This window comes from Actinoalloteichus caeruleus (assembly GCF_049311605.1).
In the GTDB taxonomy this organism is placed as follows: Bacteria; Actinomycetota; Actinomycetes; order Mycobacteriales; family Pseudonocardiaceae; genus Actinoalloteichus_B; species Actinoalloteichus_B caeruleus.
Genome location: NZ_CP186005.1, coordinates 3,223,461 through 3,280,396, shown reverse-complemented (window position 1 = coordinate 3,280,396; position 56,936 = coordinate 3,223,461). Strand labels below are relative to the sequence as shown.

The 56,936-nt window shown below is 73.0% G+C and carries 52 protein-coding genes and 1 pseudogene (1 of these 53 only partly in view); 27 read left to right on the top strand and 26 right to left on the bottom strand.

What is annotated here, in order from left to right; all coding sequences use genetic code 11:
• Positions 1-177 (top strand): annotated as a pseudogene (locus ACOJVX_RS13345) (phosphotransferase family protein) (its annotated part extends 591 nt beyond the left edge of the window); the annotation flags it as partial.
• 345 nt (positions 178-522) lie between these two features.
• Here the strand turns inward: ACOJVX_RS13345 and ACOJVX_RS13340 are convergent.
• Positions 523-1,248: an SDR family NAD(P)-dependent oxidoreductase gene (locus tag ACOJVX_RS13340; protein WP_211256662.1), complete on the bottom strand. Its 726-nt coding sequence runs from the start codon at positions 1,246-1,248 to the stop codon at positions 523-525.
• A gap of 29 nt (positions 1,249-1,277) precedes the next feature.
• Between ACOJVX_RS13340 and ACOJVX_RS13335 the strand changes: the two genes are divergently transcribed.
• Entirely contained in the window at positions 1,278-1,904 is a 627-nt protein-coding gene (locus ACOJVX_RS13335; RefSeq protein WP_103056705.1) for a MarR family winged helix-turn-helix transcriptional regulator, read from the top strand.
• A 39-nt stretch (positions 1,905-1,943) separates the two neighbouring features.
• Here the strand turns inward: ACOJVX_RS13335 and ACOJVX_RS13330 are convergent, their stop codons facing one another.
• The 4 genes from ACOJVX_RS13330 to ACOJVX_RS13315 form a co-directional block, all read right to left on the bottom strand.
• Positions 1,944-2,945 carry a DNA sulfur modification protein DndB gene (locus ACOJVX_RS13330; RefSeq protein WP_418153176.1) on the bottom strand — a complete coding sequence of 334 codons (1,002 nt, stop codon included), beginning with the start codon at positions 2,943-2,945 and terminating at the stop codon, positions 1,944-1,946.
• 433 nt (positions 2,946-3,378) lie between these two features.
• Positions 3,379-4,167 carry a TetR/AcrR family transcriptional regulator gene (locus tag ACOJVX_RS13325; protein WP_030106950.1) on the bottom strand — a complete coding sequence of 263 codons (789 nt, stop codon included), beginning with the start codon at positions 4,165-4,167 and terminating at the stop codon, positions 3,379-3,381.
• Positions 4,168-4,204: 37 nt separating this feature from the next.
• Positions 4,205-6,079 carry an ABC transporter ATP-binding protein gene (locus tag ACOJVX_RS13320; RefSeq protein ID WP_211256663.1) on the bottom strand — a complete coding sequence of 625 codons (1,875 nt, stop codon included), beginning with the start codon at positions 6,077-6,079 and terminating at the stop codon, positions 4,205-4,207.
• A gap of 31 nt (positions 6,080-6,110) precedes the next feature.
• Positions 6,111-7,649: an MFS transporter gene (locus tag ACOJVX_RS13315; protein ID WP_422646789.1), complete on the bottom strand. Its 1,539-nt coding sequence runs from the start codon at positions 7,647-7,649 to the stop codon at positions 6,111-6,113.
• 104 nt (positions 7,650-7,753) lie between these two features.
• Here ACOJVX_RS13315 and soxR point away from each other — a divergent pair, with 104 nt between their 5' ends.
• Positions 7,754-8,257 (top strand): redox-sensitive transcriptional activator SoxR, encoded by a 504-nt coding sequence (gene soxR, locus ACOJVX_RS13310; RefSeq protein ID WP_272481004.1) that lies wholly within the window; start codon positions 7,754-7,756, stop codon positions 8,255-8,257.
• Positions 8,258-8,506: 249 nt separating this feature from the next.
• On the opposite strand, the gene ACOJVX_RS13305 is transcribed toward soxR, so the two are convergent.
• Positions 8,507-9,301: a putative protein N(5)-glutamine methyltransferase gene (locus tag ACOJVX_RS13305; RefSeq protein WP_030106943.1), complete on the bottom strand. Its 795-nt coding sequence runs from the start codon at positions 9,299-9,301 to the stop codon at positions 8,507-8,509.
• 188 nt (positions 9,302-9,489) lie between these two features.
• Between ACOJVX_RS13305 and ACOJVX_RS13300 the strand changes: the two genes are divergently transcribed.
• Positions 9,490-9,822 (top strand): transposase, encoded by a 333-nt coding sequence (locus tag ACOJVX_RS13300; RefSeq protein ID WP_030106222.1) that lies wholly within the window; start codon positions 9,490-9,492, stop codon positions 9,820-9,822.
• Positions 9,823-9,857: 35 nt separating this feature from the next.
• Positions 9,858-10,709: an IS3 family transposase gene (locus tag ACOJVX_RS13295; protein WP_422646788.1), complete on the top strand. Its 852-nt coding sequence runs from the start codon at positions 9,858-9,860 to the stop codon at positions 10,707-10,709.
• A gap of 262 nt (positions 10,710-10,971) precedes the next feature.
• On the opposite strand, the gene ACOJVX_RS13290 is transcribed toward ACOJVX_RS13295, so the two are convergent.
• Together ACOJVX_RS13290 and ACOJVX_RS13285 are read right to left on the bottom strand one after the other, a co-directional pair.
• Positions 10,972-11,817 carry a pentapeptide repeat-containing protein gene (locus tag ACOJVX_RS13290; RefSeq protein WP_418155688.1) on the bottom strand — a complete coding sequence of 282 codons (846 nt, stop codon included), beginning with the start codon at positions 11,815-11,817 and terminating at the stop codon, positions 10,972-10,974.
• Between the two features lie 127 nt (positions 11,818-11,944).
• Positions 11,945-12,784, bottom strand: coding sequence for a nitroreductase/quinone reductase family protein (locus ACOJVX_RS13285; RefSeq protein ID WP_418155689.1), 840 nt, complete (start codon positions 12,782-12,784; stop codon positions 11,945-11,947).
• 566 nt (positions 12,785-13,350) lie between these two features.
• Between ACOJVX_RS13285 and ACOJVX_RS13280 the strand changes: the two genes are divergently transcribed.
• The gene (locus ACOJVX_RS13280) at positions 13,351-13,902 is read left to right on the top strand and encodes a DinB family protein (protein ID WP_016697945.1); all 552 of its coding nucleotides are present in this window, start codon (positions 13,351-13,353) and stop codon (positions 13,900-13,902) included.
• Between the two features lie 25 nt (positions 13,903-13,927).
• Here ACOJVX_RS13280 and ACOJVX_RS13275 read toward each other — a convergent pair whose 3' ends face one another.
• Positions 13,928-14,686, bottom strand: coding sequence for an SDR family NAD(P)-dependent oxidoreductase (locus tag ACOJVX_RS13275; protein ID WP_016697944.1), 759 nt, complete (start codon positions 14,684-14,686; stop codon positions 13,928-13,930).
• 61 nt (positions 14,687-14,747) lie between these two features.
• On the opposite strand from ACOJVX_RS13275, the gene ACOJVX_RS13270 reads away from it, so the two are divergent.
• From ACOJVX_RS13270 to ACOJVX_RS13260, 3 genes are all read left to right on the top strand, one after another.
• Entirely contained in the window at positions 14,748-15,209 is a 462-nt protein-coding gene (locus tag ACOJVX_RS13270; RefSeq protein WP_030106938.1) for a MarR family winged helix-turn-helix transcriptional regulator, read from the top strand.
• A 160-nt stretch (positions 15,210-15,369) separates the two neighbouring features.
• Positions 15,370-15,756, top strand: a complete 387-nt coding sequence (locus ACOJVX_RS13265) for a VOC family protein (RefSeq protein ID WP_016697942.1) — start codon at positions 15,370-15,372, stop codon at positions 15,754-15,756.
• A gap of 1,202 nt (positions 15,757-16,958) precedes the next feature.
• Positions 16,959-18,173, top strand: coding sequence for a GDSL-type esterase/lipase family protein (locus ACOJVX_RS13260; RefSeq protein WP_422646787.1), 1,215 nt, complete (start codon positions 16,959-16,961; stop codon positions 18,171-18,173).
• A gap of 165 nt (positions 18,174-18,338) precedes the next feature.
• On the opposite strand, the gene ACOJVX_RS13255 is transcribed toward ACOJVX_RS13260, so the two are convergent.
• Positions 18,339-18,908, bottom strand: a complete 570-nt coding sequence (locus tag ACOJVX_RS13255; RefSeq protein WP_051313691.1) for a winged helix-turn-helix domain-containing protein — start codon at positions 18,906-18,908, stop codon at positions 18,339-18,341.
• Positions 18,909-19,077: 169 nt separating this feature from the next.
• Here ACOJVX_RS13255 and def point away from each other — a divergent pair, with 169 nt between their 5' ends.
• Positions 19,078-19,677 (top strand): peptide deformylase, encoded by a 600-nt coding sequence (def, locus tag ACOJVX_RS13250; RefSeq protein WP_418155692.1) that lies wholly within the window; start codon positions 19,078-19,080, stop codon positions 19,675-19,677.
• A 263-nt stretch (positions 19,678-19,940) separates the two neighbouring features.
• On the opposite strand, the gene ACOJVX_RS13245 is transcribed toward def, so the two are convergent.
• Entirely contained in the window at positions 19,941-20,567 is a 627-nt protein-coding gene (locus tag ACOJVX_RS13245; RefSeq protein WP_016697936.1) for an NAD(P)-dependent oxidoreductase, read from the bottom strand.
• The gene (locus tag ACOJVX_RS13240) at positions 20,564-21,490 is read right to left on the bottom strand and encodes an EamA family transporter (protein WP_081715330.1); all 927 of its coding nucleotides are present in this window, start codon (positions 21,488-21,490) and stop codon (positions 20,564-20,566) included. Before ACOJVX_RS13240 ends, ACOJVX_RS13245 begins: the two co-directional genes overlap by 4 nt.
• A gap of 68 nt (positions 21,491-21,558) precedes the next feature.
• On the opposite strand from ACOJVX_RS13240, the gene ACOJVX_RS13235 reads away from it, so the two are divergent.
• Positions 21,559-22,449 carry a LysR family transcriptional regulator gene (locus tag ACOJVX_RS13235; RefSeq protein WP_418155695.1) on the top strand — a complete coding sequence of 297 codons (891 nt, stop codon included), beginning with the start codon at positions 21,559-21,561 and terminating at the stop codon, positions 22,447-22,449.
• 122 nt (positions 22,450-22,571) lie between these two features.
• Here the strand turns inward: ACOJVX_RS13235 and ACOJVX_RS13230 are convergent, their stop codons facing one another.
• The 6 genes from ACOJVX_RS13230 to ACOJVX_RS13205 all read right to left on the bottom strand — a co-directional run bounded on the left by ACOJVX_RS13230 (position 22,572) and on the right by ACOJVX_RS13205 (position 28,713).
• A complete protein-coding gene (locus ACOJVX_RS13230) occupies positions 22,572-23,120 on the bottom strand; it encodes a GNAT family N-acetyltransferase (protein WP_026418049.1) in 549 nt (182 codons plus the stop codon).
• A gap of 170 nt (positions 23,121-23,290) precedes the next feature.
• A complete protein-coding gene (locus ACOJVX_RS13225) occupies positions 23,291-23,590 on the bottom strand; it encodes a hypothetical protein (RefSeq protein WP_418155696.1) in 300 nt (99 codons plus the stop codon).
• A 449-nt stretch (positions 23,591-24,039) separates the two neighbouring features.
• On the bottom strand, positions 24,040-24,447 hold the full coding sequence (locus ACOJVX_RS13220; RefSeq protein WP_026418047.1) for a YciI family protein: 408 nt from the start codon (positions 24,445-24,447) through the stop codon (positions 24,040-24,042).
• 1,442 nt (positions 24,448-25,889) lie between these two features.
• Positions 25,890-26,660: an SDR family NAD(P)-dependent oxidoreductase gene (locus ACOJVX_RS13215; RefSeq protein ID WP_026418046.1), complete on the bottom strand. Its 771-nt coding sequence runs from the start codon at positions 26,658-26,660 to the stop codon at positions 25,890-25,892.
• A 133-nt stretch (positions 26,661-26,793) separates the two neighbouring features.
• On the bottom strand, positions 26,794-27,906 hold the full coding sequence (locus ACOJVX_RS13210) for a winged helix DNA-binding domain-containing protein (protein WP_418155697.1): 1,113 nt from the start codon (positions 27,904-27,906) through the stop codon (positions 26,794-26,796).
• A 195-nt stretch (positions 27,907-28,101) separates the two neighbouring features.
• Positions 28,102-28,713: a DinB family protein gene (locus ACOJVX_RS13205; protein ID WP_372492946.1), complete on the bottom strand. Its 612-nt coding sequence runs from the start codon at positions 28,711-28,713 to the stop codon at positions 28,102-28,104.
• Positions 28,714-28,776: 63 nt separating this feature from the next.
• Between ACOJVX_RS13205 and ACOJVX_RS13200 the strand changes: the two genes are divergently transcribed.
• From ACOJVX_RS13200 to ACOJVX_RS13185, 4 genes are all read left to right on the top strand, one after another.
• On the top strand, positions 28,777-29,766 hold the full coding sequence (locus ACOJVX_RS13200; protein WP_026418043.1) for a WYL domain-containing protein: 990 nt from the start codon (positions 28,777-28,779) through the stop codon (positions 29,764-29,766).
• A gap of 251 nt (positions 29,767-30,017) precedes the next feature.
• Positions 30,018-31,076 (top strand): NAD(P)/FAD-dependent oxidoreductase, encoded by a 1,059-nt coding sequence (locus ACOJVX_RS13195; RefSeq protein ID WP_418155698.1) that lies wholly within the window; start codon positions 30,018-30,020, stop codon positions 31,074-31,076.
• A gap of 147 nt (positions 31,077-31,223) precedes the next feature.
• The gene (locus ACOJVX_RS13190) at positions 31,224-31,859 is read left to right on the top strand and encodes a class I SAM-dependent methyltransferase (RefSeq protein ID WP_026418041.1); all 636 of its coding nucleotides are present in this window, start codon (positions 31,224-31,226) and stop codon (positions 31,857-31,859) included.
• Between the two features lie 287 nt (positions 31,860-32,146).
• On the top strand, positions 32,147-33,814 hold the full coding sequence (locus ACOJVX_RS13185; protein WP_422646786.1) for an ABC-F family ATP-binding cassette domain-containing protein: 1,668 nt from the start codon (positions 32,147-32,149) through the stop codon (positions 33,812-33,814).
• A gap of 8 nt (positions 33,815-33,822) precedes the next feature.
• Here ACOJVX_RS13185 and ACOJVX_RS13180 read toward each other — a convergent pair whose 3' ends face one another.
• Positions 33,823-34,776 (bottom strand): DMT family transporter, encoded by a 954-nt coding sequence (locus ACOJVX_RS13180; protein ID WP_081893659.1) that lies wholly within the window; start codon positions 34,774-34,776, stop codon positions 33,823-33,825.
• A 137-nt stretch (positions 34,777-34,913) separates the two neighbouring features.
• Here ACOJVX_RS13180 and ACOJVX_RS13175 point away from each other — a divergent pair, with 137 nt between their 5' ends.
• Positions 34,914-35,828 carry a LysR family transcriptional regulator gene (locus ACOJVX_RS13175; protein WP_026418038.1) on the top strand — a complete coding sequence of 305 codons (915 nt, stop codon included), beginning with the start codon at positions 34,914-34,916 and terminating at the stop codon, positions 35,826-35,828.
• Positions 35,829-35,944: 116 nt separating this feature from the next.
• Here ACOJVX_RS13175 and ACOJVX_RS13170 read toward each other — a convergent pair whose 3' ends face one another.
• Entirely contained in the window at positions 35,945-36,925 is a 981-nt protein-coding gene (locus ACOJVX_RS13170) for an alpha/beta hydrolase (protein WP_418155164.1), read from the bottom strand.
• A 262-nt stretch (positions 36,926-37,187) separates the two neighbouring features.
• The gene (locus ACOJVX_RS13165) at positions 37,188-38,111 is read right to left on the bottom strand and encodes a helix-turn-helix domain-containing protein (protein WP_051313765.1); all 924 of its coding nucleotides are present in this window, start codon (positions 38,109-38,111) and stop codon (positions 37,188-37,190) included.
• Positions 38,112-38,277: 166 nt separating this feature from the next.
• On the opposite strand from ACOJVX_RS13165, the gene ACOJVX_RS13160 reads away from it, so the two are divergent.
• Complete coding sequence (locus ACOJVX_RS13160; RefSeq protein WP_422646785.1) at positions 38,278-39,054, top strand: NAD(P)H-dependent oxidoreductase; 777 nt, start codon at positions 38,278-38,280, stop codon at positions 39,052-39,054.
• A gap of 337 nt (positions 39,055-39,391) precedes the next feature.
• Here the strand turns inward: ACOJVX_RS13160 and ACOJVX_RS13155 are convergent, their stop codons facing one another.
• Both ACOJVX_RS13155 and ACOJVX_RS13150 read right to left on the bottom strand, forming a co-directional pair.
• Positions 39,392-39,970, bottom strand: a complete 579-nt coding sequence (locus tag ACOJVX_RS13155; RefSeq protein ID WP_418155162.1) for a sugar O-acetyltransferase — start codon at positions 39,968-39,970, stop codon at positions 39,392-39,394.
• 339 nt (positions 39,971-40,309) lie between these two features.
• Positions 40,310-41,296 carry a LysR family transcriptional regulator gene (locus ACOJVX_RS13150; RefSeq protein ID WP_422646784.1) on the bottom strand — a complete coding sequence of 329 codons (987 nt, stop codon included), beginning with the start codon at positions 41,294-41,296 and terminating at the stop codon, positions 40,310-40,312.
• Positions 41,297-41,379: 83 nt separating this feature from the next.
• Here ACOJVX_RS13150 and ACOJVX_RS13145 point away from each other — a divergent pair, with 83 nt between their 5' ends.
• The 4 genes from ACOJVX_RS13145 (at position 41,380) to ACOJVX_RS13130 (ending at position 45,641) form a co-directional block, all read left to right on the top strand.
• Entirely contained in the window at positions 41,380-42,108 is a 729-nt protein-coding gene (locus ACOJVX_RS13145) for an SDR family oxidoreductase (RefSeq protein ID WP_418155160.1), read from the top strand.
• Between the two features lie 317 nt (positions 42,109-42,425).
• Positions 42,426-43,505, top strand: a complete 1,080-nt coding sequence (locus ACOJVX_RS13140; protein WP_418155159.1) for a tyrosine-type recombinase/integrase — start codon at positions 42,426-42,428, stop codon at positions 43,503-43,505.
• 146 nt (positions 43,506-43,651) lie between these two features.
• A complete protein-coding gene (locus tag ACOJVX_RS13135; RefSeq protein WP_418155158.1) occupies positions 43,652-44,854 on the top strand; it encodes a hypothetical protein in 1,203 nt (400 codons plus the stop codon).
• A 157-nt stretch (positions 44,855-45,011) separates the two neighbouring features.
• Positions 45,012-45,641 (top strand): YigZ family protein, encoded by a 630-nt coding sequence (locus ACOJVX_RS13130; protein ID WP_051313685.1) that lies wholly within the window; start codon positions 45,012-45,014, stop codon positions 45,639-45,641.
• A 66-nt stretch (positions 45,642-45,707) separates the two neighbouring features.
• Here the strand turns inward: ACOJVX_RS13130 and ACOJVX_RS13125 are convergent, their stop codons facing one another.
• Entirely contained in the window at positions 45,708-46,535 is an 828-nt protein-coding gene (locus tag ACOJVX_RS13125) for a M55 family metallopeptidase (RefSeq protein WP_418155157.1), read from the bottom strand.
• Positions 46,536-46,645: 110 nt separating this feature from the next.
• Positions 46,646-47,932: a M20/M25/M40 family metallo-hydrolase gene (locus ACOJVX_RS13120; protein WP_026418030.1), complete on the bottom strand. Its 1,287-nt coding sequence runs from the start codon at positions 47,930-47,932 to the stop codon at positions 46,646-46,648.
• A 186-nt stretch (positions 47,933-48,118) separates the two neighbouring features.
• On the opposite strand from ACOJVX_RS13120, the gene ACOJVX_RS13115 reads away from it, so the two are divergent.
• From ACOJVX_RS13115 to ACOJVX_RS13100, 4 genes are all read left to right on the top strand, one after another.
• Entirely contained in the window at positions 48,119-49,942 is a 1,824-nt protein-coding gene (locus ACOJVX_RS13115) for an ABC transporter substrate-binding protein (RefSeq protein ID WP_245588728.1), read from the top strand.
• Positions 49,943-49,946: 4 nt separating this feature from the next.
• Entirely contained in the window at positions 49,947-50,999 is a 1,053-nt protein-coding gene (locus tag ACOJVX_RS13110; RefSeq protein WP_026418028.1) for an ABC transporter permease, read from the top strand.
• A complete protein-coding gene (locus ACOJVX_RS13105; protein WP_026418027.1) occupies positions 50,996-51,898 on the top strand; it encodes an ABC transporter permease in 903 nt (300 codons plus the stop codon). The genes ACOJVX_RS13110 and ACOJVX_RS13105 overlap by 4 nt, the downstream gene beginning before the upstream one ends.
• Positions 51,899-52,007: 109 nt before the next feature.
• Complete coding sequence (locus ACOJVX_RS13100) at positions 52,008-53,723, top strand: dipeptide ABC transporter ATP-binding protein (protein ID WP_030228331.1); 1,716 nt, start codon at positions 52,008-52,010, stop codon at positions 53,721-53,723.
• Positions 53,724-53,835: 112 nt separating this feature from the next.
• On the opposite strand, the gene ACOJVX_RS13095 is transcribed toward ACOJVX_RS13100, so the two are convergent.
• The gene (locus tag ACOJVX_RS13095) at positions 53,836-54,378 is read right to left on the bottom strand and encodes an acyl-CoA thioesterase (protein WP_026418026.1); all 543 of its coding nucleotides are present in this window, start codon (positions 54,376-54,378) and stop codon (positions 53,836-53,838) included.
• 216 nt (positions 54,379-54,594) lie between these two features.
• On the opposite strand from ACOJVX_RS13095, the gene ACOJVX_RS13090 reads away from it, so the two are divergent.
• Entirely contained in the window at positions 54,595-55,545 is a 951-nt protein-coding gene (locus ACOJVX_RS13090; protein WP_422646783.1) for a sigma-70 family RNA polymerase sigma factor, read from the top strand.
• A 145-nt stretch (positions 55,546-55,690) separates the two neighbouring features.
• Positions 55,691-56,251 (top strand): dihydrofolate reductase family protein, encoded by a 561-nt coding sequence (locus ACOJVX_RS13085; protein ID WP_026418024.1) that lies wholly within the window; start codon positions 55,691-55,693, stop codon positions 56,249-56,251.
• Positions 56,252-56,936 lie beyond the last annotated feature (685 nt).

Genomic DNA, 56,936 nt, shown 5'->3' with positions numbered 1-56,936 from the left:
GCGACCCCGGTGCCGGCGGGGCGGCCGGTGCTGCTGCACACCGAGGTGATGGCCGAGCACGTGCTGGTCCGCCCGGGGGCGGCGGGCTGGGAGGTGTCGGGGTTGTTCGATTTCGAACCGGCGATGCGGGGAGCCGCGGAGTACGAGTTCGCCGCGGTGGGGCTGTTCCTGACCCGGGGAGATGCGGGGGCGTTGGCGGCGCTGCTGGCCGGGTACGGGCTGGACCGGGCGGCGGTCGGGCCGGTGTTGTCCCGCCGGTTCCTGGCCTACGCGTTGCTGCACGTCTACAGCGACCTGAGCACCTACCTGCGGTTGTTGCCTGCTCCGGAGGAGCCGACCTTGGCCTCGGTGGCCGACCGTGGTTCGGGGTGGACTGACCCGGCACCCCGGTCGACGCGGGATGCCGGGACGTCCGGTTCGACCACATTGGGCCCGGCCGGGGCCCGTCCTGGCGGGGTGGTGTCCGGTCGGGGAGCCGAGGCGGGGCGGCACGCGGTTCCGGTGGTGGTGTCGCGGTGGGGTTCAGCGTCCGAAGTGGGCGCCTCCGTTGACGTGGAGCACCTGGCCGGTGAGGTGAGCTGCTCCGGGGGAGGCGAGGAATGCGCAGGTGGCGGCGATGTCGTCGGGTGCGCCGGCGCGGCCGGTGGCGGTGCGGGAGATCAGGGTGGCCCGTCGCTGGTCGCTGAGCCGGCCCCGGAAGAACTCGGTGTCCTCGATCAGTCCGGGGGAGACGAGGTTGGCGGTGATGCCGCGGGGCCCGAGGCGGGTGGCGACGTCGATGGTCCAGGCTTCCAGGGCTGCTTTGGAGGCTCCGTAGGAGCCGGCTCCGGTGCGGGCCGCGATCGACCCGACCATGATGACGCGGCCGTCGTCGGCGAGTCGCGGGGTGAGCGCGGTGGTGACCAGCACGGCGGAGAGCACGTTGGCCGCGAGGTTGGCCCGCCATTCCCGCGCCAGTCCGGTGAGGTCGTCCTTGTCGTGGGCGGGCAGGTCGAAGCCGACGTTGCCGCCGGCGTTGTTGATCAGGACGTCGACCCGGTCGGGCAGGGCGGGCAGGGCGGCGGTCACCGCGTCGGGGTCGCTGGCGTCGAAGGCGACCGCCCTGGCTCCGAGGGTGTTCGCGGCCTCGGTGAGCACGGCGGTTCGGCGTCCGGTGATGGTGACCGAGTCGCCCTGGGAGGCGAACCGGGCCGCCACGGCGAGTCCGATACCGGTACCGCCGCCGGTGACCACGATGTTGCGCACCACACAAACTCCTTTAGGTCTAAACTAGTGGGGTGGCTGACCGTACTCCCGAACACGACACCACCGCAACCAGCGCCGGACCGGCACGGGACGACTCGGGCGGCGAGGGACCCGCGTCCGGCGTGGACGCCGACGACACCGGACGAGCGGTCGACGAGGTCGACCTGATCGTCCGGGCGTGGCGGCGGGAACGCCCCGGCGCGCCGGTGGGCTCCATCGGCGTGATCACCAGGATCTGGCGGGTCGCGAAGCTGTTGGACGACGAGCGGCGGCGCACCATGGCCAGGCTCGGCATGGACGCCGCCACCCGGGACCTGTTGAGCACTCTGCGTCGGGCGGGGTCGCCCTACCAGCTGGCGCCCTCGGAGATCGCGCGGCGCGCGCTGGTCAGTCCGGGTGCGGTGTCCCAGCGGGTGGCCCGCGCGGAGGCGGCGGGGCTGGTGCGGCGCCGGCGGGAGGGGCCGGACGGGCGGGCGGTGCTGGTCGAGCTCACCTCGGAGGGGCACGAGGTGATCGGGGGCACGGTTGACGAACTGCTGCGTCACGAGGAGTCGTTGCTCTCCGGGCTCACCGACCAGCAGCGGGAGCACCTCGCCGACCTGCTCCGCGTCCTGCTCGCCGACCTCACCGGCCGTTTCGGTCCCGGCGGTGCGGGGTGAGCCGGCGGGTGGCCCGGGGATTCCCGCCGGCCCGGTGCCCTACAGGCCCGAGGGGCGGGTGCGGTACCAGCCGGAGATCACCCGCACCAGGTGGGCCAGGTTCTGGGTGCGCATCACCGGGGAGAATGCGTTGACCTCGAAGTCGGCGCTGGCCTCGGTGCCGCGCCAGATGCTGGTGGCCGACACCGGGGCGTTCATGTGCGGGTCCAGCGCGGTGAAGAAGGTGGTGACCTCCTCGTCGTTCGCCTCGTGCTCCTCGATGAGGGTGTGGTGGACGCCGGCGAGGACGCGCAGCATGCCGACGTGGCCCAGCAGCGACTGCGATCGCAGGTCGAGTGGGGTGAGGGTCCCTTCGGCCACGGCGCCGAGGTCCTTGAACCCGTCGGTCAGGCAGTCCAGGAAGCCGTGCACCAGCTCGACGAGGCTTTCGTCGGCGAGTTCGCGTTCGCGCTGCTTCCCGATGCGGCCCGCGACGCCGACGGCGACACCCCGGGTCAGGTCCGCCACGTGCTCGGCGCCCATGAGGTTGGGGTTCTTCCTGGTCATCCTGTCCTGTTCGAGATCCACCTTCCCTGTGAGGAGCGCGTGGTTCACGACACGGTCGAGGATGCGGTTGGCCACCTTGCTGCTGTCGAAACGAGCCCGCAGTGCGCTGGAGATCCCCTTGGCGTTGTCCGCGACGTCGACGAACATCTGCCGCGCGAGCACAGTGCTGGGTTCGACGTCAATGTCGACGCCGATGGATTCCGATTCGAGTCGGTCCAACTGGACGCGGAGTTTCTGGCGGGTGTTCTCGAGGGTGGCGAGCGTGTCCTTCCGGGTGGTGCGTCCGATCTCCCGGTCGATCTTCCTGATCTCGTCCCCGAGGCCCTTGATTCCCAGGTGCACTCCCAGGATTCGGTGTTGGCCGTCGATGGTCGACAGCGGGGAGGGCGCCCCTGTCGCCCAGGGGATGGTCAGGTACCCGATGTGGCCGTTGGTTTCCGCTGCCTCCTCGAAGGAGCAGCCGCCGTTGTCCCGGGCGAGCAGCGTGGGAGCCACCCAGGTCTCCTGCTGGCGGATGTCGTCACCGAACGCCTTCGCGTGGCGCTGTCCACCTTGCGGTTGTCCGGGTCGGGTTCATCCGGGTTGGGAGTGGTCAGGATGACGTCCAGACTGGTCAGGGGAATTCGCGTGGAGTGGACCGTGCGGCCGCCCTGCGGGGATCGTTGGGCGACGAACGTGCTTTCACGGCGGGGTCCGCTGATTCGGTCGGGTTCGATTTCCCTGGTTCCCCCTGGTATGTCCCATGCCCCCGGTGGGGGTGGATTGGCGGACGATCAACCTACCGCAGGGGGAGGGGCGGGGAACAACCCCTGCCCGCGTGGAGCGGGTACCTCAGGAATTGACTGGTCACTCGACTGTCGCGGTATTCCGTCAGTGGCCACCGGGTGGTGAGCCGTGGGGTCGAGGTCTTCTCCCCGGGCCGACGGTCTCAGCGCGGGGTGGTCGCGCCGGGGTCGACGGTGCGGGTTCGCACGAGGGCCTCGATGCCGTCGAGGACGCGGAGCAGGCCGAACTCGAAGTCGTGCGCCGGGTCGTGCGGCGCGCGGTGGGCGGTGCCGGCGGCGGCTCCGACCCGGGCGGCCACCGGGAACCGGTCGGGGTCGAGGACCCGGGTGAGGTGGGGGGCGTGCGCGGCCCACCACTGCTCGTCGCTCATGCCGGACCGGTGTTCGGTCCGCGCCGCCTCCCACGCGGCCCGGGCGGCGGTGCGCACGTGCCCGAGGACGAGGGTGAGGACCGCGTCCATCTCGACGTCGGTGAGGCCGATGCCGTCCAGGGCGCGGAGTTCGTGGTCGTACTTGGCGATGGCGTGCGGGCCCAGCACGGCACGGCCGGTGGCGACCTGCGCCAACCAGCCGTGCCGCTGGTAGAGCTCCCAGTTGCGCCGGGCCACGGCCTCGAGGTGCCCCCGCCACCCGCCGGGGGCGGGGGCGGTGAGGTCGAGTTCCCCGTAGACGGCGTCGACCATGGCCTCGACGAGTTCGTCCTTGCCGGGCACGTAGGTGTAGAGGGACATCGTGCCCACTCCGAGCTGGTGGGCGACGCGGCGCATGGACAGCGCGGCCAGGCCCTCGGTGTCGGCGAGGTCGACGGCGGCGCGGACGATGTCCTCGACGTCGATGCCCTGCCGGCCCCGCCGGCCGGACGGGCCGCTGGTCCTCCAGAGCAGGGCGAGGCTGCGAGCCGGGTCGGCGGGGCCGGGGTTCTCGGGGGCCATGAGGCAGGGATCGTAGTCGTGCGCCGGGGCGGGCGGGTCAGGTGACTGGCGCGGTGGGGGAGGTGGCGAACTGGGTGCGGTGCAGTTCGGCGTAGCGGCCCCCGGCGGTGAGGAGTGCGTCGTGGGTGCCGCGTTCGACGATGCGGCCCTCCTCGACGACGAGGATGGTGTCGGCGGCGCGGACGGTGGACAGTCGGTGGGCGATGACCAGGCAGGTGCGGCCGGTGGTCGCTTCGGCCAGGGCGTCCTGGACGGCGGCCTCGGAGGTGGCGTCGAGGGCGGCGGTGGCCTCGTCGAGGATCACCAGGCGGGGGGCGGCCAGCAGCAGTCGGGCGATGGTCAACCGCTGGCGTTCTCCTCCGGAGAAGCGGTAGCCGCGTTCCCCGACCACGGTGTCCAGTCCGTCGGGTAAGTCGGCGACGAGGTCGGCCAGGCGGGCTCGGCGCAGCGCGTCCCACACCTCGGCGTCGGTGGCCGAGGGGCGGGGCAGGGTCAGGTTCGCGCGGATGGTGTCGTGGAAGAGGTGTCCGTCCTGGGTGACCATGCCGACGGTGTCGCGTAGGGAGGCGCTGGTGAGGTCTCGGACGTCGACGTCGTTGATCCGCACGGCCCCGGCGGTGACGTCGTGGAGGCGGGAGAGCAGGTGGGCGATGGTGGACTTGCCGGCGCCGGAGGAGCCGACGAGGGCCACCGTGGTGCCGGGTTCGATCCGGAAGGACACCGAGCGCAGCACGGGCTGGTTCTCCCGTGTGTCGAGGGTGGCGACGTCCTCCAGGGAGGCCAGGGAGACCCTGTCGGCCGTGGGGTAGGTGAAGTCGACGGAGTCGAACTCGACTGCCACCGGCCCGGGTGGGGTGTCGCGGGCGTCGGGGCGTTGCCGGATGAGCGGCACCAGGTCGAGGATCTCGAAGACGCGTTCGAATGCCACGATGGCCGTCGAGATCTCGATGCGGGCGCTGGCCAACGCGGTCAGCGGCGCGTAGAGGCGGGTCAGCAGCATCGCCAGTGCCACCACCGCGCCGGGTTCGAGTTGCCCGGTCAGGGCGGCGACGCCGCCGACGCCGTAGACCAGGGCCAGTGCCAGCGCCGAGACCAGGGTGAGGGCGGTGAGGAACACGTGTTGGACCATCGCCGAGCGGACGCCGATGTCCCGGACGCGGTCGGCGCGGCGGGCGAACTCCTCGGACTCCTGGTGGGGCCGGCCGAAGAGCTTGACCAGGGTCGCGCCGGGCGCGGAGAACCGTTCGGTCATCTGGGTGCCCATGGCGGCGTCGTGGGCGGCGGCCTCCCGGCGGAGCCGGGCGAGCCGGGTGCCCATCCGCTGGGCGGGCAGGACGAAGACGGGCAGGAGCAGCACGGCGAGCAGGGTGATCCGCCAGGAGATGCCGAGCATCACCACGAGGGTGAGGGCGAGGGTGACGAGGTTGCCCACGACTCCGGAGAGGGTGTCGCTGAAGGCGCGTTGGGCGCCGATGACGTCGTTGTTGAGCCGGCTGACCAGGGCGCCGGTGCGGGTGCGGGTGAAGAAGGCGAGGGGCATGCGTTGGACGTGGTCGAACACGGCGGTGCGCAGGTCCAGGATGAGGCCCTCGCCGAGGCGGGCGGACTGCCAGCGGGTGAGCAGTCCCAGGCCCGCCTCGGCCAGGGCGACCGCGGCGATGGTCAGGGCGACCCAGGCCACGGCGCTGGCCGGGCCTCCGGCGGTGATGGTGTCGACGACGCGGCCGGCCAGCACGGGGGTCACCACGGCGAGACTGGCGGTGATCACGCTGAGCAGGAGGAAGCCGGTGAGGAGACGCCGGTGGGGGTGGGCGAACCGGGCGATGCGGCGCAGGGTGTCGCGGGAGAGGGGGTGACGGCGGTGCTGGCCGTGCATCGCGTGGTGAAGCGACGTCCACGCGGTCATGTCCATGCTCATGGTGTCTCCGAACGGGGTGGGGTGGTCAGGCCGCGTCGGTGGCGGTGTCGGCGGTCGGTGGGGTTCGCAGGGTCAGCACGACGGTGACGGCGACGGCGAGGGTCAGGGCGGTCCCGATGAGGGCCACCCCGTGGAAGGCGTCGGTGAACGCGGCTCGGGCCAGGCTGAGCAGGTCGCCGGCCAGCGGGGCGGGCAGGGTGTCGGCGAGGGCGGCCGCGGCGCCGAGGGTGTCCCCGGCGGCGGTGGCCGCGTCGGCTCCCAGGCCGCTCGGCAGGTCCGTCATCGCGCCCCGGTAGAGGGCGGTGCCGACGCTGCCCAGGACGGCGATGCCCAGGGCCGTGCCCAGTTCGCTCCCGGTCTCCGACAGCGCGGAGGCCGAGCCGACCCGCTGGGCGGGCACCGAGCTGAGGATGACGTCGGTGGTCAGGGTCAGCGTGGGGCCCAGCCCGAACTGGATGGCGGTGAACGCGGCGACCAGGACGGGTAGCCCGCCGTCGCTGTCGGTCCAGGTCAGGGTGATCAGGCCGGCCGCTCCGAGGGTGAGGCCGGCGGCCATCAGGACGGCGGGGCGGATCCAGCGCACCAGCAGCGGCGCGCACAGGGTGCCGACCACTCCGGCCGCGACGGCGGGCAGCATCCACAGGCCGGCGTCCAGGGGGGACAGGCCGAGGACGAGTTGCAGGTACTGGCCCTGGAAGAACATCACCCCCGACATGGCGAACACCGTGACGGTCTGGGCGAGAAGGGAGGCGGTGAAGGTGGTGTTGCGGAACAGTCCCAGGTCCAGCAGGGGGTGGGTCAGGGTGCGCTGTCGGCGGACGAAGACGACGCCGAGCACGCCGCCGGTGGCCAACCACACCAGGGACGTGCCGGTCGGGCCGTGTTCGGCGAGGTGTTTGATCCCGTACACGGCGGTGAGCACGGCCGTCAGGGACAGCAGGACGCTGGTCAGGTCGAGGCCCGCGGCGCGTTCGCCCCGGGTCTCGGGCAGCAGGAAGGGGCCGGTGGCCAGGAGCAGGGCCATGACGGGCACGCCGAGGAGGAACACCGATCCCCACCAGAACTGGTGGAGGAGTATCCCGCCGACCACGGGGCCGAGCGCGGTACCGGCGGCGAAGCAGGTCATCCACACCGAGACGGCGAGGGTGCGTTGCCGGGGGTGGGTGAACAGGGTGCGGATGAGCGACAGGGTCGAGGGCATGAGGGTCGCGCCGGCCACGCCCAGCAGTGCCCGGCTGAGGATCAGGGTGAGGGGGGTGGGGGAGAACGCCGCGAGCACGGAGGCGACACCGAAGGCGGCCGAGCCGATCAACAGCAGGCGCCGCCGGCCGATGCGGTCGCCGAGGGTGCCCATCGTGATGAGCGTGCCGGCGATGAGGAACCCGTAGCTGTCGGTGATCCACAGCAGTTCGGTGCCGGTGGGCGCCAGGTCGGCGGTCAGCGCGGGCACGGCCAGGTGCAGCACCGTCATGTCCATCGCGATGAGCAGCGTGGGCAGCGCGAGGACCGCCAGGCCCAGCCACTGCCGGCGGCCGGCGCGGGGGCCGGTGTGTGTCGTGGTCATCGGAGTTCCTGTTCTCGGAGGGGGGCGCGGGTTCCTTGACCGGCGCCGCCCCGGAACGGTAGAACCTGAACCAATCTTCAGGTCAACTGCGCGTGGTGGGGGATGTGGTGACAGTGGAGGGTCCACGGTGGGACCAGGACGAGCTGACGGTGGGCCAGGTGGCCCGGCGGGCGGGGGTGGCGGTCAGCGCCCTGCACTTCTACGAGCGGCAGGGGCTGATCCGCTCCCGCCGGACCAGTGGCAACCAGCGGCGTTACCGGCGGGACACGCTGCGCCGGATCGCGCTCGTCCGGGTGGCCCAGCGGGTGGGCATCCCGTTGTCCGAGGTCGCCGAGGTGCTCGCGTTGTTGCCGGAGGGACGGACACCGAACCGGGAGGACTGGCAGCGGATCTCCGAGCGGTGGCACCACGAGCTCAGTGAGCGCATCCGGTACCTGGAGCAGTTGCGGGACGACTTCACCGACTGCGTCGGCTGCGGGTGCCTGTCGCTGGACCGGTGCGCCCTGGCCAATCCGAGGGATGTGTGCGGGCAGGAGGGCAGTGGTCCCCAGCGGCTGCGGGGGTGTTCGGTGTTCCCGGCGGGGTTGCGGGGACCGTCCGAGTGCTGAACGGCCGGGGCGGGGAGAGCGTGGAGTGGACCGCGCCCGGGAAGGGAACGGGGCCCGGTCGCCGGGGGCGGGGTCCGACGGGGCGCGGGGTGGCCGGGTGGGCGGGCCCCGGGGCGGCGCGCCCTGGTCCACGCCGTCCCCGGTGGCGCAGCGTCGGCGTTGACGGGCTCGGCCACCACCTGCCCGTGCCGGGCGGCGGACCGGAGGAGGTCACGGTCCCGCGCGGCGGGATCGCCGGGGCGGCGGGGCTCAGCGGGCGGGGGCGGAGCCGAGGACGACGGTGGCCGTCGCGTCCGGGGAGCGGGCGGCGGTGGCGTCGAGCCCGTCCGCCCGCAGGATGGCGACCGCGGGCCCGGCCTGCCGGTCGCTGGTCTCGACGAGCAGGTGACCGCCGGGGGACAACCACTCCTCGGCCCGCGCGCTGACCCGGCGCAGCAGGTCGAGGCCGTCGCCGCCGCCGTCGAGCGCGGCCCGGGCCTCGTGCAACCTGGCCTCCGGTGGGAGCAGGGCGATCTCCCGGGTCGGGACGTAGGGGACGTTGGCCAGCAGGACGTCCACGCGGCCGCGCAACCCGGCGGGCAGCGGGGCGTAGAGGTCCCCCAGGAACACCTGGCCGTCGAGGTCGGCGAGGTTGTCCCGGGCGCAGGACACGGCGGCGGGATCGATGTCGCTGGCGTGGACGCGGATCCCGGGACGCCGCGTGGCCAGGGCCAGTCCCAGCGCGCCCGACCCGCAGCACAGGTCCACCACGACGCTGCCGGGACCGGTCACCTCGGCGGCGCGGTCGACGAGGAACTCGGTGCGGCGTCGGGGGACGAACACGCCGGGGGCCACCCGCACGCGGCATCCGGCGAACTCGGCCCAGCCGAGCAGGTGTTCGAGGGGCAGGCCGGCGACCCGGCGGCGGAGGAGGGCGTCCAGGTGCGCCGGGGTGCGGGCGGCGTCTCGCAGCAGGCGGGCCTCGTCCTCGGCGAACACGCAGCCGGCCTCCCGCAGCGCGTCGACGACGGGATCGGAGGGGGGTGGGGTCGGCGTGTTCGGCACAGGGCGCCTCCGGTCTGCCGAGCGGGTGGGCCTCACCCCGCCGGACGCCGGCCCGGTCGGGCCACCGGCACTCGTCGAGTTGATCTTCGTGCGGGGGCAACTCTACTCCGGGGGTGGCCTCGGGCGGGCGCGTGTGTGGACCGTACTGGGTTTGTTGGAGGCCCTGCACCCCAGGAAGGATGAGGAGCATGGGTTCCGCGAAGAAATACCCCCAGGAGTTGCGGCGACGCGCGGTGGAGATGGTCCGTGAACTGGAGGGGCAGTGGGGACCCGGACGTGGAGCCATCGCCCGGGTAGCCGACCAACTCGGAGTGCACCCCGAGGCCTTGCGGTACTGGGTCCGCAGCGGTGAACCCAGCACCCACACCGGCTCGGCGGACTCCACGAATACCGGGGAGTCGGACCGGGACCGGATCGCACGGCTGGAACGGGAAAACGCCGAACTCCGCCGATCCAACGAAATCCTCAAGGCTGCCTCGGCTTTTTTCGCCCGGGAGATGGACCCCCGCCCACCGAGCTGACCGAGTTCGTCGACCACCACCGGGACCGGTTCCCCGTGGAAGTATCCTGCCGCACAGTAGGGCTGAGCGTGTCCACCTACTACGCGATTCGCAACCGACGGACGAACCCCTCCGCCCGGCACCGCCGCGACCGGGAACTCGTTACGGTGATCCGCCGGATTTGGGAGGACTCGCACCGGCTCTACGGGGCACGCAAGATCTGGGCGGCACTGCACCGCCAAGGCGTGACCGTGGCCCGCTGCACCGTGGAACGGCTGATGCGGTCCGAGGCCATGACCGGGCTGGTCACCCGGTCCCGCCGGCCGCGGTCGATGCTGCCCGGGCAGGTCGAGGGCCAGCCCGGTGACCTGGTCGAGCGGGTGTTCCGGGCACCGAGGCCGAACCGGTTGTGGGTCACGGATCTGACCTACGTTCGGCTCGGGGAGAGTCGGTTCGTGTATTCGGCGTTGGTCGTGGACGCGTTCTCGCGGGCGATTGTGGGGTGGCAGGTGTCGGATACCGCTGATACGTCGCTGGCGTTGGATGCGTTGGATATGGCGCTGTGGGCGCGGAGGAGTCGTCTGTCTCCTGGTTTGGTGGCTCATTCCGACCGGGGGGTGCAGTACACGGCGTTGCGTTACAGTCAGCGGTTGAGCCGGTCGGGGATCGCGCGGTCGGTTGGGCGTCGGGGTGATTCCTACGATAATGCGCTGGCGGAGTCGGTCAACGCGTTGTACAAGAAGGAGCTGATTTACCGGAAAGGCCCGTGGAAGGGGGTTGCGGACGTCCGCGCTGCTACTGCGGAGTGGATTCACTGGTACAATCACCACAGGCTGCATAGTTGGTGTGGGAATAGGCCACCGTTGGAGTACGAGGAACGACACTGGCGACAGGCCACAGCGGTCTGAACGCACACGAGCGTGGGAGGCACGGCCTCCAACACCACCGGGGCGGTCCACGTGTGGCGGGATGCCGACGCCGCCACCCCCGTGTCCTGGTGGGACGCGCGGGGCGGGGCCGTCGCCCCGGCGGGGCTGGCGGTCTCCCCGGCCCCGTCGAGGTCGGGGCGCCACTGGTCCTGCCCGGTGGCGGCCAGGGCGGGAGGCCGCCACCTGGGCGGACCACCGCCGCCGGGCGGGCCCGGGGCCGGGACGCGGCCGCCCTCGGGTGTCAGCTGCGCTCGCGGTCCGCCCAGTGCGAGGGCCGTCGCAGACCGGCGGGGAGCCGGGTGGCCGCGTCGCCCCGGGCCGCGTCGAGCTGGGCCTGGATGAGGAACACGCCGTGCCGCAGGTCGGCGCCGGAGAGGTCCGCGTCCCGCAGGTCGGCGCCGAGCAGGTCCGCCCACCGCAGATCCGCGCCGCGCAGGTCCGCGGCGATCAGGTAGGCCCCCCGCAGGGTGGCGCCCCGCAGGTCCGCCCGCCGCAGACGCGCCCCCATCAGGTCAGCGCCCCGGTGGTCGCGGCCGGCCACGGGTGCCTCGGCGCGGGCCAGGTCGCCGGCCCGCCCCAGCAGGGCACCGACCTCGGCTCGCAGCGCGGGCAGGTCCAGCCCCAGCAGGACCTCGGCGTCGGCGTCGGCCAGTGCGGTGGCCCGAGTGAGCACCGCGTCGAGGTCGGCGTGCACCGGGCGGGCGGCGGGCAGGGCCAGTGCGGCGGTGAGATACCAGCGCAGTTCGTTGAGCTGCCGCATCACCGGGAACACCGCGAACATGGGTCCGGCGACACCGGGGTCGCCCCGCCAGTCCCGCCCTCCGAAGGTGACCTGGGTGACCTGTTGGCCGGCTCCGAAGCAGTCGAAGACGGTGCACCCGGCGAACCCCCGGGGGCGGAGCTGGTCGTGGATGCCGCAGGCGTGGTCCACCCGCAGGTGGGAGCACGGTTGGCCGGCGTCCTTGCTCACCGCGAAGTCCTGGGAGGCGGTGAAGGGGAGCGCGACGCAGCACAACCCGACGCACCGTTGGCAGTCCGCGCGCAGGGTCGTCTCGGCGGCGGGTCCAGGCGTTGGTGGCTCTGCCACGGATGTTCCCCTCTCCCCGGCCGGGTTCGGGAGGCCGGCGTGGTGTCGCGGGGGAGTCTGGCAGTCGCCGGGTGTCCGGTCGGGGGCGGGGCGTCCTCGGTGGCCTGCCCCCGACCGGCGCGGTGCCTCAGCTCAGGTGCGCGTCCAGGACGGGGATCAGGGTTTCCTCCTCGTAGTCCAGATGGCCGAGCACCTCCCCGGTCAGCTGGTCCACCCGCTCCACCAGCTCGTCCCGGTCGAGGTCGGTGCGGTCCAGGACCGCCCGCAGTTCGGTGAGCGCGGCGGCGATCCGCTCGTGTTCCTCGTCCAACCGGTCCAGGACCGCACCCAACTCGGGGTGGCGGGCGCGCAGCGCCGGGAACAGGTGCTCGTCCTCCAACCGGTGGTGCGCGCCGAGCCCGGCGCACAGCGTCAGGCAGTTCATCCTCAGCTGGACCCCCAGGCCCGTGCCGGCCGAGGTGACCTCGGCGCGGACCAGGTCGAGTTCCCGGCGGAAGGCGTCGTGCACCATGCGCAGGCCCGCGCCGGCGGACGGCCAGGACGGCGGTCCGGGGAGTTCCCGCAGCGCCACCACGGGAATGGTGCGGGAGGTGTTCTCCTGGTACCGCGCCCATTCCGGGTCGGACTCGACGGCGCGGGCGAAGGCCGCGTCCCGTTCCGGGCCGCGCAGGACCTCGGCCTCCGCCTGGTAGGTGAACACCCCGTCCTCAACGGTCACCCGGGGGTGGGCGACGAGGTTGTGGAACCAGGCGGGGTGCCGGGGTGCTCCGCCGGCGGAGGCGATGACGAGGATGCGTTCTCCCCCGTCGGGCAGGTAGCCCAGGGGAACGGTGTGGGGGGCGCCGCTGCGCGCTCCGGTCGTGGTCAGCAGCAGGAGTCGGGTGCCGTCGACGGGGCCACCCACTCGGCCCTCGTTGGCGCGGAACTCCTCGATGATCGACGTCGTGACGTCAGGGGACGGGGACATGTGCGGTGTTCTCTCCCGGGGAGTCGAGGTGTGGCCGAGCGCCACACGGCAGGGGGCGGCCAGTGCGTGAACGCCCGACCCGGCGTGGCCTGGAGCGGCGGGGGGAGCCGGGTGGGGCGCGGGCGCGCGGTGTCGGTCCCGTGCGCGGGACGGGGGGAACGGCGCGCGGAGGGGTGGAGGATCGACGGCCACCGTGCGGGGACGACGGCGGGGGCCGGCGACGGAGAGGCGGGCGGAGCGCGCGCCCGCACCGTGCTCACGCCAGGGCCGGGAGCCCCACTCGTGATTGGCCCATGGCCGACCCGGCAGTCACGATCATCACACTAGTAGATGATGGCGACCACTCAATCGGGTGGGCCGTTCCGGTGTGGGTACTCGGAACAAGAAGGGATCGGGTGCTCCGGGGCGCCGTCCTGGGTCGGCCGGCGCGCCCAGCCCGAGCCGGCGTGGTGTCCGGGCGGGAGTGCTCACCCCCCGGGCTGGCGGTCGCGGACGCCGCGGGGCGGAGGAGCTGGTCACGGGATATTCGGTGGTCGGGGTGGGCCGCCGGGTGGCACACTCCGCCGGTGCCGAGCCCGCGGGTCGACCTCCTCCTCCGTCAGCTGGACATCGCCTGGGCGTTGTTCTCCCACCACGTCCGCGATCTCGACGATGCCACCTGCCTGTGGGAACCCGATCCCCACTGCTGGACGGTGCGACCCGACGAGCGGGGCCGGTGGCTGCCCGACTGGCAGGTGCCCGAACCCGACCCCGTCCCGGCCCAGACCATCGGGTGGATCACCTGGCACCTCGGCTACTGGTGGACCACCACCCTGGAGCACTGCTTCGGCGCGGGTGCCCCGGAGCGCACCGACATCACCTGGCCGGGTGGCGCGGTGGAGACCGTCGCCTGGCTTGATGATCTCCACCAGCGGTGGCGGGCGGAACTGGGGCGGCTGACCGAGGAGGACCTGGAGGCGACCGACCGGGTCGAGGGCCTGCCCTGGGGCCGCGGGCTGCGCTTGGTCGACATCGCCGGCTGGGTCACGGTGGAGCTGACGAAGAACGTCGCCGAGGTGGGTGCGGTCCGGCATTTGTGCGCCCTGCGGTCGGCCCGGTCGACTTCCCCACCGGGGTGAGCCGCCTCCGGTGCCCTCCCGCCGCTCACCGGGTCAGACCGCGCCCGCCGGAGACCGAGACCACCTCCCCGTTGACGTGGCCGTTGGCGGCGGAGCCCAGGTAGACGACGGTGGCGGCGATGTCCTCCGGGTAGGAGAGCCGCCCGGTCGGGGTGCGCCCCGCCTCGGCGTCGATGACCGCCTGGCCGTGGTCGGGCAGGGAGCGGACCCGGTCGGTCAGGGTGAAGCCGGGGCGGACGACGTTGGTCAGGATCCCGTGTCGGGCCTCCCGGGCGGCCATCACCCGGGCCACGCCCTCCAGCGCCGCCTTGGCCGCGGGGTAGGCCACCGGCCCGGGCAGCGGTTGGTCGACCAGGTCGGTGGAGATCACCACGATGCGTCCCCATCCGGCGGCGCGCATGTCGGGGAGCGCCTCGTCGACCAGGGCGACGGTCCCGGTGGTGTTGGCGGCGAACGAGGCGGCGAGCGCGCCGGCGGTGTCGGCCTCGCGGGGCGGCCAGGACACGGCGTTGGCCACGAGGACCGTGACCGCTCCCAGGTCGCGGCGGATGCGCCGCGCCGCCCGCGTGATCGAGGCGGGGTCGGTGAGGTCGAGGTGGACGGCGAGGGCCGTTCCCCCCTCCTGCTCGATCGTCTCCACCAGGGCCCGCGCCTCGGTCTCCGCCTGGTACCAGGTGGCGGCGACCAGTGCTCCCTCGCGGGCGAGGGTCCTCGCGGTGGCGTGGCCGATGGCTCCGGAGGCTCCCGTGACGAGTGCGACGCGGCGGTCGAGTCCGAGGTCCATGCGCACCCCAATTAGTTAGTCGACTTATGGTTAGCCGACTATATACCGGTAGGATGCCGCGGTGGAACCGAGTGCGGCGATCCGGATCAACCGGACCCTGAACAAACTCAGCAAGCTCTACCGGGCCGCCAAGGCGCGGCGACTCGCCGAGCTCGGGCTGCATCCCGGCCAGGACGTGCTGCTGTGGATCCTCGCCAGGGAACGGCACGGCATGACCGTCTCGGAACTCGCCGCGCGCCTGGGCGTCGAACCGCCCACCGCCACCCGCAGCCTCGCCCGCCTGGAGGACGGCGGCTGGTTCCGCCGGGAACCGGTCGCCACCGACCGGCGGCAGGTCCGCATCGTGGTCACCGACGCCGGGCGAGCCCTCGTCCCCGAGATCGAACGGGCCTGGGCCGACCTCGCCGAGCACACCCTCGGTGACCTCGACCCGGCCGACCGGGAGACCGCCCTCACCGTCCTCGACCAGGCGACCAGCCGGCTGCGGAACCTCGTCGGGGATGCCGCGCTCACCGAGGACTGAACCCCGCGACACCCCGCGCCCCGCCGCCGTCCCGGAACCCCCAGCGGAACCCGGCGGGTACGCGCGGCACCGCGAGGGCACGGCCGACACGGCGGAACACCACCAGAGGCCACCACGAACAGGACCGAACCTGACCTGATCCCCTCCTACCGTCCTCCCCATGACGACCACCACCCCCACCGAGGGCCTGCCCCGCTACGTCGCCGTGACCTTCGACTGCGCCGACCCGGCCGCCCTCGCCCGCTTCTACCACCAGGCACTGGGACTGCCGGTCATCCACTCCAGCGACCACTTCGTGCTCCTCGGTGTCCACGGTGGCCCGGACCTGGGCTTCACCCGCGTGGAGGACTACCAGCCGCCGACCTGGCCAGCACCCGCCCGGGGAAAGCAGGCCCACCTCGAGCTGGGCGTCGAGGACCTCGACGGCGCACGGGACCGGCTGGTCGCGCTGGGCGCGGTCGAGGCCGTGGACCAACCCGCGCCGGACCGGTGGCGCGTCCTGCTGGACCCCGCCGGCCACCCGTTCTGCCTGTCCACCCTCGTCTGAGCCCGTGCGGCCTTCTCCCCCCGCACACCCGGAGAAGGCCGCCCACACACGCGCGACCCCGCGGACCACGCCCGAGGCGGACCAGCGGGAAGGGACACCCGCCCTGGCTGATCGTCGACGCCGTGCACCGCAACCACGGCGTCGACCCCGACCAGGGGACGGACGGGCGGGGTGGACGAACGCGGCCTGGCTCGCCGAGCGGCCCCTCATCCGGGTCGCCCACCGGTCCGGCCTCCTCCGGGAGTCCCGGCTCACCGCCGTCCTCCCCGCTGAGGTCGGCGCCCCGGGGAGCGTGACGCCGGCACCCCGTTCGGCCACGAGCGGGTCCCCCCGGTGAACGCCCGGAGCAACCAGGAGGAGGCCCTGGCCCACCCGCACCGCCGACCAGCGGCCGCACCCGCGCCACCAGGTCGACTCGCACGCCCAGGCACTCCACCGGATCGACCCGGCGCCGGCCCGGCCCCCGCTCCCGCCCGCGTTCCCCGTCGACCCCCCGACTCGGCGGCGGTGGTGAGCGCGGGGTTCGACCGGCTGGCCGCCACCGGGGCGCTCACCCAGGACCAGGTCAGGGCACCGGAGGGCACGATGGACCGGTAGCGGGCGGCCCTGCCGGCCGCTCTTCGCTGCTCGACCAGGGGACCGGAGGCCGCGCGAGCCCCGTGGGGTCAGGGCGGCACGGTGTCCCCCTCGACGTCGAGTCCCACGGTCCACGCTCCCGCGCGGGTCGATCTTCGGGGTCGTCACGGTCGCCTTCTCCACCAGCACCCCGGGCGGGGGAGGCGGGAGGCCCGGCGCCGCGGGCGGCTACCGCGTTCACCCGCGAGATCCGCACCGTCCCGACGAGGTCGCCGTCCTGCTGGGAAACGCGGTCATACCCGAACCCCGGTGTGGCCGAGCACGAACGCGCGCCCGACACCGAGGGCACCCTCGCCCTGATGGAGCCCTGCCACCCGCTCACCGGGCTCGCCGCCGGGGACGGCCGCCTCGCCCCGCTCCCGGGGAACCCGGGATCACCCCTGGCGCGCCCGCGGATCGGGTGAGTGGGCGGGCGGCCCGGGGCGGTCGGGACGGGCGGTTCCGCCGCGCACCACCGGCACACACCGCCGACCGCCGCCCCGATCGGGTGAGGGAGGGGCGGTGCGGTCGGGGGAAGCACGGGAAACGGGGTGCCTCCCGGCGGCGGGTTTTGCCAGGGTGAGCGGATGAACCCCCAGCACGAACCGGCCCCGGCCGGGCACCACCACGCACCCGCGGCCCCCATCACCACACCGGTGACGGCGAGCCTGGTGCGCGGCGCCCTCGACCTGGAACACGGCCAGTACGGCCTGCTGCCCCACCGCCTCCCGGCCTGGGCCCGCGCCCAGATCCCCGACCAGCACCTGGGGCTGGCCGAGGCCAGGCCCGCCGGCGTCCGGCTGGCGTTCCGCACCCGCGCCACCACCCTGGAACTCGACGCGCACCGGACGACGACCCGCTACGCCGGGATGGCCGATCTCGCGCTCCCCGAGGGTGTCTACGACCTCGTCGTGGACGGCGGGCTGACCGCGCGGGGCGTCCTGTCCGGCGGTGACGTCCTGACCCTGGACCCCTCCACCGGTGACACGAGCACCGTGCCCGGACCCGTGGGCACCGTCCGGTTCACCGACCTCCCCGACAGGGTCAAGGACGTCGAGATCTGGTTGCCGCACACCGAGATCACCCAACTCGTCGCGTTGCGCAGTGACGCGCCCCTCGACGCCAGCCCGGGACAGGGCCGCAGGGTGTGGCTGCACCACGGCAGCTCGATCAGCCACGGCTCCAACGCGGCCAGCCCCACCTCCACCTGGCCGGCCGTGGCCGCCTCCCTCGGCGGGGTGGACCTCGTCAACCTCGGATTCGGCGGCGGAGCGCTGCTGGACCCCTTCACCGCGCGCAGCATGCGGGACACCCCCGCCGACCTGATCAGCGTCAAGATCGGCATCAACCTCGTCAACGTCGACCTGATGCGACTGCGGGCCTTCACCCCGGCGGTGGACGGCTTCCTCGACACCCTGCGGGAGGGCCACCCGGGCATCCCCCTGCTGGTGATCTCCCCGCTGCTCTGCCCCCTGCACGAGGACACCCCCGGTCCCCTGGTGCCCGACTCGAGCTCGGGCACCCTGGCGTTCCGTGCCCTGGGTGACCCGGCCGAGCGGACCGCCGGCAAGCTCACGCTCACCGTGATCCGCGACGAACTCGCGCGCGTCGTCAGCCGCCGCGCGGCCCAGGACCCGCACCTGCACTACCTCGACGGGCTCGACCTCTACGGCAGGGGGGACGCCGAGGACCTCCCTCTGCCCGACGGTCTCCACCCGGACACCGCGACGCACCACCGGATCGGCGAGCGGTTCGCCGCCCGCGTCTTCGGAGCCGGCGGCCCCTTCGCCGCCGCCGGCTGACCCCGGCTATCCCGCCGGCGGCAGTGGTCGAGGGAGCCGAGGGGCGCGCGGGTGGTGGGCCGGCCGGGCCGGCCACGAGGCGACACCCCTCGACGACCCGACCGGTGGGGTCGCGCCCGCGTCACCGCGCCCCCGTGCCCACCGGCCGGTAGCGGGCCGAGCTGCTCAGCGCTCCTCGGGCAGCAGGGGGAGGAGCTGCACGAGGGCGGCCACCGGCACGCCCCCCGAGGGGCGGGAGGGGGAGGGACGGGCACGCTCCCGATACCTCGCCACGAGGCGGCGCATCGACGCGGCCAGGTCCGCCGCCTCCTCGGGACACAGGTGCAGGACGGCGGTGAACGACGCGGCGTCCGGTGTCGACGGCTCGGCCACCTCCCGGTGCCGCGACCCACCCGGGTCCTCCGCCGCCACCCCGTCCTTCGACGGCAGGGTGGCGGTGCGCCTCGGGTGCGGGTCGGGATCCTCAGTCGGGCCCCAGCGCAACCGCCAGGGCCGGGCACGTCCGTCGTCGGAGGGCACCTCCTCGATGAGGCCGTGCCGGGCGAGCTGGCGGAGGTGGAAGGAGCAGACGCCGGAGCTGCGGCCCAGGCGGGCCCCGGCCTCGCTCGAGGTGAGACTGCCGTGCTCGGCGAGCAGGTCCAGCAGGGCGACCCGCACCGGGTGGTCGGGCAGGCTGCGCCGGGAGCGGCGCCTGCCCCCGCCTGGTGTGGAGGGAGACCTCGGATCAACGTCCATTTTGCAAAGTCTGCTACTTTGCAGAATGTTCGATCACGGCGGCCCCCCGCCCGGTGGTGTCCCACGGGACGCGGAGGAGCCGCCCAGGGAGCAGGGAAGGCGCCGGTGCACGATGGATGTCCAGGCAGGGGCGGCACGGGACCGACGAGTGCGACTGCGGGGAATCCCCGTGGACTCCTACCCCCGCGTTCCGCCCGAGGTCGAGCGGGGCGCGGTCCGTCGCATCACCGTGGTGGGTGAGGAGGTGCTGCGGCGCCCGTGCCGTGAGGTCACCGAGTTCGGCACCGCCGCACTCGCCCAGCTGGTGGACGACATGTTCGCCAGCAACCAGGCGGCCGAGGGCGCGGCCCTGGCCGCCAACCAGGTCGGCGTGGACCTGCGGGTGTTCGTGTGGGACATGACCGACGAGTGGGGGATCTGCCACGTCGGCCACATCCTCAACCCCGTCCTCGACGAGATCCCGGCCGACCAGCGGCGGCTGGTCGAGGAACCCGAGGGCTGCCTGTCGGTGCCCGGGCCCTACCGGGTGGTGGCCCGCCCCGACCGGGTGGTGGCCCGAGGCCAGGACCTGGACGGAAACCCCCTGGTCATCGAGGGCAGGGGCTACTTCGCCCGGTGTCTGCGCCACGAGACCGACCACCTCAACGGTCAGCTGTACCTGGACAGGCTGTCCGGGAGGGAACGGAAATCCGCTCTGCGGGAGATGGCCGCCTCCCAGGACCGGGTCTTCGCCCGACGGGCCGCCCTGGCCGCGGCGATGGGCAAATGAGGACAGCGCCGCCTCGCCCCCGGCCCGGCGCCCGCCGCGACCCGACCGGAACCCCCGGCGGAGAAGGGACACCGCCCCCGGTCGCTGGTCCTGGCACCCACCACCCAGCCCAGCGGGGTGGAGATGCGGCCCGTCGGGGAGAGCGGCCGACCACTCGTCCCGACGCGGACGGCGGCCGCGCCCCAACGGCCCGTCCCCGGCCCTACCGCGCGGAAGGTGCGGGCCGTGAACATCCGGGGCCACCTCCCGTGCGGCCGATCTCATCAGTAGGCCGCGGTGACCTGGCGATCCCCGCTGGGGTTCTCCAGTTCGTCCAGCACGGCCACCGCGAGGTCCTCCGCCGAAATCCGGGAAGTTCCATCGGCGGCCGTGACCAGTGTGGTGGTGCCACGCCGGTACCCACCGGTCCGACGGCCGGGTTCGAGCAACGCGGGCGGGCTCAGGTAGACCCAGTCGGCGGGGTGGACCCGGCAGGCGGCCAGCTGCGCGATGCTGGCGCCGGCGATGGCGCGCACGGCTGGCGGCACGTACCGCGCGTCGTCGAACACCAGGCCACCGGACGGCCCTCGCAGCGGAGCGGAACCGCCGATGACCAGGACACGGGCGCCGGTCGCCTCGGCGGCGTCCAGCAGCGCCGTGGTGGTCGCGGTGACGGTGTCCTCCGCACCCGGGGCGGGTCGGGTGGCGCCGACCACCGCGTCGGCACCCTCGAACACCCCGGTCATGCGGTCGACATCGGTCACATCGCCGTGCGTGATCTCCACCTGCGCGGGCAGGTGTTCGGGACGCGTCTCCCGGAACACGGCGGTGACGTGGTGGCCCCGCTCGACGGCTTCGGTCACGACACGGGAACCGGCCATCCCGGCGGCTCCGACCACGATGATCCTCATGAGGTGGTTTCCTTTCGCTTGACTGTCCGAACGAGGTTCGGGGTGGCCTGGCTCGCCACGATCGCGGCCAGGCAGAGCGCGAACCCGACCAGTTGGAGGGGGCCGAGGAGCTCACCGAGCAGGACCGCCCCCAGCAGGGCCGCCACCAGCGGCGAGAGCAGGGTGAGCACGGCCACCGAGGTCACCGGGAGTGCCGTGATGCCCCGGAACCACAGGATGTAGGCGAGGAGCCCGCCCGGCAGGCCCAGCCAGAGGTAGCCGAGCACGGCGGGGGTGTCGACCGGTGGCGGCGGGCCCTCGACCAGCAGCATGAGGGGTACCAGGAACAGACCACCGGCCGCGAGCTGCCAACCCGCGAACGCGGTCGCACCCACACCGGCCGGTCGTCCCCACCGTTTGGTCAACGTCACCCCGAACGCCATCGCCGCCGCACCGCCCAGACCCGCGAGGAGCCCGACCGCGTCGAACACCGCGTCCGGACCGAGGACCACCAGGCCCACCCCCGCGACCCCCGCGACCCCCCACCCGATGCCCCGGACCGACGGGGCCTGCCGGAGCACCACCACCGCGAGGACCGCCACGACCAGCGGCTGGGCCGCGGCCAGGGTGGCGGCCACCCCGCCGGGAAGGCGCTCGGCGGCCACGAACAGCAGGGGGAGGAACACCCCGATGTTGAGCACCCCCAACACCGCCGCCCGCATCCACCACACCCCACGCGGCAGCGCGCGAGTGATCGCCAACGCGACCAGCCCAGCCGGCAGGGCGCGCACGACGCCCGCGAACAGCGGATGGCCCGGGGGCAGCAGTTCGGTGGTGACCACGTAGGTCGTCCCCCACACCGCGGGCGCGAACGCCGTCGTGACGACACCCGCGACACCGGCCGCCGCGGGCACCGTGATCAGGTTTCTCACGACGACCAGCATCACCGCCGACGATCAATGAGTCCAACACATGGTTGTCATGGCATTGATCGACGATCACGATGGATTTCGTGGAACTTCACCAACTGCGGTATGTGGTCGCCGTCGCCGAGACGAACAACTTCACTCGGGCCGCCGAGCGGTGCCTGGTCGTCCAGTCCGCGCTCAGCCACCAGATCGCCCGCCTCGAACGGGAACTCGGCGCCCGCCTCTTCGACCGCACCAGCCGACGCGTGCGCCTGACACCCGCCGGCGCGGCGTTCCTCCCCCTGGCCCGCCAGTGCCTCGACGCCGCGGAACGGGCCGCCGCCGAGGTCGCCGCGGCGGTCGGCCAGGTGCGGGGGCGCCTCACCGTCGGGGTGATCCCCACCGTCGCCGCGGTCGACATCCCAGCCGCCCTGCGGGCCTTCCGCCAGCGGTACCCCCACGTGCGGGTCGCCCTGCGGGTCGGGCCCAGCGAACACCTCGTCGACCAGGTCAGGAACGGCGAGATCGAGATCGGGTTCCTCGGGCTGCCGGTGACGTCCCGACCAGAGGGCGTCAGGGCGCGGCGACTGGCCCAGGACCGGTTGGTGGCGGTGGTCGCGCCCACCCACCCCCTGGCCCACGAGGCCGAGGTGGACCTGGCCCGACTGGGCGCCGAACCGTTCGTGGACCTCCCCGGGGGGACGGCGGGACGAGCGCAGTCCGACCAGGCGTTCGCCGCCGCCGGTGTCCACCGCGAGGTCGCCTTCGAGGTGACCACGGTGGACGTCATGATGGTGCGCCTGGTCCGCCAGAACCTCTGCGTGGCGCTGCTGCCCTCCCGCTACGCCCCCCACCTGTCGGGGGTGGTCCCGGTCCCGGTCCGGGACGCTCCCACTCGGGTGGAGCACCTCATCTGGAACCAGGGGACCCTGACGCCGGCGGCGACGGCGTTCCTCGCGGAACTCGACATCACCTTCGACGGCGGGCGCGACTAGGCGCGGGCGCGTGCGTTCCGGCGCCAGCCCACCGTGCGCCACCCCTCGTTGGTGAGCCCACGGTGGTTCAGCTGGTCAGGGGTCCCGGGAGCTCAAGGACACCACCCGCCCCGCTGCCGAACTCACCCGGTCGACGCGCTCGGGGCACACGTCCCCAACCACTGCTCGGCACCGTACTCCTCGTACCGCTCCACCTCGGTGAACCCCAGCCGCAGCGCCAAGCGCCTGGCGCGGTCGTTGGCGGTCCGGGTGCGCAGCACCACCTGCTCGCCGGGCAGCGCGGCGGCGAACCAGGCGAGGACCGCCGCGCACGCCTCGGTGGCGTAGCCCCGCCCCCACACCTCGGGGAGGAACAGGTAACCGAGTTCGACCTTCCCGGTGATCGGGCGGACCTGGCCCCCGTGCTCGGCGTCCCGCCGGTCGAGCGTGACGACACCGATCATCGTCCCGCCCAGTTCGACCACGAAGGAACCGGGTCGCCGCCCGGGCACCTCGGGCACCGCGCGTTCGAGTTCGGCGTGCGGGCGGGACCCGCCGATGTGCGTACCCACCTCGGGCGAGGCGAAGAGCTCGACGAACCTCGCGCGGTCCCGGGCCTCGGACTCGCGGAGCACGAGCCGATCGGTCCTGATCGGGGCGGGCGGCCAGGTGACGGGTCCGAGCTCAGTCATCAGGTCACCCCAGAGACCGGGGCCGGCCAGGATCCCGGCGGCTGCCGCGTCGCCCGACCGGCCCTGGCCGCTCCGGGTGAGACCGGAACCACCCGCGACGGGCACGGGTGCCAGGGCCACCCGGGACCTCTGGCTCCACGTGACGGCAGCACCTGCTGGGGGGTGGCCGGTCACTCCGTGACCAGCAGGCAGGCGTAGCCGAAGGTGTCCAGATCGTCGGCGTGCACGCCGCGCAGCCAGTAGTTGACTCGTTGCCCGGTACCCACCAGCGCGGGCTCGAACACGTTGTCGTCGCTGCCCGGCGGTCCCCAGTGGTCCCCGCCGGTCACCCGCGAGGTCGTGCGCGTCTCGTCCACGGTGAAGATGTCGGTGGCGTAGGCGTTGTCCCGGTCGAAGTCCACCAGGGAATCCACCATGCTCACCGAACACCACGCCAGGAACGGGCTGATGAACCCGATGTCGAGGGTCACGCTGGCCGAGCCACCGAGGCCCGGGGAGGGAGGGAGATCGGCAGCATCCCGTCCCAGGCGCCCACCGCGGCCTTCCCCCGGAACTCCTCGTCGGTCATGTCGGCTGGTGCCGTTGAACGCTGCCCAGCGGACCCGGTGCGTGTTCCGGGGAGTACCGAGAAGGTGAAGGGGTCGTGTCCTCGTCGGCCGCGACCGCGCCGGTCTGGATCGGGTCGACGTCGGAGGCACCGCAGCGGGGGCGGTCCATGAGCTTCACCGTCGCCGCGTGCCGGTGATGGGGGGTGAGCCCGGAGAACCGTTGGAAGCACGGCAACGCGGCCGAGGTGTGCGGGCAGAGCAGCTCGTCGGCGCAGGGGTGGTCGGCGAGCTAGCCGGAGCGGCGCAGGGAACCCGTTGCCCGGGCGCCCGGGAGGGCGCGGTCACCCTTGCCGACGAGTGTCGCCTCCGTATCACTCCGCGGTGGTCGGGGGCTCGGTCAGGAAGGGGCGCACCTCCAACCACTCGTGGATCGGTTCGCCACCCGCCCCCGGAGCCGCCGACAGCTCGCCGGCCAGTTCCAGTGCCCGTTCGTAGGTGTCGACATCGATCACCATCCACCCGGCGATCACGTCCTTGGTCTCGGCGAACGGGCCGTGGGTGACTGGTGGGCGCCCCGGCCCGTCGTAGCGGACGAAGGTGCCCTCGGGGGAGAGCGCCTGGGCGTCGACGAACTCGCCAGTGCTCCTGAGCCGATCGGCGAAGTCGTTCATGTACTGGACGTGAGCCTCGACCTCCTCCGGCGCCCACTGGGCCATGGGCACGTCGTTGACCGAGGCCGGTGCCCCTCGGTAGTGCTTGAGCAGCAGGTACTTGGCCATCGGGGTCTCCTTGTCGTGTTCCTCGCGGGGGCACGGAGTGTGGGCGTGCTCTCGGCCTCCCTGTCTACACCGCCGCACCGACGCCCCCGGTCGTCGATGCTCGGTCGGCGACCGGGGGATCGCGTCCACCGGATCAGCACCCTGGCACCCGGCGTCCGGGTCTCGGAACCGCGAGCCACGGGATAGTCGCCCCTCGGCGCGCGAGGGCACCCCCACAACCCGCTTACCGCACATAAGCGCGATTATGCGCGGTAAGCGTCACGCGCTGACCTGCACACGGTATTTCGTATCGTTTGGTTGGTGACTACGAAACGAAACCAACGGAAAGGCGGGGGAAGAGTAGGGGCTCAGCGAAGGGGGCGGGGCGGTCGTCCCCGCGCGAGGACAACCCCCAAGTCCGCGCCGCTCCGCCGGGTTCAGGGGCGCGGGTGCCTCGACGGTGACGTCGTGAACCCCGCGCCCCTGGGTCGAGGGGCGCCTGAGCGGGGTGGAACAGGGATCTTCGCCGGCGTAGCCACACCGGGCTGTTCCGTCACGGTGACGTAAGAACGGCCGGCGGGTTCCCCCCGCCCTGACCACGGATTCGCCCCGAGCGGTGGGGCAGCGGCAACGGTGCCCGTGCGCCGCACACCGAGCGGGCCTGTCCCCTGCCATCCCGCCGGCCCTGGCCCAGGCGGACCTGGGCAGACGGTGGACCACCACGGGGTATGCGGGACGTTCTCCCGAGGAACCCCGGGGCGCCGGTCCTGGGCGCGACGGCCGCGCGCCTCACCCGAACCGGCGAGGGGCGCACCGGGAGCCGGTGGGCAGCCGAACAGCGTCCAGACCCGGGAAGGCGCGGGACCGTCGGCCTCACGCGGACGGTCCTCGGTCGCGGCGGCGTCCCCGAGGGGACCACGGTGAGGACTGGGACTGGACGGCAGCGGATCGGCGGGGAACCGCGCTCACGGCATCGCGCACGCCCCGCGCGGCCGACGGGTCAACCCCACCACGAGAGGACCGGCTCCTGGTCGCACCGCATGGCCCAGGGGACCCGCCGGAAACGACCGGCGCCGGCCGCCGGTGACGTGCCGTCCCCTGGGACGGCCACGGTCGGGCACCGACGGCCGCCGCGCGCCGGTCCGGGAAGCGTGAGCAGTCGAGGTGGCCAGGCGGAGAGGCCGCTCCAAGCCTGGTCGAGGGCCCTCACGGCCGATGAGCCGAAACCGGCTGTGGGTGTGCCCATCCGGTGCCGCCCAGGGCGGAGGGCCACGGCCGTCGGGGACCCGGCTTCCCCGCGCGCCGGCGGCCGTTCGTCTGGCTTGCCCCGCCGGCCGGCGCACCCCGCCGCCCCGGCCCACGTCTCCCACGGTCCACGGCGACAGCGGGGCTCCCGACCGGGCGGGCGGAACGCTGAGCTACCGGTCCCGGGCGTGCCGCCCCGCGGCGTACCGCGTGGGCGGTCAGCGACTGGTGTACCCGGCGTCGGCGTGGATCACCGACCCGGTGACGTAGGAGGAGAGGTCGGAGGCCAGCCAGAGACTGGCCTGCGCCACCTCACGAGGTTGGCCGAAACGGCCCAGCAGGCTCAGCTGGGGTGCGTACTGCTCCTCGGTGAGGCCGAGCTGTTCCAGCGCGCCCCGCAGCATCGGGGTGTCGATCGCTCCCGGGGCGACCGCGTTCACCCGGATTCCGTGTGCGCCGTTCTCCAGGGCCGCCGTCTTGGTGAGGCCGTTGACGCCGTGCTTCGCGGCCACGTAGGCGGGGTTGTGGGGTTGGGGGCGGAAGCCGCTGACCGAGGAGATGTTGACGATGGAACCGCCCTCGCCCTGGCGGAGGAGCTGGCGGAGCTCCCACTTCATCGACAACGCGGTGCCCTTGAGGTCGACCGCCAGCACCCGGTCCCAGTACTGCTCGTCGAAGTCGGAGACAGGCTGGTCGTCGGGGGCCACGGCGGCGTTGTTCACGGCGACGTCCAGCCTCCCGTACCGCTCGACGGTCGCGGCGACCAGCGCCTGGACCTGGTCGCTGACGGCGACGTTGACCTGGTGGAACAGGGCACTGCCGCCCTCGGACTCGATGTCGGCGGCGACGGCCCTGCCCCGTTCCTCGTTCAGGTCGGCGACCACCACCCGGGCCCCGGCCTCGGCGAACAGCTTGGCGGTGGCCTCGCCCATGCCCATGGCCGCGCCGGTCACGATCGCGACCTTGCCTTCGAGAATGGGGAACGTCATCGGTGGTGTTCCTTCCGTCGTGGGTGCGTCCCGCACGCCGTCAACCCGGCTGACGGGTCGGTGTCGTCCGGTCGCAGCCAGTATCGGCACCGCACCGGGTTCCGCGCTGGACGGCGCGCGGGGTCGTTCTCCCTCAATCCGAGGTGGAGGCGATCCGCACGTCCTGGGTGTCGTGGTCGGAGAGGAACGACGCCAGCGCGCGGCCTTCCTCGACCACCGCGTCGCGGTCGATCGTGGACAGGGGCGACAACGGCGTGACGACCACGGTCGCGGAGTCGACGGTCCACGTCGCGCGGACGCGCCCGTCGACCAGGACGACGCGGGCTCCCTCGACGGACAGGCGGCGGTGGGCGGTGTCGATGATCCGGGTCCGGTCGTGGTAGCCCAGGATCGCGTTGTCGAAGGCGGGGAGGAACCGGACCGGGGCGGGCGTGTCGGGGTCCGGGCGGGGCGCGTCGGGCAGGTCGAGCAGTTCGCGGCCCCGTGCGTCCCGGAAGGAGACCAGTTCCTCGCGGATCGAGGCGACCGCCGCGGGCAGACCGGTCAGGCCGCACCAGGCCCGCAGGTCGGCCGAGGCCGCCGGCCCGAACGCGGCGAGGTACCGGCGGAGCAGCGCCGCGCCGACCGCGTCGGGCTCCCCCTCGGCGGGTGACTCGGCGGGCTCCCGGCCCAACCAGGAGGCGAGCGGGCGGTACCGTGCTCCGGCCCTCGTTCGCCACAGCCCGCGGGGCGGTATCTGCACCGTGGGGATGAGGGCGGCGACCAGCATCTCCCCCAGTGGTCGTGGGCCGACCCCGGGCCAGCCGTCGGCCACCGCGCGCGCCAGCTCCGACATCGACCGGGGCTCGCCGTCCGCCAGCACCGCGCGACCCGCCGCGGCGAGCGCGTCGAGGTCCACCCCGGTCAGCGCGTCGCGGTAGACACCCAGCACTCGTTGGCGCAGCATCCCGTCGTGGCGGCTGCGCCAGGCCAGCGCGTCCTCGGCGGTGAGAAGGTGGACGGTCCGGCGCATCAGGTGCGCCCGCACCACCCGGCGGCCGGTCAACGGCTCCGAGAGCGCGTCCGGGCGGAAGGCGCGGAGCCGCGACCAGAGCCCGACGAACGGTTCCTGCGGTTCCTGTGCCTGGAGCCCGCCCAGGTGGGCGACGGCGTCGAGGACCGGGAGGTGCGCGCGGTCGAGCAGGAGTTGCCTGGCCAGTGTCGCGCGATTGAGCGCCCGGGTGTCGAGGACGGTCGTCGGGCTCATGGGGCGGCGTTCTCCTCGAGGTGCGGTGGGTGCGGTGGGTGCGCGGGGGAGGCGGCGGTGTCGTGCGCGACCGGGGCGGGGCGTGGAAAGGGGGTGGGAGCGGGCCCGGCCGCGACCGGGGTCGTCGTGCTGGGGAGCGGACCGACGCGGGCTGGGGCGGTGCCCGGAAGGGGACCGGGCACCGCCCCCGTCCGGTCAGCTCGAGGTCTGCCCGTCCAGCGTCTCCCGCAGGATGTCGGCGTGTCCGGCGTGCTGGGCGGTCTCGATGATCACGTGCGCCACCACCCGTCGGATGCTGTGCACCGTGCCGGGCTGGTGCCAGGGTGCCTCGGGCAGGGGGTGGGCGGTCGAGAGGTCGGGCACGCCGTTGATGATCTCCTCCGTGCGGGCGGCGACCTGCTCGTAGCGGGTGAGGATGCCGGCGAGGGTGTCCTGCGGCGACCACTGGAAGTCGTTCTGGTGGTCGATCATCCACTGGGGGAACTCACGTGCGGTGCCGGCGGCCACGTCGTCCCAGGTGACGCCCTCGGGCAGCTCGTAGCGCAGGGCAGACGGGCCGTGGAGCACGAAGTTCATCCACTCCTCCTCCGCGCTGGTCACGTGCTTGACGATTCCGCCCAGGCACAGCGCGCTGGCGGTGGGCCGTTCGGCGAGCTGCTGGTCGCTGAGCCCCTGGACGGTCGTGATCAGGGCGGCGCGGGCGGCGGCGAGCGCGTCGAGCAGGTCGGCCCGCTCGGTGTCGAGAGCGGCGGCGGGGGTGGTGGACACGGGGTCTCCGTCCTCGTGGTGGGTGTCGTTGACTGGCACGTCGCCCACGATGGCACCGGAAGAGGACAGGGTGTGTCCGCTTCTTCGGGCATGCTGGAAACCATGCCGACAACCTCGGCGAGGCTGCTGTCGTTGCTCTCGCTGCTCCAGACGCGTCGGGACTGGCCGGGTCCGGCGTTGGCCGAACGGCTGGGTGTCAGCCCGCGCACCGTGCGCCGGGACGTCGACCGCCTCCGGGAACTCGGCTATCCCATCGGCGCGGTGAAGGGGCCCGACGGGGGCTACCGGCTCGGGGCGGGCAGTGAGCTGCCGCCGTTGCTGTTCGACGACGAGCAGGCGGTCGCGTTGGCCATCGCGCTCCAGATCGCCACCGTGACGGGGGCGGGTATCGAGGAGGCCTCGGCGCGGGCGCTCACCACGGTGCGGCAGGTGCTGCCGGCCCGGTTGCGCCGTCGCATCGACACCTTCCCGTTCACCTCGGTGGAGCCACCGGCGCGGACGGGCGGCCGTGTCGCCAGCGCCGTGCTCGTGGCGCTCGGCGCCGCCGTCCACGCCAGGGAGGTGCTCCGGTTCGACTACGCCAGCCCGGTGGACCAGGGGGAGGGCGGCGTGGGCGGACCGCCTCGGCGGGTGGAGCCCCACCACCTGGTCGCCTGGGGTGGGCGCTGGTACCTGGTGGCCTGGGATCTGGATCGCGGGGACTGGCGGACCTTCCGCGCCGACCGGATCACCCCGCGCACCCCGACGGGGCCTCGATTCACCCCCAGGCCGTTACCGGGAGGTGGGGTGTCCGCCTTCGTGACCAGCCGGTTCCTCGGGGCGGGCGAGTCCGGTGACTGGCCCTGTCGTGGTGAGGTGATCCTCGATCTTCCCGCGTCGGCGGTGACCCGCCACTCGTGGGACGGGGTGGTGGAGGCCGTCGGCCCGGACCGCTGTCGCCTGGTCCTGGGTTCGTGGTCCTGGACGCGGCTGGCCGCCGAGATCGGTTCCTTCGACGTCGACCTGGAGATCGTCGGGCCGCGTGAGTTGCGGGAGGCTTTCGCGCGTCTGGCCCGCCGCTACTCGGCGGCGGTGTCGGCCTCCGGGGAGTGATCCGAGGGCCGAGGGCCAGGGCTGTGGTCGGGTTCGTCGCCCGGCGCCCCGGAAGGCCCGTGCCGGCATCCGACCTCGGTGTGGTCGTCGTGGTCCGGTGGGACGCCGTGTCCGTGGGGTGAGCGCGCCCGAGGTGGCTGTGGTGGCGTCACGGGTCCCCTCCGCGCACACCAATTTTTGCCATACCGGCAACAGGAGTTGGCGACATCGCGTCTCGGTCGGCACTCTCGTGTCGGAGAGGAGGTCCTGAGATGACCGAGAGGGAGAACGGTGCCCCGCAGGAAGATCGGCGCGCGGGGCCCCGGTGGGACGTCGTCGTCATCGGCGGCGGGCCGGCGGGGCTGAGCGGCGCGCTGACCCTGGCCAGGGCGCGGCGTTCGGTGCTGGTGATCGACGACGGTCGGCCGCGCAACGCGCCGGCGGCCCACGCCCACAACTACCTGACCCGCGACGGCGCGGCACCGACTGAACTGCTGGACAGCGGTCGCGCCGAGGTCGCCTCCTACGGCGGGGAGTTCCTGACCGGGACCGTCGTGTCCGCCACCCGGGGCGGCGGCGGGGAGTTCCAGCTCACGACGGCGGACGGGACGGTGGTGGACAGCCGGCGGTTGCTGGTGGCCACCGGCCTGGTCGACGAACTGCCCCCGGTGCCCGGTCTTCGGGAGCGGTGGGGCCGGGAGGTGCTGCACTGCCCGTACTGCCACGGCTGGGAGGTGCGGGACCAGCGCATCGGGGTGCTGGCCACCGGACCGATGGCGGTGCACGCGGCGCTGCTCTGGCGGCAGTGGAGCACCGACGTCACGCTGTTCGAGCACACCTGGGCCGGACCGACCCCCGAGGAGGCCGAGCAGCTCGCCGCACGTGGTGTCACCCGGGTGCGGGGAGAGGTCACCGGGGTGCGGCTGGAGGAGGACCGACTGGCCGGGGTCACCCTGGGTGGCGGCCGCCAGGTGGACTGCCAGGCGCTGGTGGTGTCGCCGCGTTTCGCGGCCCGCGCCGAGGTGCTCAGCGCTCTCGGACTGACCGCCGCCGACCAGGAGATGCGGGGCCACTCCATCGGAGCGCACGTACCGGCGGACCCCACGGGCGCCACCACCGTGCCGGGGGTGTGGGTGGCCGGCAACGTGACGAGCCTGGCCGACCAGATCGTCGGAGCCGCCGCCTCGGGCGTCCGCGCGGGGGCCCTGATCAACACCGACCTGGTCACCGAGGACACCGCCGAGGCCGTGCGGGCCTACGGCGGGTTCACCCCCCGCCGGGAACAGGAGGTCACCGACCGGGTCGTGGGTGGCGCGCGGCACGGCCTGTGACCCGGTGCCCGCGTCCCCGTTCCTGGGCCGCGCCCCGGCGCCGGCGTCCCGGGACCAGCCCGCCCGCCCCAGCCCACCGACGGGCTCCCCGGACGGGGCCGACGGCGGGAGACACGACGTCACCACCACCGCGACGAGGAGTCGACCATGTCCACTGCCGCCAGCCAGGACGAACAGTTCTGGAACGACCTCTACGACCGCTCGGACCGGATCTGGAGCGGCAGACCCAACGCCGCACTCGTGCGGGAGACCACTGACCTGAGCCCCGGACACGCCCTGGACCTGGGGTGCGGTGAGGGAGGGGACGCCGTCTGGCTGGCCAGCCGGGGTTGGCGGGTCACCGCCACCGACATCTCCCGGGTGGCATTGGCCCGAACCCGGCGACACGCCGACGAGGCCGGCGTCGGCCACCTCGTCGACGACGAACACCACGACCTCGCGGTGTCCTTCCCCGCCGGGGAGTTCGACCTCGTCTCCGCGCAGTTCCTCCAGTCACCGAGGGAACTGCCCCGGGAACGGGTCCTGCGCAGGGCGGCGGCCGCGGTGCGACCGGGCGGGACGCTGCTGGTCGTCGGGCACGCCGCCGGCCCGTCCTGGGCCACGGGCGAGCACCAGGAGGTGAGGTTCCCGAGCGCGCGGGAGGTCCTGGACAGCCTGGCGCTGGCGGATCAGGAGTGGGAGGAGCTGCGCTGCGAGGAGTGGACCCGCGCCCAGGACGGCCCGGACGGCCAGCCCGGTGCCATGACCGACAGCATCGTCCGGGTCCGGCGGCGCCAGCGGTGACCAGGAGGTGGACAGCGTCGTCCGCCTCCCGCCGGTTTCCCCGCCGCCCTCGGTGCGCCTGGCCCCCGGAACTGGGTGGACACTGCTGCTACCGTGGCCGGGAGCAGTGTTCCCAGCAGGGGGAGACCGAACGTGGTGAGTGACGACGACATCTCCGGGTGAGCCCGGATGTGCCCTGGCCGCCGGCATCAGCGTGTGACGCCGCCGGGGCCGCCGTCGTCCCTTCCTCCTCCCGTTCCCGTCCCGCGCGTGCGGGGCCGGACGGTCCGAGCACCGCGAGGTATCCCATGTCCGATGCCGCCATCACCTGTTCCGACCTGTCCTTCGCCTGGCCCGACGGCACCACGGTCCTCCAGGGCCTGTCCTGCGCCCTCGGGGCCGGCCGCACCGGCCTGGTCGCACCCAACGGCGCCGGCAAGAGCACCCTCCTCCGCCTGATCGCCGGCGAGCAGCAGCCCACCGGGGGAAGCGTCACCACACGCGGCGTCGTCGGGTACCTCCCGCAGACGCTCCCGCTGTCCAGTGACCTGAGCGTCGCCGAGGTGCTGGGAGTGGCGCCACGGCTGGCCGCGCTCGCCGCGATCGAGGCCGGCGACACCCGCGAGGAGCTGTTCGACACCATCGGCGACGACTGGGACGTCCAGGACCGCACCCGCACCGAGCTGGACCGGCTCGGACTCCACGACGTCCGTCCCGAACACCGGCTGGGCACGCTCAGCGGGGGGCAGATCGTCTCCCTCGGCCTGGCGGCCCGGCTGCTGGCCCGCCCCGACGTCCTGCTGCTCGACGAACCCACCAACAACCTCGACCTGGCCGCCCGCCGCCGGCTGTCCGAGGTGCTCGCATCCTGGCAGGGATGCCTGGTCGTCGTCAGCCACGACCGGACGCTGCTGGACCAGATGGACCGCATCGCCGAACTGGACCGGGGTCGGCTCCGCTTCCACGGAGGGAACTTCACCTCCTACGAACAGGCTGTCCGCGCCGAACGGGAGACCGCCGAACGCGCCGTCCGCAGCGCCGAGCAGGAGGTCCGCCGGGAGAAGCGGGAGATGCAACAGGCCAGGGAGCGGGCCGAGCGGCGGGCCAGTACCGCGGCACGCAACCTGGGCAACGCGGGCCTGCCGAGGATCGTCGCGGGCGGGTTGAAGCGCGGCGCGCAGGAGTCGGCGGGCCGTGCCAGGGAGACCCACGCCGCCAGGGTGGCCGAGGCGAGGACGCGGTTGGAGGAGGCTGAACGCGCCGTCCGGGACGACCAGCGGATCTCCCTCGACCTGCCCGCGACGCACCTGCCCGCCGGGCGGACGGTGTTCCTCGGGCAGGGACTCCGGGTGCGGCGTGGTGACCGTGACCTCTTCGGTGGCGACGGGGTCGACCTGGCCATCCGAGGCCCCGAACGGATCGCGCTGACCGGTGCCAACGCCTCGGGGAAGTCCACCCTGCTCCGTCTCGTCTCCGGCGAGTGGCGGCCGGACGAGGGGACGACCCGTCGGGTGGAGGGGCGGATCGCCGCGCTGTCGCAACGACTGGACCTGCTCGATCCCGACCGGACGGTGGCGGAGAACCTCGCCGCCTTCGCACCCGAGCTGCCGCCGTCGCGGCGGATGCACCTGCTCGCCCGGTTCCTGTTCCGGGACGGACGCGCCCAGCTACCGGTGGGCGCGCTCTCCGGTGGGGAGCGGCTCCGCGCCACGTTGGCCTGCGTCCTGTTCGCCGAGCCCGCTCCCCAGTTGCTGCTGCTCGACGAACCCACCAACAACCTGGACCTGGTCAGCGTCGGCCAGTTGGAGAGCGCGCTGAACGCCTACCAGGGTGCGTTCGTCGTGGTCAGCCACGACGAACGGTTCCTCTCGGCGATCGGGGTCCAGCGTTGGCTGCGGTTGTCCGAGGGACGGCTGGTGGAGGATTCCCGGCCCGGTGAGACCGTCCGGCCGTCGCGGCCCCCAGCAGGGAGATGACCTGACCGTCACCGGCCCGGTTCCACGCCGCCCCCGGGGCGCGAGGGCGGCGCACCGGGGGCGGTCCCGGCCGAGGGGGTGGCCTGGCGTGGTGCGCTCTCGGCGCGCGGCGGCGCGTGCCGCCGGGTCAGGGCCACTCCCACCAGCACGACCACCATCCCGAGCACGACGCGGACGTCCACCACCTCGGAGAGCACCACCGCCCCCAGGGACACCGAGACCACCGGGAGGAGGTACCCGACACTGGCCGTGGTCGTGGCGCCGACGTCCCCGATGAGCCGGAAGTTCAGGTAGAAGGTGAGCCCCGTGCTCAGCACGCCCAGTGCCACCACCGCGGCCCAGCCCGTCGCGGTCACCGACGGCGGGGACGCGGGCAGGCCGTCCACCAGCAGCAGGGGGATGCTCAGCCCGGTGGCCGCGAGGAGCTGCGCCGCCGAGAGGGCCAGCGGGCCCGAGCCGGTGCCGGTGAGGTGGCGGGCCATGTAGGTGAAGGCGACCGCGTAGCTGATCGCCGCGCCGAGCAGGGCGATCGCGCCGAGGCCGATGTCCACCGGTTGCCGCCACGGGGCGAGCAGCACCACCGTTCCCGCGAAACCGACGAGCAGGCCCGTCAGCCGCAGGGGGTGGGGGCGGCGTTCCATCCCCAGGACCAGTCCGAGCAGCAGGGACCACAACGGGGTCGTGGCGTTCACCACCCCGGCCGTCCCCGAATCCACGGTCCGCTGGCCCACGGCGATCAGCAGGAAGGGCACCGCGTTGCACCACAACGCCGCGACCGTGACCCGACCCCAGGTGGCCAGGTCGCGGGGCAGCCGTTGCCGGGCCAGCCCGGCCAGGAGCAGGAGCACCACCGCGCCCAACGCGCTGCGCAGCGTGGCGATCAAGGGTGGGGTCATGCCGCCCGCCAACGCCAGGTCGACCCAGAGGAACGCGGAACCCCACAGCAGGGCGAGCACGACCATCCGCCCCGCCACGCCCCTGGTTTCGCCCAGCACCGCCGACCTCCTCGACTCGACCACGTCCTGTCCCGTTGAAGCCTGCCCCGCCACATACGTAAGGACAAGCGAAAGGTTCAACAGGAACGCGTAAGCTGAGCTACATGTTGGACGTTCGTCGCCTCCAGACGTTGCGTGCCGTGATCACCACCGGGTCGATCACCTCGGCCGCCACGAACCTGGGTTACACCCCCTCCGCCGTGAGCCAGCAGATCGGGACCCTGGAACGGGAAACGGGCTCCGCTCTGCTGGAACGCGTGGGCCGGGGAGTGCGCCCCACCGCCGCCGGCCGGCTCCTCGCCGAGCACGCGGCGACGATCGGGAAGGGGATCTCCGAAGCCGAGGCCGCGTTGGCCGACCTCCGCGCCGGCCGCACCGGCAGCCTGACGATCCCCTACGTCGCCACGGCCGGGGCGAACCTGGTGGCACCAGCACTGGCGCGACTGCGGTCCACCCACCCCGGGATCGGCGTCACGCTCCGGACCAGCGCGGACCCCGTGCCCGAAGTGCTGCGGGGCGAGGCCGACCTCGGGGTGGCCGTCCGGTCCGCCGGGTGGAGCGGCACCCCACCCCACCTGGTGCCGCTGGCCGACGACCCCTACCGGCTCGTGCTCCCACCCGGCCACCGACTGGCCACCCGGGACGCGGTGCCCCTCTCCGAACTCGCCCACGAACCCTGGGTGGGCGCCGAACCGCCCGGCCCGTGCCGGGACGTCGTGCTCACCGCCTGCGCCGCGGCCGGGTTCACGCCGTCCCCGGTGGTGGACGGTGTGGACTACGCCACCGCCCAGGGTTTCGTCGCCGCGGGGCTCGGCGTGGCGCTGGTACCCGCCCTCGCCCTGCACGGCCCCCACCCCGGCGTGGTCGTCCGCGCGGTGCGCCACCCCGAGCCCGTGCGTCCCATCATCGCGGTGACCCGGCACGCCTCCGGGGAGCAACCGGCGGTGGAGGCGGCGCTCGCCGCGTTCCACGCCGCCGCCCGGGCCAGCCAGGTCACCCCGGAGGCACGAGGCACGTGACCGGGGACCGACCACGGCGAGGAAACCCGACGGCGCGCCCCACCCCGGATCCCACCCCGGGGCCGGAGCGCCACCTCCGACCGGCGCCCGCGACGGCCAGGGCGGGACACGCGCGGTCAGGCCCGGCGCAGCCGCGCCAGGATGCCCTCGAGGTCACGGGTGAACATGTCATGGCGGAAGAAGTGCCCACCCGGCGCCTCATGCGCCTCGTGCGGGATACCAGCACCATCCAACACGGCGCGGAACTCCCGTTGCCCGGCGAGCACCTGACCCTCGTTGACGGTGTCGAACCAGTTCACCGGGTCAGGGCTGCTCCCCGCCACCAGGAAAACCCGCTTGCCCCGGTAGCTCTCCACGCGTTCGACCGGGTTGTCCGCGCTGACCCGTGCCTCGTCCCACGGCACGCCGTACACGGTCCCGCCGGCCAGGTCCAACGCACCCGAGGACAGGTTGGCCCAGTGCACCACCAGCCCGGCATCCCGACGCAGGCTCGCCGGACCGGAGTGGGAGCTCACCGACGCGAAGTGCCCGAAGTACTTCGCCGCGTACTTCAGGGCCCCGAACCCGCCCATCGAGAACCCGGCGACCCCACGCCCGTCGTACTCGGCGTAGGTGCGGAAGTGCGCGTCGATCCAGGGGAGGAGCTGGTGGATGTGGAAGTCCTCCCAGTTCCGAGGACCGGTGAGCGAACTGACCGGGTTGGAGTACCACCCGGCGTGCCCGCCGTCGGGCATCACGACGATGATCGGCTTGCCCCGGGTCAGCTCCCGGATCCCCTCCCGGTCGAAGCTGATGAAGTCCTGGTCCAGGCCGCCACCGTGCAGCAGGTAGAGCACGGGGTAGGTGCGACCGCTGGTGTGGTAGTCCTCGGGCAACAGGACGTTGACCGCCGGGTTCCACCCGATCGCGTCGGTGGCGAACCGGTAGTACCACATGCGGGGGTCGTCCTCGCCGCGTTCCACGACGGTCAGCCCGTGACGCGCCACGGGTGACGTGGCGGCCGAGGCCACCGTGCCCCCCGCGCCAAGGGCCACCGCCGCGGTGACACCACCCACGGCTTTGAACAGAGTCCTGCGAGTGGGGCGAAAATCGCGCACGTGACCTCCTCGTGGAGAAGTGACCGATCCTGCGCTGGTGACAGGAGCGATTCACAGCGTGTCATCCGCCCGGTGCGTCCCGAGGGGTTTCAGGGAAAACACCCTGTGCTCACCCGAGCACCGATCGCGACGACGCGCCCGATCACGTGGCCGTGGGAGGGGCGGGAACACGCGCTCGCCGTGCGAGACGAACTGTCGGCACCGGCCCTCACCCGCATGGAGCGGCAGGCACCGAACGCACCCCGCCCGGGACCACACCCCCTCAACTCCCCCGGAAGGTGCGGCGGTAGGCGTCGGGCGAGACGCCCACCACCGCCCGCAGGTGGTGGCGCAGCGCCGGCGCCGTTCCCAGCCCCACCGCCCTGGCCACCGCCTCCACCGGAAGGTCGGTGCGTTCCAACAGTTCACGGGCGCGTTCGACGCGCTGCCGCGTCAGCCACCGCGACGGTGAGGTCCCCACCTCCAGTCGGAACCTGCGGGTGAACGTCCGCACACTCATCGACACCCGCGCCGCGAGATCGGACAGGGCCAGGGGATCAGCGAGGTGGTCCAGCGCCCACTCCCGCGCCGGCCCGGTCCCACCCGCCGCCGGCCGGGTGACGGGGTTGGGCACGAACTGCGCCTGGCCTCCTTCCCGGTGCGGCGGCACCACGGTGGCCCTGGCGACCTCGTTGGCGACCGACGCCCCGTGGTCGGAGCGGATCATGTGCAGGCACAGGTCGATGCCGGCGGCCTCGCCGGCGGCGGTCAGCACGTCGCCGTTGTCGGTGTAGAGCACGTTCTCGTCCACCCGCACCCCCGGGTACACGCGCCGCAGGTGCGCCGCCGACTTCCAGTGGGTGGTGGCGACCCTGCCCTCGAGCAGTCCGACGGCGGCGAGCAGGAACGCCCCGGTGCAGACCGAGGCGATGCGCGTCCCAGGACGGGCCCGCGACAGCACCGGACCGTAGGCCGCGGCCAGCGCGGCCGGCTCCAGCCGCTCATCCTCCTCGTGGGAGGCGGGAACGATCAGCGTGTCGCAACGGGCCACCGCCTCGGGGCCGTGCTCGACCCGCACCTCGAAATCCGCGTCGCTGCGCAGGAACCCCGGAACGGCCGCGCAGGTCACCACCTCGTACAACGGGTCTCCGGTGGGGGAGCGGGCCTGCCGGAACAGCTGGTGCACGGCACCCAACTCGAGGGGCATCACGCCGTGGCGGACGAACACCGCGACGCGGATCGGTTCCGCCGCGGCGGCAGTGGTGACGATGGCCCGAATCCTTCCCACTCTGGCCGGTGGGCCGCTTGTCCCACCCTCGGCCGCCGACCATTCTCGCTGGCGGATGGACGCACGTCGAGACAGGAGATGACCGATGAAGGTGTTGTGGGTCTTCGCTCACCCCGAACCCGCCTCGCTCAGCGCCGCCCTGCGGGACGAGGGCCTCGCGGCGCTCACCGAGGACGGGCACGACCACCGCGTGTCCGACCTCTACGCGATGGGGTGGAAGGCCGTGGTGGACCGGGAGGACTTCCCCGGGGAGGCCCCGACGGACCGGTTGGTGATCACCCAGGCCTCCCGGCGGGGCTACCAGGGCGGCACGTTGAGCGAGGACATCCTGGCGGAGCAGGAGAAACTCGACTGGGCGGACGCGGTCGTGTTCCAGTTCCCGCTCTGGTGGTACGGCATGCCCGCCATCCTCAAGGGCTGGTTCGACCGGGTGTTCGTCAAGGGCTACGCCTACGGCGTCCGGGAGAACGGTTCCTCGGGGCGCACCCTGCGCTACGGGCAGGGACGGTTGTCGGGCAAGCGGGCACTGACGGTGGTGACGGTCGGCGGACCGGAACCCACCTTCGGACCCCGGGGCATCAACGGTCAACTCGACCACGTGTTGTTCCCGCTGCTGCACGGAACCCTCTGGTACACGGGGATGTCGGCGCTGCCGCCGGTGGCGGTCCACGGCGCGGACCGTCTCTCCGAGGAGAACTACGGGGTGGCGGCGCGGCGGGTGCGGGCAGCGGCGTCGACCCTCGCCGACACCGACCCGATCGCCTACCGCACCCAGAACGGGGGCGACTACGACGACCGCCTGGTCCTGCGCCCCCACCTCGCGGCGGGCCGGTCGGGCCTGTCGGTGCACGTCGCGGACTGAGCGGGATGGACGCGCCGGCCGGGGGCCGCCCGACGGGTGCGGGCAGTCCGGAGGCCCGTGGTGCGCCGGAGCTCGGCCACGTCCGTGGACGGGCCCGACCCGATGGACCGCGCCACCCCGGATGCCGACCGCCATGGCCGTCCTCGACCAGTGGGCATGACGCCGGACCCGCCGGCCCTCCCGTCCCCGCTGGCACGCTGCCGGCACACCGCCCACGATCGGCGGCGGCCCCGCCTGCCCGAGGCGGACCGGGCAGACATGTGCCCGGGGCCCGACTCCGCCGGGGCGCGCCGAGGAACCCGACGACCCTGGCGGAGACCCGACCGGCGATCGACGATCAGCCCGACGGGGTCGCCCCGGGATCCAGGGACCGGATCACCCGGGCGGGGTTGCCCACCGCCACCACGTTCGCCGGCAGATCCCTGGTCACCACCGCGCCCGCGCCGACCACCGTGTTCTCCCCGATCGTCACCCCCGGGCAGACGATCACCCCGCCCCCGAGCCACACGTTGTCCCCGATCGTGATCGGTTCCGCCGACTCCCACCGCGCGCGCCGCCGCACCGGGTCCAGCGGGTGCGTCGGGGTCAACAGCTGCACGTTGGGGCCGATCTGCGTGTCGGATCCGATCGAGATGCGCGCGACGTCGAGCAGGACGACACCGAAGTTGATGAAGGTCCCCGCGCCGATCGTCACCTGGTACCCGTAGTCCAGGCCCAACGGAGGTCGGATCTCCACCCCGTCCCCGACCGCGCCGAGCAGCTCCTCCAGGATCGTCCGGCGCAGGGCGTCCTCGCCGGGGTGCGCGGTGTTGTACCGGTGGGACAGGTTCGCGGCCCGGCGGCGGTCGGCGTCGAGCTCGACGTCGTCAGCGAGGTAGGGCTCCCCGGCGAGCATGCGTTCCTTCTGGCTCGGCAACGCGGTGGTCCTTCCTTCTCCCGTGGACCCGGGGGCCCCGGGCACGCCACCCGATGATCTCGCGGTCCTCGGCGGCTGTCGACGGTGTCATCCCGCTGCCGCCGCACGCCGGCGGGGGAGACGGCCACTCGGGCGACCCGAGCAGCATCCGCTCCACCGACTCCCGGTGGTCTCCGGCGGGAATCGCGCCTGGGTGGTCCGCACCTGCTGCGACCGGAGCGGCGGGCCGGCTGCGTCCCGGTGACTCGCGGTCGCTCTCCGCCCGGGGCGGGCGACGTCGGGAGCCCGTGCCGTGGACGGGAGGAGTCCTCCTCGACCAGCCACACGAGGCGCTGTCGGTCACCTCCCGTCCCGTTCGAGGGGTTTCGCCTCCCTCCCATCGGCGGGGGTTCGCTGCCCCCCAGCCTGGTGGGCCGTCGACACGATCATGCCGGGACACGCGGGCGCCGTCCGGCTGGGAGGCGGGGGTGGGGTGTCGCGGAGCCTGGCGGCCGTGGCGACGAGCGATGCGACGGCCGGACTGTACCCGCTGGGAGGCCAGGCGATCACCGTCGTTACCCGTGGCGCGTCGATGACGGGCACCGCGACGTGCGCGGGCCACTGCCAGGCACCGCTGGAGGCGGGGATGACCAGCAGCGTCCTGCCCAGCGCCACCAGCTGGGCGAGTTGCGACTGGCTGCGCACCTCCGGTCCGGGCCCGTCCGGGTAGGACCCGTCGATCCGGGGCCACCGCGCGATGGGCAGGTCCGGTACGTCCTGGACGTCGGCCAGCGTGAGCTGCTCGAGCGCCGCGAGCGGATGCCCCGCGGGGAGCAGCGCGACCTGACCTTCGACACAGAGGTCCTCGGTGTCGAACCCGGCGAGGTCGTCGAACGGTCGGTGCATGACCGCCACGTCGGCGCGCCCGTCGCGCAGCAGCCGTGCCTGCTCGCCGACCTCACACGGCAGGACCTCGATCGGTACCGCACCAGGTTCGTCGTCCAGCGTGTCGAGGAGCCGTCGCAGCAGTTCGTGGGATGCCCCGGCCTTGGTCGTGAGCACCAGCGGACGGGCCGGGTCCCCGGCTCGCCGCGTCCGCCGCGCGACGGCGGCGACCGCGTCGAGGGCCACCCTGGCCTCGCGGAGCATGACTTCGCCGGCTGCGGTGAGCGCCACGCCACGACGGTTGCGGTCCAGCAGGGAGACGCCGAGCCGTCGTTCGAGCTGGCTGATCGCGCGGGAGAGCGGTGGCTGCGCGATCCCGAGCCGGCGGGCGGCGCGTCCGAAGTGCAGTTCCTCGGCGGCGGCGACGAAGTACCTGAGCTGGCGAGTCTCGAGGTCATGCACGAACGAAGCCTACCGACTGATACCTGCCGGGTATCAGAGCCTACGGACTCGATCTTGGACACCGACCGGGCGACGCGGGAAGCATGGATCAGGTGAACGACACGAAGACCGCGCTGGTCACCGGCGCGAACAAGGGCATCGGCTTCGCCATCGCACAGGGCCTCGGGATGATCGGCTTCACCATCGCGGTGGGCGCGCGCGACGTCACCCGACGCGAGGACGCCGTCGACCGCCTGGGTGCCACCGGTATCACGGCGTTCGGGGTCTCCCTCGACGTCACCAGTGACGAGAGCGCCGGCGCGGCGGCCGAGGCCGTCGAGCGGAGGGCGGGTCGGCTCGACGTGCTCGTCAACAACGCGGGCATCGCCGGTCGCGCCGACAATGGCAGGCAGGACCCGACGACGCTCGACCTCGACGTCCTCCGCACCGTCCTCGACACGAACGTCCTCGGAGTCGTTCGGGTGACCAACGCGATGCTCCCGCTGCTCAGCCGCGCCGACGCACCACGCATCGTCAACGTGTCGAGCACCATGGGATCGCTGGCACTGGGTGCCGGCGGACCACTCATGGCCGCGTACGCACCCTCGAAGTCCCTGCTCAACAGCATGACCGCGCAGTACGCCCGCCGGCTCGCCGACACCCCCGTCATCGTGAACGCGTGCTGTCCCGGCTTCGTGGCGACCGACTTCACCGGCTTCGACGCGCCCCGGACCCCCGAGCAGGGCGCCGCGATCGCCATCCGGCTCGCCACCCTCCCCGACGACGGGCCCCGAGGCGGTTTCTTCGACGACGGCGGCACCGTCCCCTGGTGATCCCGACATCGGGGCCGCGCTCCTGACCCGAGCCGGCGCCGGCGGCACACCGAGCTGTCGATCGACTCCGGCGCGACCACACCCCGACCGAGGCCTGACCCGCCGACTGCCGGACACCGCCCCGCGTCCCGTCAGCCAACCCACCGCCCGCCGGCACACCCCGCAGTGGGGCATGGACGGGGAGCGGCCCGCCCGAACACCGCCCGGCGACGGTCCGGAACGGGCCATCCGACACCCCGCCCCGGACCGGCACACGCGGCCCCCGCGCTCCGCCGAACTGCCAGAATGATCAGGGGAGAGGAAGGGACGGTCCCGGCATGCGACTGGCACACCACGAACCCGGCACCCCGAGGACGACCACGATCGCCGGCGGGACGGCGCAGGTCGTCACCAGCTCCGGGCTCGGCGGTGACTCGACGTTGATCCTCACCGCCACCGCGCGCACCGGGCACAGCGTCGCCGCGCTCGTCTCCGCCTGGCTCGGTTCCTTCACCGAATCCCACGACACCCGCGCCGCCTACGGCCGGGACCTGCGGGAGTACCTGTCCTGGTGCGCGGCCCGGAGCCTCGACCCCCTCACCACGCGCCTGCCCGAAGTGCAGATGTACGCCACCGAACTCGCCGCCGCGCTCAACCCCCGCACCGGCCGCCCCTTCGCCGCCTCCACCCGCGCCAGGAAACTGGCCGCGGTCTCCAGCTGGTACACCTTCCTCGTCCGCGCCGGGGCGATCGACGCCAACCCCGCCCGGGACGCCGCCCGCCCCCGGTACGACCGCCGCCACTCGCCGACCTCCACCGTCACCGAACGGCAGGCCGCCGAGATGATCAACGTCAGCCGCCGCCACACCCACCGCACCCTCGGCACCCAGGGCGCCGCACTGGCGATGGTGCTGCTCATCGACCTGGGCATCCGCGTGTCCGAACTGTGCAACGCCAACCTGGGGGACCTGGGGCACCGCGACGGGCTGCGCACCCTGACCATCCGCATGAAGGGCGGCAAGATCCGCACCCGACCGATCCCCGCCCAGCTGACGCCCCTGCTCGACTCCTACCTGGCCACTCGCCGCACCGCCGGTGTCACCGCCCCGCTCCTGGCCACCGTCGAAGGCCAGCGCGTCAACCGCCACCAGATCTACCGGCTGGTGCAACGCCTGGCCGCCGAAGCAGGGGTCCCCATGCCCGACCGCATCACCCCGCACTCCATGCGCCACGCCTTCAACACCATCGCCCGGGAACGCGGAGCCGCCCTGGAGGACCGCCGTGACGCGCTCGGCCACTCCTCCGCCGCCGTGACCCAGCTCTACGACCACGTCGCCCTCTCGGTGACCCGCGACCCCGCTCACCTGGTCGCCGCCGCCACCGCCGCCCCCGAGCCCACACCGCCCACCCCCGGCTGATCCCCACCCCGCCCGTCGACGCCAGGCGCCTCGGCGCACCGGCCCCGGACGCACCGCTGCCGCCGGGCACCCGCGTCCCGGGCGGGCACCGCGACCGACCGGCGCACCTCCCGCCGCCCCCCAACCGGGAATGCCAAGATACTGCGGTGTCCGACGACGCCCCGCCTCCGCACTCCGACACCGCACCCGACCCGGCAGCCCCGGGGGAACACCAGCCACCCGAACACCCCACGACGACCAGCAGCGCCCTGCCCCAGCCCACCGGCACCTGCAACTACCCCGACTGCGGACGTCCGGTGTTCCGGGCCCCCGGCCCCGGACGGCCCTCCGAGTACTGCGACCGCCCCGACCACACCCGGTGGCGGGCCTGGCGGGAACGGCAACGACGCCAGGAACCCACCCCCGCCAACGTCACCGTGACGAAACCCGCTGGACCGGTCACCGCCGCCACCGGGAGGGCAGCGGACCTGCTCGACGAGTTCCGCACCCTGTCCCACCAACTGTCCAAGGTCCTCGCCGGCGCCGTCAGCGAACTGTCCACCATCTCCGACCCCGCCGCCAGCCAGGAACAGATCCAGCAGATCCAGGCCGAAGGCGCCCGCCGGATCGCCGAGGCCGAGACGGCGCTCCTCGTCGCCCAACGACAGCGCCGCGACGCCGACGACGCCCGCCGCGCCGCCGAACAGGCCACCGAGGACGCCATCGCCGCCGCGGAAGCCGCCGAAACCGAACGCACCACCGCACTCGCCGAACGCGACACCGCGCTCCGCGCCGCCGAACGGGACACCCGCCTGGCCCAGGAACAGGCGGAAGTCGCCCGCACCGAAGCCGAGGTCGCGATCGCCGCCGCACGCCGCGAGGCCACCGACAGCATCGAACAAGCCCGCGACCAGGCCGTTCGCCTCACCGAGGCCGCCCGCCGGCAGGCGGCGCAGGACATCGACGCCATCCGCCGCGCCGCCGCCGAGGACATCAGCGCCGAACGGGAACTGCGGGAACAGGCCGCGGTCCGCGCCGAACGCGCCGACACCCTGACCCGACACGCCGAACGCCAGGTCGACGAACTGCGCGCCGAACTCTCCCGCGCCCGGGAGGAGACCACGCGGCTCCGCGAACACCACACCCAGGAGATCGACCAGCTCAACCAGCTCCTGGCCGAGCGGCAACGGGCCGCCACCGACGCCGCCAACCAGGCCCGCGACCTCGCCGCCGAACGCCTCGCCGCCCTCGAAGCAATCCGCGACCAGGCCCTCACCCGCGCCGAACGCGCCGAACGCCACCTCGACCGGCTCCTCGCCGAGCGGGAACCCACTCACCCACCGCGCGCGGACACCCCCGCCCACGACTGATCACACCCCACCCGAGCAGCCCCCACCGGCGGCCCGCGACAACCCCGACACCGGCCGCACCGGACACGACCGGGTTAGAGTCACCACCGCCCACCCGACACGACCACCCACCCCGGCACCCGGACCGCCCCAGCGGCCAGAGGGAGGAAACGGCACCGTGCCCAACCCCGACCCCCTGCTGACCGTGGCCCACCCCCACGTGCACGAACTCGAGATCCGCCGCTCCCGGTTCCGTTGCCTGGTCGCCGAGGCCACCGACGAAACCACCGCCCGCGGCCTGGTCACCGACCAGCGCACCGCCCACCCCAAGGCCAACCACCACTGCGTCGCCTACGTCCTCGGGTCACACCGGGAGATCCAACGCTCCAGCGACGACGGAGAACCCGGCGGAACCGCCGGCGTCCCCATGCTCGACGTACTCCTGCGACGCGGCATGACCAACACCGTCGCGGTGGTGACCCGCTACTTCGGCGGCATCCGCCTGGGCGCCGGCGGCCTGGTCCGCGCCTACGGACAGGCGGTGTCCCAGACCCTCGACCTCGCCGGGACCGCCGTACTCCGCCCCTACCTGCGATGCCAGCTGCGCGCCGACTACGCCGACGCCGGCCTGCTCGAACACGAGATCCGCCAGACCAGCGGGGACCTGCGCACCGTCACCTACCAGGACCACGCCGAGTTCGAGGTGGACGTCCCGGAGACCGACCTGGATTCCTTCCGGCACTGGGCCAGCAGAACCGCCGGCGGCCGGGTCCACCTGCTGATCGGGCACCGCCACCACCGGCGGTGACCCACCTCGCCGACCCCGCCGGCATGGGGGAGCGGGCCCCGGACGGCACGCCACCAGGGCTCGCGCTCACCCGTAGATGCCCTGCACCGCCCCCGAGGCGATCGCCGTCACCACCTTGAAGCACTTCATCGCCTCGGTCATCGACTCGGCGGTGAACCCCACCCGCCGCACCGACACCTGCTCCACCGTCGGCACCACCGCCGCGGCCGCGGCCAGGTGCGCCGCGTCGAACTCGACCTCGACGCGATGCGCGGCCGGCGCCGGCTCATCCCGCCCCGCCCGGCCCATCCCGGCCTCCGCCGCGGCCCGCACGACCTCCGCCGCCCGCGCCGGCGGCAGGCAGATCGCCGCGTACCGGCTCACGCACTCCTTCACCACCGCCACCTCAGCACCCGGCGCGTACTCGGCGGCGTCCTGGCAGGTCAGGTCGTCCCCGGTGACCGCGAGCACCGGAACCCCGTGCTCGGCGGCCAGCGCCGCGTTCAACCGGCCCTCACTGGCGAGCACCCCGTCCAACCAGACCCCGGTGATCGAGTTCTCCAGATAGGTGTGCGCCAACACCCCATCCACCCCGGCGGCCGCGTGGTAGCCGAGGAACACCACCCCGTCCACCCCGGAGTCCACGCCCTGCATCATCGACAGCGGCTTGTGCCGCCCCGTCAGCAACCGGGCCCGCACGTCCAACGACTCCAACAGCAGGTTCCGCTGCGAGGAATGCGCCTCGTTGACCAGCACGTCAACGGCGCCACCGGCGAACAGGCCCTCCACGCAGGCGTTCACGTCCCCGGTGAACATCGCCCGGAACCGCTGCCACTGCTCAGTGCCCGGAACCACGTCATCGGTCCACGTGACGCCGGTGGCACCTTCCATGTCGGCCGAGATCAGGATGCGCACCCGGCCACCCTAGTGATCACCCCCGGGCACGGGAACGCGACACCCACCCCCACCGCACCGAATTCCACCGTTCGGCGTGCTCCCCGCCCCCCACCTGCGTACGACGACGGTCAACACCCCAGGAGGAACCGGTCCAGAACACGCACCCCGAACTCCAAGCCCGCCACCGGCACCCGTTCGTCCACCCCGTGCGCCATGGCCCGGTAGTCGTACCCGGCCTCGGGTACCCGCAGCGGCGAGAACCCGTACCCGTGAATTCCCAACCTCGCGAACGCCTTCGCGTCCGTACCCCCACCCAGGCAGTACGGAACGACCACCGCCTCCGGGTCCTCCGCCCGCAACGCCGCCGCCATCGACTCGAACCACGGGGAGTCCACCGGAGACTCCACCGCCGGGTTGTACACCAACTGCTCCCGGCTCACCCCCGGCCCCAACAAACGGTCGACCGTCGCCAACAGGTCATCCCCCGACCCCGGCAACGCCCGCGCGTCCAACTCGGCCACCGCCGTCGAGGGGATCACGTTCACCTTGTACCCCGCCGACAACACCGTCGGCGTCACGCTGTTGCGCACCGTCGAGGCCACCAACGCCCCCGCCGCCCCCAACCGCTCCACCGTGCCCGGCACATCCCCCAGATCGCACCGCACCCCCAACGCCGACGACGTGCGCACCAGGAACTCCCGCACCGTCGGCGTCAGCTGGACCGGCCACTCGTACTCCGCCACCCGGTGCACCGCCGCCACCAACCGGCGCACCGCGTTCTCCTCGTTGCGCCGCGACCCGTGCCCGGCCCGCCCACTCGCCGTCACCCGCATGTGCGCCGTACCCCGCTCGGCCGTCCCCACCGGGTACAACCGCACCCCCTCCACCTCATGGCTGACACCGCCGCTCTCACTGATCCCCGCCGCGCACCCCTCGAACAACTGGGCGTGGTTCTTCACCAACCAGCCCGCGCCGAACTCGCCGTTGTCCTCCTCATCGGCCACGAACGCCACCACCACGTCCCGCCGCGGCCGCCGACCCTCCCGCGCCCACCCCGCCAACACCGACACCACCATCGCGCACATGTCCTTCATGTCCACCGCGCCACGACCCCACACGAACCCATCCCGGATCTCCCCGGCGAAGGGGTCCACCGACCACAACACCGGATCAGCCGGCACCACGTCCAGATGCCCGTGCACCAACAACCCCGGCGCGTCCCGGTCCTCACCCGGCACCCGCACCACCACGTTGCTGCGCCGCGGCGCCGACTCCAACACCACCGGCGCGTACCCCACATCGGTCAGCAGCCCCGCGACGAACTCCGCCGCCTCCCGCTCACCCTCGGCGTCACCACCACCCCGGTTGCTCGTGTCGAACCGGATGAGTCGCGCGCACAGTTCCGCCGGATCCACTCGCCCCGCCGCCTTCCTGCCGGTCGCCCTGCGCCCAGGCTGGGCCCCGACCGGGCGGCCCGCAGCCCACCACGGCGAAGTACAGACGATCAGGTTACGTCTGGCTACACCTGGGCGACAGTCGTTGACTTCCCACTGTCTCTAGTGGTTTCTTCTCTTCACTCAGCGGATAGGGGACGGTACGGCATGAGTATGAGAAAGTGGGCTGTCGGGGTCGCGGCGGGAATGCTGGCGGTGACCACCGCCCCGGCCGTCGCACCCCTGGGCGCGCCCCAGGCCGACGCGCAGGACGACACCGGCGACCGCACCGTGCTGCGGCTCGGCGTCACCCAGAGCATCGACACGCTCAACCCGTTCGAGGCGATCATGGCGTCCTCGACCGAACTCATGCGCCTGACCTACGAGTCCCTCACCATGCCCAGCGCCGAGGACATGACCCCCACCGGGGCCCTCGCCGAATCCTGGGACACCTCCGACGACGACCTCACCTGGACCTACACCATCCGGGACGACATCACCTGGTCCGACGGGGAACCGGTGACCGCCGACGACATCGCGTTCACCTTCAACCTCATGATGGACGACCCCGACGCGCGCACCGCCAACGGCAGCTACGTCTCCACCTTCGAGTCCGTCGAGGCACCCGACCCGACCACCCTGGTCATCACCACCACCGAACCCCAGGCCACGATGCTCTCCCTGGACGTGCCCATCGTCCCCGAGCACATCTGGTCCCAGGTCGACGAGATCGCCGGCTACGGCAACGACACCATGCCCGTCGTGGGCAACGGCCCCTTCCTGATCACCGAGTACCGCGCCGAGGAGTTCGTCCGCCTCGAAGCCAACCCCGACTACTGGCGCGGACCCGCCGAGATCGACGAACTCCAGTTCCGCTTCTACCGCAACTCCGACGCCGCCGTGCAGGCACTGCGCAAGGGCGAGGTCGACCTCATCAACCGGCTCACCCCCGCCCAGTTCGACGCCCTCAGCGGCGAGGACGACATCGAGGTCAACCAGGCCCAGGGCCGCCGGTTCTACATGCTCTCCGTCAACGCCGGAGCCGCCACCGCCGACGGGGACCCCCTGGGCAACGGGCACCCCGCCCTCCAGGACATCGCCGTCCGCCAGGCCATCGCGCGAGCCCTCGACCGCGACGTCCTCGTCGACCGCGTCCTCGGCGGCTACGGCGAACCCGGAACCGGGTACGTGCCCCCCATCTTCGCCGACCTGCACTGGCAGCCCGAGGACGACCAGGCCTGGAACTTCGACCCCGGCGCCGCCAACGCCCAACTCGACAGCGCCGGCTACGAACGAGGCCCCGACGGCATCCGCGTCACCGAGGACGGCGACAGGCTCAGCTTCCGCCTCTACGGCCGCAGCGACCGCAACGCCGACACCCAGGCCGGCCAGTTCGTCCGCGACTGGCTCGCCGAGATCGGCATCGAGGTCGACCTCGAGATCATGTCCGGCAACCGGATGAACGAACTCCAGAAGGCCGGCGAGTTCGACATCGCCCTCAGCAGCTGGGCGGTCAACCCCGACCCCAACTACGTGCTGTCCATCCAAACCTGCGACCAGCGGCCCTCCGCCGCCGGCACCGGCGGCACCACCGAAAGCTTCTTCTGCCACGAGGAGTTCGACGAACTCCACGCCCAGCAACTCGCCGAGTTCGACCGCGAGACCCGCACCGAACTGATCCACCAGATGCAGCGGGTCATCCACGAGCAGTCCGCCACGATCATGCTCTACTACGAGAACGCCCTGGAGGCCTACCGGTCCGACCGGTTCACCGACTTCGGATACCAACCCGCCGACAGCGGCGTCATCCGCGAACAGCTCGGCTACTGGGGCTACTACGGAGCCACCCCGGCCACCAACCCCAACGCCTCCGCCTCCGGCACCAGCACCGGCCTGCTGCTCTCCGGCGGAGCCGCCGTCGTGATCATCGCCGTGGCCGCGGGCTGGTTCGTCACCCGCCGTCGCCGCGCCTCCGCCGACGACCGGGAGTGAACCGGTGAGTGACCTGCTGACGCCCGGGAACCAACTCACCGAGGAGGCGGGGGAGGAGCAGCGGCCAGCCCGAGGCGGGCTGGCCCGCTACCTCGCCAGCAAACTCGCCGGAGCCCTGACCAGCCTCCTGCTGGTCGTCCTCCTCGGGTTCTTCCTGTTCCGGATGCTGCCCGGCGACCCGGTGCAGACCATGACCGCCGGCCGGGAGGTCACCGCCGAACAGATCGCCGAACTCCGCGAACGCCTCGGCCTGTCCGACCCCCTCTGGCGGCAGTTCCTCGACTACCTCGGCGGCCTCCTCCAAGGCGACTTCGGCGACTCCTTCCGCTACGGCCGCCCCGTCGGCGACATCATCCTCGAACGACTGGGCCCCACCATCCTGCTCGCCGGCACCGCCACCGTCCTGGCCATCCTCCTCGGACTGTGGCTCGGCGTCCGCAGCGCCTGGCGCCACGGCAGCCGCTTCGACCGCACCGCCACCGGCGTGGCCCTCACCCTGTGGTCCGTGCCCACCTTCTGGCTCGGCCTCATCGTGCTCATGGTCTTCGCCGTCGGCGTCGGCCCCCTGCCCGGGCTGTTCCCCACCGGAGGCATCCGCTCCATCGACCCGCCGCCCGGGCTCCTCCCCCAGGTCCTCGACGTCGCCCACCACCTCGTCCTGCCCTGCCTGACCATGGTCGCCGTCATCTTCGCCCAGTACCAGATGGTCATGAGGTCCTCCCTGCTGGAGGAGATGGGCTCCGACTACCTCACCACCGCCCGCGCCAAGGGACTCCGCGAGGACCTCGTCCGCCGACGCCACGCCGTCCCCAACGCCCTGCTGCCCTCGGTGACCCTCATCTTCCTCCACCTGGGCCTGGTCGTCTCCGGAGCCATCATGGTCGAAACCGTCTTCTCCTGGCCCGGCCTGGGCTACCTCATGGTCAACGCCCTCGAGTACCCCGACCTGCCCCTCATGCAGGGCACCTTCATCGTCCTGGCCGGAACGGTCATCGTCATGAACGTCCTCGCCGACGTCGTCTACCGGTTCCTCGACCCCAGGGTGCGTGCCGCATGACCACTCCCACCAGCACCCGGGCCCTCACCTGGCAACGCCGAGCCCGCGCCCTGCGCACCGGCTGGCGGTCCTTCCGCGCCCAGCGCGGCGCCGTCGCCGGCCTGGCCGTCCTGCTCACCATCGTCGCACTGGCCGTTCTCGCACCCGTGCTCACCGACGAGTCCCAACTGGGCATCATCAACACCATGTCCAACCCGGCGCTGGCCCCACCCAGCGGCGAGTTCTGGCTGGGCACCGACGAGAACGGCCGCTCCGTGCTCCTGCTGACCTGGTGGGGAGCCCGGGTCTCCCTGCTCGTCGGCCTGGCCGCCACCCTGCTCTCGGTGTTCATCGGCACCTTCGTCGGCATCGTCTCCGCCCACTTCGGCGGCTGGCTCTCCGCCGTCCTGCTGCGCTTCACCGACTTCTTCCTCGTCCTGCCCTCCCTGGTCCTGGCCATCGCCCTGTCGACCGTGCTCTCCCGGGGAGTCGGCACCATCGTCCTGGCCATCGGCCTGACCGCCTGGCCCACCACGGCACGCCTCGTCCGCGCCCAGACCCTCACCGTTCAGGCCCGCCCCTACATCGAACGGTCCACCGCCCTGGGCGCCGGCCACGGCCACCTGATCGCCAAGCACATCCTGCCCGGCGTCCTCCCCCTCGTCTTCGCCAACACCACCCTGGCCGTGGCCAGCGCCGTCATCGCCGAATCCACCCTGTCCTTCCTCGGACTCGGCGACCCCACCCAGATCTCCTGGGGCTCGATGCTCAAGTTCGCGATGGACTCCGGCGCCGTCACCAACGGCGCCTGGTGGTACCTGCTGCCCCCCGGCCTGGGCATCGTCTGCGTCGTGCTCTCCTTCACCCTCTGCGGGCGAGGACTCGAGACCGTCCTCAACCCCAGACTGCGAGGACGATGACCCCCACACCGCCCGCCGCACCCCCGGCCGGGCACCCCCAACACACCACACGCCACACCGGACGGAGGGACAACGTGGTCGGCAGCAGCCGCGGGAACGGTGGACGAGGATGACGACACACGAACAGGACGGTGCCGACACCACGCCACGGCCACCACTACTGGACATGCGCCAGGTCACCGTCGACTACCAGTCCCGGCGAGGCACCGTGCCCGCCGTCCGCGGCGTCGACCTCACCGTCGACGCCGGCCAGACCCTCGGCCTGGCCGGCGAGTCCGGCTGCGGGAAGAGCACCCTGGCCATGTCCGTGCTCCGCCTCCTACCCCGATCCGCCCACCTCGGCGGCGACATCCTCCTCGACGGGGAGAACGTCCGCGAGATGAGCTGGGGACGACTCCGCGCCGTCCGCTGGGCCAGCGCCTCCGTGGTCTTCCAGGGCGCCATGCACGCCCTCAACCCGGTCCGCCCCATCGGCGAGCAGATCGCCGAGCCCCTCCGCCTGCACCGAGCCACCACCACCCCCGCCGCCGTCCGCACCCGCGTCAACGAACTCCTCGACCAGGTCGAACTCCCCGTCGCCCGCTCCACCGCCTACCCCCACGAACTCTCCGGCGGCCAACGCCAACGCGTCATGATCGCGATGGCCCTGGCCTGCTCACCCCGCCTCATCATCGCCGACGAACCCACCACCGCCCTCGACGTCATCGTCCAGGCCCAGGTCCTCGACCTCCTCAGCCGACTGGTCACCGAACGGCAACTCGGCCTGCTCATGATCAGCCACGACCTGTCCGTACTCGCCGCCTGCTGCCAACGCCTCGCGGTCATGTACCAGGGGCGCATCGTCGAGGAAGGGCCCTCCACCGACGTCGTCCGCACCCCCACCCACCCCCACAGCATCGCCCTCGCCGACGCCTTCCCCACCGTCGGCGACCCCGCCTCCCGCCTGGTCACCCCCCGCGACACCACCCCCGACACCCCCCCACTCCTGGAAGCCAGGGGAGTGTCCGTCACCTTCCCCAGCCGAGGCGGAACCACCACCCGCGCCGTGTCCGACGCCACCCTCGCCGTCCACCCCGACGAGATCGTCGCCCTGGTCGGCCAGTCCGGTTCCGGGAAGACCACCCTGGCCAGGACACTGCTCGGACTCCAACAACCCACCGCCGGCGAAGTCCGGTTCGACGGACGACGCCTACCCCGCTCCGCCCGGGCACTCCGCGCCTACCGCCGCCAGGCCCAACTCGTCCTCCAGGACCCCACCGGCGCGCTCAACCCCCGCCACAGCGTCTACGAGGCCGTCGCCGAAGGCCTCCGAATCCACCGCGTCCCCGGCGACGAGACCACCGCCGTCGCCGACGCCCTCAGCCAGGCGGAACTCCGACCCCCGGAGGAGTTCTTCACCGCACTGCCCCACGAACTCTCCGGCGGCCAACGCCAGCGGGTCGTCATCGCCGGCGCCCTCGCCCTCCGCCCCCGGCTGCTCATCGCCGACGAACCCGTCGCATCCCTCGACGCCTCCGTCCGAGGCGAGATCCTCGCCCTGCTCCTGGGGCTCCGCGTCGACCTCGGCCTGTCCACCCTGGTCATCACCCACGACCTCGGCCTGGCCTGGAACATCGCCGACCGGGTGATCGTCATGTACCAGGGACGCATCGTCGAGGAAGGAACCGTGGAACAGGTCCTCCTCGACCCACGCCACGAGTACACCCGCACCCTGCTGGCCGCCGTCCCCGAACCACTCACCGGCCGGGCCGGTGCCACCCCCGCCCCGACCAGCCCCAGCCGGCAGGAACCCACCGAGGACCCCTCCGAAGTCACCGGGGTCTGACCACGCACGCCACCCCAGCCGGCCACGGCCAGCACACCCCGCCCCCCGCGCCGACCAGCCCGGCGGCGGGGGAGGGGAGAGGCGAACCGGGCCGCCCACCCGGCCGCCGGCCTCAGGCGTCGTCGACGACAGGGAACTCGGTGTCGACCCGGGTGTGCTCCGCCCACTCCCGCATCCACGCCGGCACCCGCAGCCGCTCGGGGAACCCACCCACCAGCTCGGCGAGTTCGTCATGGTCCACCGAACCCCCGGACCGCCGCAGGAACCGGCTGCGCACGACCGCCTGCGCGTAGACCGTCCGCCCCACGCAGAACGTCTGCTCCAGGTAGGCCCACCGGTCGTCGAAACCCACCACGCGCGTGTAGAGGTCGAACCGCTGCCCCAACCGCAGCGAACGGCGGTAGGTGATCGTCTGACCCGCCACCACCGGATACCACCCGGCCCGCACCAGCTTCTCCCAGAACCCCGACCGCACCATCAGATCCATCCGGCCCAGATCGAGGATCGACAGGTACTTCCCGTTGTTCATGTGCCGCAGCAGGTCCAGATCGGCCACCGTCACCCGGAACGGGGTCCTCGCCACGTCCCAAACGCTCAACCGCCGCCGCCGACGCATCCGCCACCGCAGCAACAACAACCGCAGGTACAGGTTCATCCGCCACCTCCGCCCAGCGGCGGCGCCACCGCCTCGCCCGGGCGAGGGAACCCACCCGAACCGCCGACACACCGCGAGAGCCCATGTCCGCGCGAACGCTACCAGCTACCTTCACGTTCGCGAACCCTCGAATCCGGACACACCCCACGACCTGTCAGGGCAAGCGGTCACAGTGCCACCGACACCCGGACACCACCCACGGGAGCCCGACCACCCATGACCGCACCACCGACCCAGCCCACCGACCTCATCACCCGAGCCACCACCCACCACCGCGAACTCCTCGCCCACTGCTACCGCATGACCGGCTCCGCCCACGACGCCGAGGACCTCGTCCAGGAGACCTACCTCCGCGCCTGGCGAGCACACGACCAGTTCGAAGGACGCTGCTCACTCCGCACCTGGCTGTTCACCATCGCCACCCGCGTCTGCCTCACCGCCCTCGCCACCCGAGCGCGACGCCCCCTGCCCCTGGGCCTCGGCCAACCCCCCACCCACCCCGACGCCGACCTCCCCATCCCCGAAAACCCGCACTGGATCGAACCGCTTCCCGACCCCGCCGACCTCACCGCCACCCGCGACACCGTCCGACTCGCCTTCGCCGCCGCCCTCCAACACCTCCCACCCCGCCAACGCGCCGTCCTCCTCCTCCGCGACGTCCTCCACTGGCGGTCCGCCGAGGTCGCCACCACCCTCGGAACCACCACCGACGCCGTCAACAGCGCCCTCACCCGCGCCCGCACCCGCCTCCGCGACCTCGACTGCCACCCCGACCACCCCGCCGACCCACCCACCCCCCACCAACGCGACCTCCTCCACCGCTACGTCGAGGCCATGACCGCCAAGGACATCCCCACCCTCATCACCCTGTTCACCGAAGACGCCGTCTGGGAGATGCCACCCCACCCGGTCTGGTACCAGGGGCCACACCACATCGCCCACCACCTCCAACACCGCTGCCCAGGCGGACCCGGCGACCTCCACCTCACCCCGACCCGCGCCAACGGCCAGCCCGCCTTCGCCCTCTACCTCCGACACCGGACCGGACGGTTCACCCCCTTCGCCATCCAGCTCCTCACCACCACCCACGCCGGCATCACCCACGCCGTGACCTTCCTCGACCCCACCCTCTTCCCCCTCTTCCGCCTCCCCGACAACCCCCGGTGACACCACGACGGCCCCCCGCACGACCTGCCAGCCCGCCCCCACCCGGGGCAGGATCAAACCCGCACCGACCAGTTCCCCGTCCCCGGCTGGTCAACACCGGCAGGACCCAGACCACCCGACACCACGACCAAGGGACGACATCACCATGAGGAAAGTCATCTACTCGCTGTCCGTCTCCCTCGACGGCTACATCCAGACCACCGACGGCCAGATCGACTGGTCCGCTCCCGACCCCGAACTCCACCAGTTCCACAACGCGCAGGAGGCCGAGACCGACACCCACCTCTACGGGCGGCGCCTCTACGAGGACATGGCCTCCTACTGGCCCACCGCCGCCACCCAACCCGACGCCACACCGGAGGTCGTCGAGTACGCCCGGATCTGGCGCGACACACCCAAGGTCGTCTTCTCCCGCACCCTCGACTCCGTCGACCACAACAGCACCCTCGTCCGCGACGACCTCCCCGGCACCATCGCCCGGCTGAAGGATCAGCCGGGCAAACACCTCTCCCTCGGGGGCGCGACCCTCGCCGCCAGCTTCTTCCGGCTCGGCCTGATCGACGAGTACCGCCTCTTCATCCACCCCGTCGTCCTCGGCGGCGGCACCCCGTACTTCCCCACCCACGACCACCGCACCGCCCTCCACCTCGCCGACTCCCATGTCTTCGGCTCCGGCGTCGTCTACCTCCGATACCGACCCGCCTGACACCACCGCACACGCGCGGCGGGCGGGGGAGAGGCGCCTGCGGGGAGCACGCCAGGAGCACGCCCCTCCTCACTCCCGCCCGCCGCCCCCGCTGGTCGACACCCCGGTCCGGACCTCGCGGAGCGTGCCGGGCCACCTGGTCCGCCTCGCGCTGTCCGGACGAAGCGCGGGCGGGCACTGCCCCGCCATCGACGAGGTGCCGGTCCGGCGGGAGCGCGCTGGTCATCACCCCGCCGCCGTGGTCCGGCGGCATCCTGGTCGCCGGCGAGCAGCTGGACCCCGACCTGACGGCCACATTGCGACCCGCCGGGGAGTGGGGGAGCGGTTGGGGCGCTCCGTCACCCCGCTGGACCGGCGGCGCACACCGTCCCCCACCCCCAGCGCCGGCCCCGGCTGAGCCCCTGCCCCACCCGTGGGGCAGGACACGCTCCCGGTACGGCCCGAGCGCGGAGCAGGCGGGGAGGCGGCGGGCCCCGTCGCGAGAACCGGACCGCACCCCGCGGTGGAGGCAGGTCGGGACCGGGCGTAGCTGAGGTCCGCGCGCCCCGGTGGTCCGCCCCTGCACCTCCCGCGAGGTACCCGTCCCGGCGGCACGCCTCCAACCAGGACTGACAGCGACGGTGGCGCGCTGGCCTTGAGCGGCCGGACCGCGGCGGGGGCGGGCGAGCGGTTCGATGGGGGACAG

Coding starts and splice junctions, on each gene's coding strand:
- ACOJVX_RS13325 (WP_030106950.1), bottom strand. CDS start 4,167: ATGGCCCCCGAGAACCCCGGCCCCGCCGACCCGGCTCGCAGCCTCGCC.
- ACOJVX_RS13320 (WP_211256663.1), bottom strand. CDS start 6,079: ATGGACATGACCGCGTGGACGTCGCTTCACCACGCGATGCACGGCCAG.
- ACOJVX_RS13315 (WP_422646789.1), bottom strand. CDS start 7,649: ATGACCACGACACACACCGGCCCCCGCGCCGGCCGCCGGCAGTGGCTG.
- ACOJVX_RS13300 (WP_030106222.1), top strand. CDS start 9,490: ATGGGTTCCGCGAAGAAATACCCCCAGGAGTTGCGGCGACGCGCGGTG.
- ACOJVX_RS13285 (WP_418155689.1), bottom strand. CDS start 12,784: ATGTCCCCGTCCCCTGACGTCACGACGTCGATCATCGAGGAGTTCCGC.
- ACOJVX_RS13275 (WP_016697944.1), bottom strand. CDS start 14,686: ATGGACCTCGGACTCGACCGCCGCGTCGCACTCGTCACGGGAGCCTCC.
- ACOJVX_RS13265 (WP_016697942.1), top strand. CDS start 15,370: ATGACGACCACCACCCCCACCGAGGGCCTGCCCCGCTACGTCGCCGTG.
- ACOJVX_RS13260 (WP_422646787.1), top strand. CDS start 16,959: ATGAACCCCCAGCACGAACCGGCCCCGGCCGGGCACCACCACGCACCC.
- ACOJVX_RS13255 (WP_051313691.1), bottom strand. CDS start 18,908: ATGGACGTTGATCCGAGGTCTCCCTCCACACCAGGCGGGGGCAGGCGC.
- ACOJVX_RS13245 (WP_016697936.1), bottom strand. CDS start 20,567: ATGAGGATCATCGTGGTCGGAGCCGCCGGGATGGCCGGTTCCCGTGTC.
- ACOJVX_RS13240 (WP_081715330.1), bottom strand. CDS start 21,490: ATGCTGGTCGTCGTGAGAAACCTGATCACGGTGCCCGCGGCGGCCGGT.
- ACOJVX_RS13230 (WP_026418049.1), bottom strand. CDS start 23,120: ATGACTGAGCTCGGACCCGTCACCTGGCCGCCCGCCCCGATCAGGACC.
- ACOJVX_RS13220 (WP_026418047.1), bottom strand. CDS start 24,447: ATGGCCAAGTACCTGCTGCTCAAGCACTACCGAGGGGCACCGGCCTCG.
- ACOJVX_RS13215 (WP_026418046.1), bottom strand. CDS start 26,660: ATGACGTTCCCCATTCTCGAAGGCAAGGTCGCGATCGTGACCGGCGCG.
- ACOJVX_RS13210 (WP_418155697.1), bottom strand. CDS start 27,906: ATGAGCCCGACGACCGTCCTCGACACCCGGGCGCTCAATCGCGCGACA.
- ACOJVX_RS13200 (WP_026418043.1), top strand. CDS start 28,777: ATGCCGACAACCTCGGCGAGGCTGCTGTCGTTGCTCTCGCTGCTCCAG.
- ACOJVX_RS13195 (WP_418155698.1), top strand. CDS start 30,018: ATGACCGAGAGGGAGAACGGTGCCCCGCAGGAAGATCGGCGCGCGGGG.
- ACOJVX_RS13190 (WP_026418041.1), top strand. CDS start 31,224: ATGTCCACTGCCGCCAGCCAGGACGAACAGTTCTGGAACGACCTCTAC.
- ACOJVX_RS13185 (WP_422646786.1), top strand. CDS start 32,147: ATGTCCGATGCCGCCATCACCTGTTCCGACCTGTCCTTCGCCTGGCCC.
- ACOJVX_RS13180 (WP_081893659.1), bottom strand. CDS start 34,776: ATGGTCGTGCTCGCCCTGCTGTGGGGTTCCGCGTTCCTCTGGGTCGAC.
- ACOJVX_RS13175 (WP_026418038.1), top strand. CDS start 34,914: ATGTTGGACGTTCGTCGCCTCCAGACGTTGCGTGCCGTGATCACCACC.
- ACOJVX_RS13165 (WP_051313765.1), bottom strand. CDS start 38,111: ATGCCCCTCGAGTTGGGTGCCGTGCACCAGCTGTTCCGGCAGGCCCGC.
- ACOJVX_RS13160 (WP_422646785.1), top strand. CDS start 38,278: ATGAAGGTGTTGTGGGTCTTCGCTCACCCCGAACCCGCCTCGCTCAGC.
- ACOJVX_RS13145 (WP_418155160.1), top strand. CDS start 41,380: ATGGATCAGGTGAACGACACGAAGACCGCGCTGGTCACCGGCGCGAAC.
- ACOJVX_RS13140 (WP_418155159.1), top strand. CDS start 42,426: ATGCGACTGGCACACCACGAACCCGGCACCCCGAGGACGACCACGATC.
- ACOJVX_RS13115 (WP_245588728.1), top strand. CDS start 48,119: ATGAGTATGAGAAAGTGGGCTGTCGGGGTCGCGGCGGGAATGCTGGCG.
- ACOJVX_RS13105 (WP_026418027.1), top strand. CDS start 50,996: ATGACCACTCCCACCAGCACCCGGGCCCTCACCTGGCAACGCCGAGCC.
- ACOJVX_RS13100 (WP_030228331.1), top strand. CDS start 52,008: ATGACGACACACGAACAGGACGGTGCCGACACCACGCCACGGCCACCA.
- ACOJVX_RS13095 (WP_026418026.1), bottom strand. CDS start 54,378: ATGAACCTGTACCTGCGGTTGTTGTTGCTGCGGTGGCGGATGCGTCGG.
- ACOJVX_RS13090 (WP_422646783.1), top strand. CDS start 54,595: ATGACCGCACCACCGACCCAGCCCACCGACCTCATCACCCGAGCCACC.
- ACOJVX_RS13085 (WP_026418024.1), top strand. CDS start 55,691: ATGAGGAAAGTCATCTACTCGCTGTCCGTCTCCCTCGACGGCTACATC.